Source organism: Winogradskyella rapida (genome assembly GCF_042675845.1).
Lineage (GTDB): Bacteria > Bacteroidota > Bacteroidia > Flavobacteriales > Flavobacteriaceae > Winogradskyella > Winogradskyella rapida.
In genome coordinates, this window is the sequence record NZ_JBHTKM010000063.1 from 634387 (window position 1) to 692057 (window position 57671).

Sequence of the window (57671 nt, forward strand, 5' to 3'; positions counted from 1 at the left end):
CACTAGACTTAATAAAGCGTTTAACAATCACTTTAGCCCATAAAAAAAGCCAACTCCGTAGAGTTGGCTTTTTATTATATGAAGCTTTAGATTATCCTCCAAAGTCATCAAATCTAATGTGTTCATCCGGAATACCGAAATCTTCACCCATTTTCTGAACAGCTTGGTTCATCAATGGAGGTCCACAGAAGTATAATTCAATATCTTCTGGTGCTTCGTGCTTACTTAGATAATTGTCAATTACACAATTATGAATAAAGCCTACGAAACCATCTCCTGGAGCATCGATATCTTCTTTTACTTTCCAGTTATCTTCTTCCATTGGTTCAGATAAGGCTAAGTAAAATTTAAAGTTAGGGAAATCTCTTTCTAACTCACGGAAGTGCTCTAAATAGAATAACTCACGCTTAGATCTACCACCATACCAATAGGTTACTTTTCTACCTGTTTTTAAGGTTTTGAATAAGTGATATAAGTGCGAACGCATCGGTGCCATACCTGCACCACCACCAACGTAAAGCATTTCGCTTTCAGACTCGTTGATAAAGAATTCACCGTAAGGTCCTGAAATAACAACTTTATCTCCTGGTTTTTGGTTAAAGATATATGATGACGCTACACCTGGATTTACATCCATCCAACCGTTTTTAGCACGATCCCATGGCGGCGTTGCAATACGGACGTTTAACATAATCTCACGTCCTTCTGCAGGGTAAGAGGCCATTGAATAGGCACGCTCTACAGTTTCAGTGTTCTTCATCACTAAAGGCCATAAGTTAAACTTATCCCATTCTGCTTGAAACTTATCTGGTGTTTCATGCTCTTCAGGGTGTGCCGTAATGTCAATATCTTTATAATTAACGGTACATTCTGGAATTTCAATTTGAATATATCCTCCAGCTTTGTAACCCATATCTTCAGGAATTTCTACTACAAATTCCTTAATAAATGAGGCAACGTTATAATTTCTTACAACAGTAGCTTCCCATTTCTTAATTCCGAAAACTTCTTCAGGAATGGTAATTTCCATATCCTGCTTCACTTTTACCTGACAAGATAAACGTGCGCCTTCTTTTAATTCTTTTCTACTGAAGTGTGGTGTTTCTGTAGGAAGTGCTTCTCCTCCTCCAGATAAAACATGACATTCACACTGAATACAAGTTCCACCTCCACCACAAGCCGATGGTAAGAATATTTTTTGATTCCCTAAGGTACTTAGTAAAGACCCTCCTGAACCCACTTCAATTTCACGTTCACCATTAATTGTAATTTTTACAGGTCCTGATGGTGATAATTTTTGTTTTACAAATAGTAAAAGCCCTACTAATAACATTGTAATTATTAGAAAAGCAACTACGGTTGCTATAATTGTTCCTGTTGTACTTGCTGCTAATAAAATCATATTACTCAATTACTTTAATTGTGTTATCAGCTAATGCTTTTGTTTCCTCTAAGTTCTTTTCTGCTTTCACAGTCTCTGTAGTCACTTCTTCTTTAGCTTCGTCATCACCACCGGTTAACATACCACCAAAGCTCATAAAGCCAATAGCCATTAATCCTGTAATAATAAAGGTAATTCCTAGTCCACGTAATGCTGGTGGTACGTTAGAATATCTAATTTTCTCACGAATTGCAGCAATAGCTAAAATCGCTAAAAACCATCCAATTCCTGAACCTACCCCGTAAGTTGTTGCTAAACCTAAGGTTGCAATTTCACGAGACTGCATAAATAAAGACCCTCCTAAGATGGCACAGTTTACCGCAATTAACGGTAAGAATATACCAAGTGAGTTATATAAAGACGGTGAAAATTTCTCCACAACAATCTCTACTAATTGTACCATTGTTGCAATGGTAGCAATAAACATGATGAAGGATAAGAAACTTAAATCATAACTTGCATACTCTTCACCTAACCATGATAAGGCTCCAGGCTGTAGTAAATACTGATCTAACAACCAGTTTAAAGGTACTGTAATCGCAAGTACAAAGATTACTGCGGCACCTAAACCTACTGCAGTACTTACTTTTTTAGATACAGCTAGATAAGAACACATTCCTAAGAACGTCGCAAATACCATGTTATCTATAAAAATCGACTTGAAAAATAATTCTATATGTTCCATATATTTTGTTTTTAGTTGTTGCTAAGTTGTATTGAAAATTAGAAATCTTCAATACACTTACCGTTAAACTAATTTAATCTTCTATTAACGCTTTGTTTCTACTACGTTGTATCCAGATGATGATACCCACAACGATTAAGGCCATTGGTGATAATAACATAAATCCGTTATTTTCATATCCTATAGCGTATAATCCTGTTTTTTCAATAGGGTCTCCTAAGACTTTAAAACCTAATAAAGTTCCAGATCCTAAAAGCTCTCTAAAGAAACCTACAATGATTAAGATAAGACCATAACCTGCGGCGTTACCAATACCATCTAAAAAGGATTGCCATGGTTTGTTGGCTAAAGCGAAGGCTTCAAAACGTCCCATGATAATACAGTTTGTAATAATTAATCCAACGAAAACGGAAAGCGTTTTACTTAGTTCATATGCGAAGGCTTTTAAGACCTGATCCACAATAATTACTAAAGCTGCAACGACAACCAATTGAACAATAATTCTAATTTTTGAAGGAATGATATTTCTCATTAAAGAAATAACAACGTTTCCTATCCCTAAAACAGCCATTACAGACACTGCCATTACAATTGAGGCTTTTAACTCTGCCGTAATTGCTAAAGCTGAACATATCCCTAATACCTGAATGGTAATTGGGTTATTATCCGCTAATGGATCTGTGATTAACTTGGCATCTTTTTTTGATAAAAGTCCCATAAATTAATTGTTTTTTAAATTTTTAAAATAAGATTCGTAAAGCTTTAAATCACTTTTGATCATGGCTGCAACACCATTACCCGTAATTGTAGCTCCTGCAATTGCATCAACCTCATTATCTGTTTTATCTAAATTCTTTGGATCAGCATTTCCTTTAGCAACATCAATACCTGCAAAGTTTCCAGCGTCATTTAAAAGGTGCTCCCCAATAAAATCATCCATAAAGAAACGTTGCTTAATATTAGCTCCTAAACCAGGAGTTTCACCAGCATGATCAAAAAACGCTCCTTGAACTACCATATTCTCATCCATTGAGATATATGCCCAAATTGCATCCCATAACCCTTTACCTCTAATTGGGGCAATATAGAAGGTCTGACCATCTTTTTCTCCAATAAATAATGGTAATTTACGAGGTTGACCTGCCTTTTCGTTGGCTTGTTGCTTTTTAACATCAATTAAATAAGCTTCGTCATTCTCACTAATTTTTCCATTTTCTATCACCAATTGCTTCTGAATATACTTTTCAAAAAGTTCTGGAGCTACATCTGTAGAAACGAAGTTAGCACTGCTCTCGTCGTTTTCATTTACACCCATAGCATATAGAATATTCTGTTGCTTTTCTATACGTTGGTTTTCTGTAATCGTCGGTTTTAACGAAGATGCTGTAAACGCTAATAATGACCCTACAATTAATACCATGGCTACGGCAAAAATAATAGTGTACGAATTTTTATCTGTTCTGTTTTCCATCGTTATGCAGTTTTTGCTTTTAGACGTTTCATTCTTTTCTTAACATTCCCTTGTACCACATAGTGATCAATAGTTGGTGCAAACACATTCATTAATAGAATGGCTAACATTACGCCTTCTGGGTACGCTGGGTTGAATACACGAATCATAATAGAAAGGAATCCTACTAAGAATCCATAGATCCATTTTCCTTTATTCGTTTGAGAAGCTGTTACAGGATCTGTAGCCATAAATACTGTACCGAAAGCAAAACCTCCAATAAGTAAATGATGCCAAAATTCTGTACTCATTAAGCCGTAAAACTTACTTCCTTCAGTAATAACACCAGCATCTACGAAACCATTAAAAATAAGTCCCATAACTAATGCACCTACAACAGATGAAAGCATAATTCTCCAACTTCCAATTTTTGTAAAAATTAAGAAGAGGGCTCCTAATAAGATTAAAAGCGTTGACGTTTCTCCTACTGAACCAGGAATAATTCCGTAGAACATATCCCAAATAGAATACGCCACTTCTTTTCCTTGTGCTAGGGATCCTAAAATAGTTTCTCCTGAAATCGCATCGACATTCTGACCTGCAGCAATCATTTGATCACGTTCTACAGCACCATGTATCCATACCTTATCACCAGACATCCATGTTGGGTAAGCAAAGAATAAAAAGGCTCTAATGGTTAAAGCTGGATTTAAAATATTCATTCCAGTTCCACCAAATACTTCTTTTCCAATAACAACACCAAAGATTACAGCAACTGCCAACATCCATAAAGGAATATCCACAGGTACAATTAAAGGCACTAACATTCCTGTTACTAAGTACCCTTCTTCAACTTCGTGTCCTTTGATAATTGCGAAAATAAATTCAACCGCTAAACCAACACCGTAAGATACAATGACTAGTGGTAACACTTTCCAAAGTCCAACAGTAAGGTTATCTAAAGTCCAGAAAGACGCTCCTAAAAATCCATCAGCAGAATCAATAAGACCTTGCGCTAAATAATGTTGATATCCGGCGTTAAACATTCCAAAAATTAAACATGGCACTAAAGCCATGATTACAGTATTCATGGTACGTTTTAAATCGTCGGCCGCCTTAATATGAGTTCCATTGTGAGTGGTCTCATTTGGCATATATAAAAACGTAAAAAGGGCGTTAAATCCAGGAAGCCACTTCTTGTCTTTATTCTTCTCCTTAAAATTATGTAAATTATTTTTTAAACCCATTATCCTATTTCTTTAAGCATTAAGTCTAAACCTTCTCTAATTATTTTTTGATGTGGTTGCTTAGACACACAAACAAATTCTGTTAAAGCAAAATCCTCAGGGGCAACTTCGTACATTCCTAAAGCTTCCATTTCATCTAAATCTTTATACATACAAGCTTTTAGAATCTGCATTGGGTAGATATCTAAAGGAAATACTTCTTCATAAGTTCCTGTAGTTACAAATGCACGATGCTCACCGTTTGTGTTTGTATTTAAGTCGAATTTCTTCTTAGGATTTAACCAAGAAAACGTTAAGGCTCTAGAAGTTGATACTTTATTGAAGATAGGTTTATTCCAACCGAAAAATTCGTAATCATCACCTTCTGGAATTACCGTAAGAACATTACTGTAATAGTCTAAATGCTCATCAGCTTGCACTTGCTTCCCTGATAATACATTTCCAGAAATGAAACGTGCATTACTATCTCTTTCAACGCCTTTATCGTAAACCATAGTTGCAATTTCTGCGCCTAATAAGGTTTTAAAATAACGTGGTTTTTGCACTGAAGATCCCGCTAAAGCAATGATACGCTCTGCATTGAATTTTCCAGTAAGAAGTAGCTCACCAATAATCACTAAATCTTGAGCATTAACAGTCCATACTGTTTCCCCTTTATTAATAGGATCAACCTTATTAATAAGCGTCCCCACATTCCCTGAAGGGTGTGGTCCTGAAACCTTATGAGTTGTTGCATGTTCCAAATTAGCTAGTGGCGAATTGGACTTATCTCCTACTGAAATATGCACACTTCCTGTTGTCAATTTAGACAAGGACGTAACCGCGGCTTGCAACTCAGCTTCTTTACCCGCTAAGGTAAAGTCTAAATCAGCTGCCAACGGCGCACTTGCATAACCCGATATAAAGATTGCTTTTGGCGTAACATCTGCCGCGGCAATTACATCGTAAGGACGTTGCTTTATAAAAGCCCAACATCCTGAAGCAAGTAAATGTGCTTTGATTTTTTCAGCATCGGAATTTAAGTCAAACACCCCATGATCTAGGTAGGTTTGTTCCTTATCTGCAGTTATTTTAATAGCGTCGATTCGACGTCTTGGTCCACGCAGCACTTCCGTAATTTCACCAGAAACTGGAGAAACAAACTTCATGTTCTCGTTATCCTTGTTGTAAAATAAAGTCTCACCTGCTTTAACACGTGTGCCCTCTTTAGCAACAAGTTTTGGAATAATACTGTGGAAATCTTCGGGTCTAATAGCGTAAGAATTACTAATAATAGCATTTTCTTTAGTCTTCTCGGCTTCACCGATTAACTTTATATCTAAACCCTTTTTAATTTTGATGTCTTTTGACATATACTTAAAGATTAGTTATCTAAAAATCCGTGCAAATCTACAAATTAATGCGTAAAAACTCTCTAAAAACAGCGATCTTTTTTATTTGTAATGATTATAAATAACCGAATTGTTCTAGGGCATAGATTTTGACTATCTTTATGCACTAAGACGTCATAACATGAAAAAACACTCTTCTTTTCTGCTCTTTTTTCTAATCACTCCACTCCTTGCCATAGCGCAGGTTGCTACAGAGCTAAATCCACCAGATTTTATAAAAACCATCACCTTTAAAAGCAACACCACCCAAGGCCAACTCCCTATTTTGAAACTCGGCGAACCCTTAGTGCTCGAATTTGATGCCTTAACCGGAAATGAAGAAGATTTCTATTACGTAATTGAACATTTTAACTTCGATTGGACGCCGTCTAATCTTGTAAAATCGGAATACCTCAGTGGCTTAGACCAGCAACGTATTTTAGATTATGAAAATTCTTTTAATACTTATCAGATTTATTCGCACTACAATTTAGAAATCCCAAACACCCAAACCCGTGGTTTTCTTAAAAGCGGTAATTACATGATTTCGATTTATGATGATTATGACGAGTTAATGTTCAGCAGAAAATTTATGATTTATGAAGATCTTACCAATGTTGGCGTACAAGTAAAACGCTCTAGAGATGTTACCACTATTGCAGAAAAGCAATCTATAGACATGGTGATTACCACTAATGGGATGAATTTAAACAATCCTCTAGAAACCATTAAGACCTTAGTAATTCAGAATAACAACCTCAACACCGCCATTTCAGATTTAAAACCACAATACACCTTAGGAAACGAATTAATTTACCGCTACAAAACCGAATCTTCTTTTTGGGCCGGAAATGAGTATAACTTCTTTGAAAATAAAGACGTCCGAGCTGCAAACATTGGTGTACAACATATAGAACTCAAAGACCTTTATCACAATTACCTCTACCCGAACATTACTCGGAAAAATGTCCCTTATACCTACAACCCAGATATCAATGGTAATTTTTTAATTACCGCTTTAGATGCTACTGACGTTAGTATAGAGGCCGATTATGTTATGGTTCATTTTACGCTATCGCACCCTAAATTAAAAGGTAAATCCATATACATCTATGGTAATTTCAACGGGTTTACTCTAGAACCTCTAACCCAAATGATTTACAATAAAGAAAGCCAACGTTATGAAAATATTATGTTACTAAAGCAAGGGTTTTACAACTATAAATATGTTAGTGTAGATCGTAAAACAGGTGTTTTAGAAGAAGGTGCTATTAGCGGTAATTTTTGGCAGACTGAAAACAACTACAAAGTCTTGGTCTATTACAAAGATCTCGGGGCGCGTTACGACCGCCTTATTGGCTTTGGAGAAGCCTCTTCTGTAGACATAAGCAACTAAAGCCTGATCATATCCATTATTAAAATACTATTTATTGGAATGGTATTTGCTACCTTTCTAATAATAACCCTATGTAAATTAGGTATTTGTTAAAAAACAAGCTGCTGTATTATAATTATACAGACGCAAAGAAAATTTATCTTATTTTAGCATAGAGCAATACGAGAACTCATGGTACAGCAAGTAACAAGCGGGATAAAGATCTCAGTAGAAACTAATTTTGAAGGTACATTTTATAAAAACTATAAAGTACACTTCGCCTTTGGCTATAGAATTACAATTGAAAACCAAAGTAAAGACGAGGTGCAATTAAATTCTAGATACTGGAGAATCCTTGATGCTCTAAATCACGAAGAAACTATTGAAGGTGAAGGAGTCATTGGAAGAAAACCTATGTTAAAGCCAGGCGAATCGCACACCTACAATTCAGGTTGTCTTTTAAGCTCTCCTTTTGGCGCCATGCAAGGCTACTACTCTATGGCCAACCACAGCAAAAACTCACATTTTAAAGTCTACATTCCGCCTTTTAAGCTAAGTGCCCCTTTTGCGCTCAACTAAATTTATGGCTCTTTTTCTAATGTATTATCACAAAGGAAGAACAACACTTAAAAGACCCTACATAAAAGCTTTACACTTTACACACTTACTTTCTACAGGCCCGTTTTTATCCTGTTAAATTCTTAGATCTAATCTTCACAGAACTATAACATTTCAAAAAAATATTCTCTTATAAAAATTGTACATTTGTTGTTGATATTTTCAAAATAAACACAAATAGATTTTCACTTTTGTGGAAACATAAAACAAATTTAATATGGGAAAAGGATTCTTTAATGTACCTGTAGCAGTTAACGAGCCTGTTATGTCTTATGCACCGGGTTCTCCAGAACGCGAAGCAGTTTTAGAAGCGTATAAATCAATGTTTAACTCTAAGGTAGAAGTCCCTTTATACATCAATGGTAAGGATATTAAGACGGGAAACACCAGAACAATGTCTCCACCACATGACCACCAACATAGCGTTGGGGAATACCATGTTGCTGAAAAATCGCATGTAGAAGAAGCTATCGCTACAGCTTTAGAAGCAAGAAAATCTTGGGCCTTAATGCCATGGGAACAACGTGCTGGTATTTTCTTAAAAGCTGCAGAATTAATTGCTGGTCCTTACAGAGCCAAAATTAATGCGGCGACCATGATTGCGCAGTCTAAAAATATTTATCAAGCTGAAATTGATGCGGCTTGTGAGCTTATTGATTTTTTACGTTTCAACGTTCAGTTTATGTCTGATATTTACATGGAGCAACCAGAAAGCACAAGTGCTGCATGGAACCGTGTAGAATACAGACCTCTTGAAGGGTTTACCTATGCTGTAACGCCATTTAACTTTACAGCTATTGCCGGAAACTTACCAGCATGTATGGCTTTAATGGGTAATGTTGTTGTATGGAAACCAAGTGATAGCCAAGTATATTCTGCTAAAGTTATTATGGACATCTTTAAAGAAGCTGGTGTACCAGATGGTGTCATTAATGTTGTTTTTGGTGATCCGGAAATGATTACAGATACCGTATTAGCAAGTCCTGATTTCTCTGGTTTACATTTTACTGGTTCTACGCATGTTTTTAAAGCCCTTTGGAAACAAATAGGAAACAATATTGACACTTACAAAACCTACCCAAGAATTGTAGGTGAAACTGGAGGTAAAGATTTTATTGTAGCGCACAAAACTGCCGATGCTAAACAAGTGGCTACAGCTATTGCTCGTGGTGCTTTTGAATTCCAAGGACAAAAATGTAGTGCTGCCTCTAGAGCTTATATCCCTGCAGGATTATGGCCAGAAGTTAAAGACTACTTATTAGCAGACATGGCTTCATTTAAAATGGGATCTCCTGAAGATATGAGTAACTTTATTACTGCTGTTATTCATGAAGGCTCTTTCGATAAATTAGCCAAGTATATTGACGCGGCTAAAGCGGATAGTGATGCTGAAATTATAGCTGGTGGTAACTATGATAAATCTAAAGGTTACTTTATAGAGCCTACTGTAATCCTTACAACCAATCCAAAATACACCACAATGTCTACGGAGTTGTTCGGACCTGTCATTACAATTTATGTTTATGAAGACGAGGACTATTCTGAAACTTTAAAATTAGTTGACGAAACAAGTGAGTACGCTTTAACAGGTGCCATCTTATCTAGAGACCGTTATGCTATTGAAGAAGCAACAACAGCACTTCAAAATGCTGCGGGTAACTTCTATATCAACGACAAGCCAACTGGTGCCGTTGTAGGGCAACAACCTTTTGGTGGTGCAAGAGCCTCTGGTACTAACGATAAAGCCGGAAGTCCACAAAACTTACTACGTTGGGTTTCTCCACGATTAATTAAAGAAACCTTTGTTACTCCTGTAGATTACAGATATCCTTTTTTAGGATAATAACAGCAACGTGTTAAAACTAAAAAACCTTAAAAGTCTCAAACTTTTAAGGTTTTTTTATGCGTTTAGTTGGATTAAACCAATAAGCAAATCACTTATAACTATTTAATGCTCTTTGCTACTTATCTAATCTGCAACAGGAGCGACCAAAATGAATAAGCGCTTTATAAGTTTAAGCCCCTTTATATTTTAAAGGTAAATGAATCACTTTTTTAGTTTCAAAAAATGGCTCTTTAAAATAATCCGAAAGCAAAAAGGCCTTTACCGTTTTATATTGTTGTAACTCTTCCGTTAGATCGCCCCCTTTTAAATAAAGAATACCGTTCTTAAGATCATTTTTCTGATCCTTAGCCACTTTGCCTTTGACCCAAGTTGTAAATTCTGGCATCGTTGTCACTGCTCTACTCACTATAAAATCGAAAGTTTCATCTATCGCTTCTACTCGACTATGCGTCGTTCTTATATTAGTAAGTTCTAAAGCCTCTGCTACCGCATTAATAACTTTTAGTTTCTTGTTAATACTATCTACTAAATGAAATTCACATTCCGGAAATAGAATTGCTAAAGGCACGCCAGGAAATCCACCACCGGTACCCACATCTAAAATTGAAGTACCTGGGACAAAGTTAATAACCTTTGCAATCCCTAAAGAATGTAAGACATGTCTTAAGTACAATTCGTCAATATCCTTTCGGGATATCACATTAATTTTACTGTTCCAATCCTTATATAAAGCCTCTAAAGCTTTAAATTTCTCAATTTGAGTTTCGGTTAAATCGGGGAAGTATTTAAGAATAAGTTCCATAGCTGATGTTTCTGCAAAAATAGTTTTTTAAAGTTTTCTAGAGAGAACTAATCTTAATTATTCCTAATGCTTCTTACCAAATACAACACGCTTTCAGTTGCCATTAGCCCTTAAATAAGCGCTTTAAACCAAAGCTTAAAAACCACAAATAGGCCTAAAAACGAAGCCTTTAAGCCCTTAATATTCGCAAGGTTATATTATTTTTATTGATAATTTTACGTTAATCCATTACAATTGCTTTTTATTTAATGCCTATCTTTGCTTTTGTATAATGTATTTAAACCCCTTACGTTATTACATAAAATAAAGCATACATGAAACAACAAACCCTATCCTTCTCAAGAACGGACTCTGCTAAGTTCTTTAGAACCCTCAACAAACGCGTTAACAATTATTTTAAAGAAAACGATATAAAACGAACTGGTAACTGGCAACTTTGGGTCAAAACCATCGTTATGTTTACCTTGTTCTTAACCCCTTATTTTCTATTACTAACCTTAGAAATTCCAACTTGGGCACAATTCCTATTAACCATTGTGATGGGAGTTGGTATGGCTGGTGTTGGTATGAACGTGATGCATGATGGTAATCACGGCGCCTTCTCTAACAAAGAATGGATTAACAGAATCATGGGTAGTAGCATTTACATTTTAGCTGGAAATGTTTACAATTGGAAAGTACAGCACAACGTCTTACACCATACGTACACAAATATCCACGGACATGATGAAGACTTAGAAGCGGGACGTATCTTACGTTTTTCAGAACATACAGAATGGAGAAAACATCATAAATTTCAGCATTACTACTCTATTTTACTTTACGGACTTTTAACCATTAACTGGGCCATTACTACAGATTTCCAGCAAATGAAACGTTATATGAAGCGTAAATTAGCGTACGGAAAATTCCCTAATCCGGTAGTGAATTGGAGTAAATTAGTCATTTCAAAAATCATTTACATCTCTATGTGGATTATCTTACCGATGGCATTGACGGATATCGCATGGTATAAAGTTTTAATTGGATTTTTACTTATGCATTATGTTGCAGGCTTAATTTTAAGTGTGGTATTTCAATTGGCACACGTTATGGATGAAGCTGAAATGCCTTTACCAGAAAAAGACGGGACTATGAAAAACACTTGGGCCATTCACCAACTAAACACCACGGTGAATTTTGGAGCAAGAAGTAAAATTATCAATTGGTACACCGGCGGTTTAAACCACCAAGTAGAGCATCACATATTTCCACATATTAGCCATATCCATTATGGTAAAATTGCTGAAATTGTAAAATCTACAGCTAAAGAATTTAACTTACCTTATAAAGAGTACGACACAACACGAAAAGCAATCGCTGCGCATTTTAGATTTCTAAAAGAAATGGGAATGCAGCCAGCAATGCAAGCATAATTCTATATTTATAACCTATGAACCAACTATCGGATAGAATTAATAATCTATCAACCTCAGCAACATTAGCCATGGCTGCTAAAGCCAGAGAACTTCGCGCAGAAGGAAAAGACATTATCGGATTAAGTTTGGGAGAACCCGATTTTGATACTCCAGATTTTATTAAAGATGCGGCCATTGAAGCCATCAACCAAAACTACAACAGCTACACACCAGTAGATGGTTATGTAGATTTGAAAGAAGCCATCATTAATAAATTTAAACGCGATAATAATCTTAGCTATACCTTACCACAAATTGTGGTTTCAACAGGTGCAAAACAGTCTTTAGCAAATATTGCTTCTGTTATGCTTAATGCTGGAGACGAAGTTATTTTACCTTGTCCTTACTGGGTAAGTTATAGTGACATTGTTAAGTTAAGTGATGGGGTTCCGGTAGAAGTACAGACGTCTATAGATAACGACTTTAAAATGACAGCCGAACAATTAGAAGCTGCCATTACACCAAAAACCAAAATGATTTGGTACAGTTCTCCTTGTAACCCAAGTGGATCGGTATATAGCAAAGAAGAACTAAGAGCCTTAGCTGATGTCTTAAAAAAGCATCCTAATATCTATGTAGTTTCTGATGAAATATACGAACACATTAACTTTAAAGGTGGTCATTTTAGTATGGCTGAATTTGAAGATATGTACGACAGAACCATTACGGTAAACGGGGTTTCTAAAGCCTTTGCAATGACCGGATGGAGAATTGGATATGTTGGTGCTCCAGATTGGATTGCTAGAGCTTGTAATAAAATTCAAGGTCAAGTAACAAGTGGTGCTAACTGTATTGCACAACGTGCCGTTATTAAAGCTTTAGAAGCAGATCCTTCTAGCATTAAATATATGGTTGATGAGTTTAAAGAAAGACGTCAACTAATCTTAAAACTCTTAGGCGAGATTGAAGGATTCAAAACCAACGAACCTGAAGGTGCTTTTTACGTTTTCCCTAACATCTCATCTTATTTTGGAAAAACGATTAAAGGCAAGACCATTAACAATGCTACGGATTTCTCATTATTTATTTTAGAAGAAGCTTTAGTTGCCACTGTAACTGGAGAAGCTTTTGGAAATAAAGATTGTATTAGAATCTCTTACGCGGCCTCTCAAGACGAAATTATTGAAGCCATTAAGCGTATTAAAACGGCTTTAAGCTAAGTAAACCCGTTTTTATAAACTCCATAAAAAAAGCTGTAACAAATGTTGTTACAGCTTTTTTCTTTGTGATTCGTTTTTAGGTCTAATTCTCTAAAAGACCTCAGCCCTAAAAACAATTTTAAAACAAAATTAATATAGCAACGCTCACAAAGACGGCTACTTTTAATATTAGTGATGCCATTAGGCTTTCTTTACTAATTTGGATGGATTTAGCACGTTGTCTTATCACAAACAAAGACTTTCTTCGTGCTTTTTTAAAACTGTATTTTACAACACGTTTATAGTTGGAATTTAATAATCCTCGTTTTGTAAAATGAGACAGCTTTCTACGCTTCGAGCGCTTTCTTAAATCCTGTGATAGAGCTATTTTCATTGTTGAGGGGTTTTATTATTTTGTAGAATGTACAAAAAAATCAGCAACATTCCTAATTTAACGGATTAATTATTAGGTATTTAAAATTATTTCAGCTTATTTTAAAGAATATCACAATCCTCTGTCCCTGTATTTTTAAGCGCTATTAATGCTTTTATATCCGCTGAACTCTTTTGAATTAAATTTGAATGGCGTTTAATCAACAAGCCTTTATTCGCTATAACTGCGCGTACATATAAAGCAGACCTACTAGCATTAGAACACAAAGTATTAGGGTTAGCGTTACCACCTTTAACATTCTTATTTGCCTTTCTTCCTTCAACCGTCGTCTGATACTATGTAATTGTTTCGTGCTCGCTTTAGGCCACGTATATTCCACCTTTAATGGCCGTTTATAACCGCTTAAGGTATTTTTTAATCGGTCGCGCTTTGTTAATAATTTTCTATTATTATTTATTACGGTGTTCATGGCACTTGCAGACATAGCTTAAAAGATTTAAAAGGGTTATTTAGGATTTAAACCAAGGACGCTATAAAACGATAAAGGGGCTTAAACCTAAAAGCACTAAGAAAAGTAAGACTGTCGTTTGAAGGGATCACGCTTAAAGTCTGCATCACTAAAGAATAAGCCTGTGATATAAATAATCAGACCCCAAGTGAAAGCATTAGTGCTACAAATAGGACGTAGAACTTTTTAGAATGTTACAATAGTGTATCGGGTAGTTTGTAGAACAACCTCAGCTTATCGCTTAAAAAACAAGCCATAACCTCCATAAAACAAAGATATTACAAGGCCATTTACCCAAAGTAATGATTAGGCCTACAGCTTTATGCTTAACGATTTCTCCAAAAGAAAGGCGTTAATAAGATCAGTACGGTAAAGAGTTCTAAACGACCAATGAGCATTAAGAATGACGCCCACCATTTTCCTAAAGGCGGTAAAGCCCCATAGTTATTAACAGGTCCAAAATCCCCTAAAGCAGGTCCTACATTACCTAAACTCGATGCTGAAAGTCCTATGGCCGATGTAAAATCCATTTGAAACATAGAAAACACGGCCGCACCGATAATAAACGACAGCATATAAAGAATAAAAAAGCCTAAGACATTAAATACAATATCTTTAGATACCGATTTCCCATTATAACGCACCGGAATAATCGCATTAGGATGTAAGGCCCGTTTAAATTCTAAGAAACTGTTTTTAATCAATATCAATTGGCGCATTACTTTTACACCCCCTGAGGTACTTCCTGCAGACCCTCCTAAAAACATCATTCCGAAGAAGAAAACGGTTAAAAATGGCGTCCACAAGGTATAATCAGCACTGACAAATCCTGTGGTAGTAACTACTGTTAATACCTGAAATAAGGCATGTCTTATAGCACTTTCAGCTTCCCCTAAAACCATAGGATGATCTATTGAAGATATAGACACATCAGCTCTAAAGTAAATTAAAACAGCAGCCACTGCCGTGAAAATTAATATAAACTGAGAGTACAATTTAAACTCTTCATCTTTTAATATTTTAACCACTTTACCTTTAAACAGATAATAACTTAAGACAAAATTGGTCCCTGCTAAAAACATAAAGAATATAATGATATACTGAATAGCCGGATTATCATTCCAATGCGCTACACTCGCATTTTTTGTTGAAAAGCCTCCTGTAGACAAGGTACTTAAGGCATGATTAATAGCATCAAAGAAAGACATCCCTGCAATTTGAAGCAAAATCGTTTCTGCAACGGTATAACCTACATAAATCAGCCATAAACGCTTAGCGGTATCCGTAATCCTGGGGTGTAATTTATCGGCACTAGGGCCAGGAGCTTCAGCCGTAAATAACTGCATCCCTCCTACTCCTAACAATGGTAATATGGCAATGGCTAATACAATAATTCCCATACCGCCAATCCAATGCGTCATACTTCGCCAAAACAAAACCCCTTCAGGAATAATTTCAATATTATCTAAAATACTAGCCCCTGTGGTCGTATAACCGGACATGGTTTCAAAAAAAGCATCTGTAAAAGACGGAATTGCACCGGTGGCAATATAAGGCAGCGTTCCCGTTAAGGACATCACAATCCAACCAAAGGCCACAACGATATACCCTTCACGCTTATTCATTTCTTTACGGTGGTCTTTCGTTCTATACATGGCAATGGCACCAATAAGTAAGGTCACAATACCGGCTAAAAACAACTCTATGGTTACCCCATCATGATAAATGAGACTGATTAAAGTTGCCGTAAGCATAAATCCACCGTTGAATAACAAAAGCAGACCGAAAAAATGAAATATTATTTTATAATTGAGTTTTATTCTTGACATCGTATTTTAAGAGAAAAACCGTTCAACTTCAGAAATAGAACGTGGTAAACAACAAACTACCACACGGTCTCCAGCTTGAATGGTAAAGCTTCCTAATGGAATAGACCCTTTACCATCTCTAATAACACCACCAATAATAGCAGATTTTGGAAACTTTACATTTTTTATCAGCTTATTGGTTATTTTAGATTTTGGCTTTACAACGAATTCTAAAAGTTCAGCATTCATATTGGTAAGTTTGGTCATTGCCACCACTTCCCCTTTTCGTATATATCTAAAGATATTATTCGCCGCTAATAACTTTTTATTAATCAAAGTATCAATCCCAATAGACTGAGACAATTGGTAGTAATCCATATTCTCTACTAGGGCAATAGTTTTCTTAACGCCTTTAGACTTGGCTAAAAGACAAGACATAATATTGGTTTCAGAATTTCCGGTTACGGCAATAAAAGCATCCATATCAGAGATATTCTCTTCATCTAAGATATCCACATTTCTACCATCACCGCAGATCACTAGGGCATTCGGAATTTCTTCTGCCAACTCCTCAGCTTTTCCACGTTTACTCTCTACCAATTTCACATTAAACTTACTAGAACATAAATCGTGTGCCGTTCTATACCCTATTTGACTCCCTCCAAGAATCATAACATTCTTTATAGAGACCTTAACTTTACCAGATAACTTAAATAATTCATCATCTCCACCTTTAGAAGTCACAAAGACCACTTTATCCCCTTCTTTAAATATGGTATCACCTCGGGGAATAATAGTGTATTGGGTCCCTAAACGCTGAATAGCAATAGGAATAAAATTTAGCTCTGGATAGATTTCTGCCGCCTCCTTAACTGATTTATCAACAAAGGTTGCGGTACGTGATAAACGCAGACCTAACATGGTTAACTCACCACCTTCAAACTCATAAGTATCATTAAACCCGTATTGATTTAATAACAATTCTATTTCTGATGCCGCTAAAGATTCAGGAGAAATTAACTCATCAATACCAAACTTAGAAAACCCTACGGTATCTTTATTTTCAATAAACTCTGTGTTAGAAATTCTAGCGATGGTACGCTTAGCTCCCAATTGTTTCGCTAATACACAGGCCGTAATATTTGTAGTTTCAGAAGAGGTTACCGCAATAAAAAGTGCAGCCGTATCTATACGCGCCTCTTTTAAAATTGAAATTGAAGTAGAATCGCCCTTTATGGTTCTAATATCTAGGTGTTCACCTGCATAAGATAAACTATCTTTCTTTGTATCAATTAACGTAATTTCTTGTGACTCGTATGATAAAAGTTTAGCTAAATGAAACCCTACCTCACCGGCCCCTGCGATAATAATCTTCATTGTATTTGTTTGGAGTAAGCATGCAAATATACTTATAACTTATAAGTTAACGCCTTCCTGTAAGACATTATACCCACCTGCTACATTATGTTGCAAGTTAAAAAGTTCTTTATACTATGAAAATAATACGGCTTTTAATTCACTAAAAGCGCATAAAAACTACAGAGTCCTAATTCGGATTTCTCTCTAAAACCAGAATTTCACAGCGCTTAAAAAGTGATTTTTTTTGCACTTTAAATGTAGGCAACGTTAAGTTCTTGACACTTCTTTTAGTATATTTGCTAAAAATTTTTATGGCTGAAAAAGTAAATCCCTATAAGGACAGTGACCAATCTAAAAAGGTCCAAGTCACTAAAATGTTTGATACCATTTCTAAAGAATACGATGGTTTAAACCGTGTTATTTCTTTTGGTATTGATATTAAATGGCGAAATAAAGTTGTAGACTTAGTTGCCAAAACAAAACCTAAAAACATTTTAGATATTGCTACCGGAACTGGAGATTTAGCCATTAGCCTTACCGCTACTAATGCTGAAGAAATTATTGGTTTAGACATTAGTGATGGGATGTTAGAAGTTGGAAGAAAAAAAATTACGGCTAAAAACTTAGACCCGATCATTTCTATGGTTATTGGAGACTCTGAAGATTTACCTTTTGAGGACAATACCTTTGATGCTATTACCGTTGCTTTTGGGGTAAGAAATTTTGAACACTTAGAAAAAGGCTTAGCTGAAATTCTTAGAGTACTGAAACCAAATGGTATTTTTGTAATTCTTGAAACATCAGTCCCTACGAATCCTATTTATAAAGCGGGTTATAATTTCCACACCAAATTAATTATGCCAACCATCGGAAAATTATTTTCTAAGGATAAAGTGGCTTATAACTATTTAAGTGAATCGGCATCTGTTTTTCCTTATGGTGAAGCTTTAAACAATATTTTACGAAAAACTGGGTTTATAAATGTGGTAGACCGACCTCAAACCATGGGAGTGGCTACTATTTATACAGCATCTAAAGCATAATATGAAGCAAACTCTTGTCCTTTTAGCATTTTTATTCGCGTTTCAAAATTCTTCAGCGCAACTGTTCACTAAAGAGAAAGTGGCAAATCCGGTTGATAACATTGATCAAAAGCGCTTAACCTGGGGGTATTTTATTGGTTTTAACCAATACGATTTCAACTTTGATTATCAAGAAGATTTAAAGGACATTTTAGTAGATGAAGCTGTAGGCTTTCATTTAGGACTTATTGGCGATATGCGTATCAACGATTACATGAACCTAAGGTTAGAGCCGGGTGTTTTCTTTACCACAAGAAACTTAATGTACGACGAGAGTCTTTTTCCAAACGACGATTATAATGATTCCGATTTATTAAGAGAAGTGAAATCTACTTATGTTCACATTCCATTACTTTTAAAAATCTCTACAAAACGTATTAATAACTTTAAGCCGTTTATTATTGGTGGTTTTTCTACCGCACTAAACTTATCGAGTAATCAAGACAACCCTGATGATAATAGTTCGGGAGAGTTTAGAATGGAAAAAAACAGCTATTTCTATGAGATCGGTTTTGGAATAGACCTCTATTTGCAATACTTTAAATTCACGCCTTCAATACGTGGTATTTTCTCCATGAATGATGAGTTGGTTCGTGATGCTGACCCTAATAGCCCTTGGACAGGTAATGTGGCTAAAATGCAAACACGTGGGGTATTTATTAATTTTACTTTTCAATAGTACGCCTACGAAATTCACTTAGAAGAATGGCCGTGGCATTAGCGACATTTAAACTTTCTGTCGCTTTTACGGTTCCGAATTGAGGAATGGTCACTTTACGATCCACTTGGCTTTCTATCGCCTCTGAAATCCCATTACCTTCATTCCCTAAAACAATAATACCGCGCTCAGGCAAACTGCTGCTGTAAATATTTTCGCCTTCTAAAAATGTACCAAAAACCTCAGTAGAATGCGTCTTAAGATAACTTTCTAAATCCACATACTGCACATTAACCCGAGTTAAGGATCCCATCGTGGCTTGTACCACTTTACTATTAAAGCAATCTACTGTATTAAGACTACAGATTAGACTTTTTACACCGTACCAATCGCACAACCTAATAATTGTTCCTAAATTCCCAGGATCTCTAACGTCATCTAAGGCCACAACCAATCCTGGATCTAAGTCTTGTGTAGGCTCCGGAATTTTAAAAACCGCTAAGGCCGTATTAGGATTTTTAAGAGCCGTTATTTTTTTTAAATCCGCATCAGAAATCAGAGACACCAATTCTTCAGGCGCCTCAAAAATAGGTTTCGTGGTATATAAATTGACCAAGCTGTAATCGGAATTTAAGAATTCTGAAATGCCTTTTACCCCTTCAACAATAAACAAACCCAGTTGCTGTCTGTTTTTCTTTTGACTTAAACTTTTTACAACTTTTATTTGATTCTTTGATAATACCGAACTCATTGTTCCACTGATCTAATTAATATATCTGTAAAAGGCCAACGCAACGTCTAAAAATAATTTCCGTTTAGCTTAGCACCCCCCTACAAATACAAAGTAAACCTTTTTTAACGAAACAGCCTTTGTAAATTAACAGGACTATGAGGTATCTAATTAAGAAATGATGTTATTTTTGTTTCTTTAAGACTATTAAAAAACAACGCCAGTTTAGATTTGCATAAGCTCCCTTATATATCACCATCTCAGTACAAACATTTGTCTCGCCATGTGTTGCTATGCTTATGCGTTTTAACCATCAGTTCTTGTAATATTGTAAAGCGTGTAAAAACAGGCGAGCATCTTATTACTCATAATACCATTTTAGAAGACAGTGTTGTGGTTACCAATGAACGCATTAACAATATCATTGCACAAAAGACTAATTCTGGAATGCGTAAGTTTTTAGGATTCCCCTTAAAACTTCATATTTATAATTTAGCACGACCTAATATAGACTCTATTTTAGAAGCACAGATTTTGAGTGACTCTACTAAAGTAAAACGTAGAATTGCTTTACTCTCTGAAAAACAGTTTGACAAGTTTCTTAAATCGAGACGAGATTTTAACGCTTGGCTAAAACGCACAGGAGAAGCTCCGGTGTTGTATGATGAAGACAAAACCATAAAAACAGCTAAAAACCTTCGTAAGTACTATTACACCAAGGGTTGGTTTAACAACGATGTTACTTTTGAAGTTAATAAGGACAGTAACAAATTAGCACAGGTGGTTTATAAGGTAAATAAAAAACAACCTTATATGCTAGACTCGCTTAGACCAGTGATTAGTAGTCCGGCGATAGACTCCATGTATCCAAAATTTATTGCGAGAACCTTATTAAAAAAAGGGGAGCAATTTGATGAGCAAAATTACGAAAGCGAACGCAGCAGAATTAACACCTACCTGCGTAATGCCGGCTTTTATTATTTTGGGCAAGATTATATTCGGTTTGAAATGGACACCATAAACACCAATCATAAAGTCCACACCGATCTTATCATTGGCAACCGCATTATCCGTGGAGACGATTCTACCGTTACCCGCCCTTTTAAGGTTTACAAAATTAAAGAAGTGAATCTCTATACCGATGATAATTTTAATAACCGCTTTAGTGCCATAACAGATTCTACCACTTATAAAGATATTAACCTATATAGTAAGGACGAATTAAAGTTTAGACCAAAAGCCTTAACGGATGCTGTTTTTATTAATAAAGGCGAAATTTATAGCGATTTAGCCCGAAGCCGTACCGCAAGATACCTCAACGATTTACAAATGTTTAGGTACCCTAATATAGATTTTGTTGAAAACGAAGAAGACTCTACTTTAACAGCAAATATCTTTTTAGAACCGAAGAAAAAGTACGCTTTAAGTTTCGATTCAGACATCAATCAAAGTAATATTCAATCTATAGGATTTTCATTCAGTTCAGGATTAAAAATCCGAAATGTTTTTAGAGGGGCCGAAACCTTAGAAATCACCGGAATTGCAGCCATTGGCGCATCAAAAAGTAGAAGCTCTACGTCCACTTCCTTTTTCGACATTAATGAGTTTGGGGGCAATATTAGGCTTACCATCCCTCGGTTGTTTAGTCCGTTTAATACGGAAAAAATTATTCCTAAATACATGTCGCCGAGTACGGCCATTAACCTATCGGCCACCAGTCAGCAAAATATTGGTCTAGACAAACAATCTATTTCCGGAATTTTCAGTTACAATTGGTTTCCTTCAAACACGGTGACCAATACCCTAGAACTTTTTAACATCAACTTTGTTAAAAACTTAAACACAGATAATTATTTTGGGGTGTATTCCAATTCCTTTGCGCGCCTAAATGCCATTGCTCGCGGTATTGGTTATATTGATACTGAAGGGACTCTTTCTGATAGTTCGCTATCCAATCCTTATGCCCCTGCAGATACTTTTATTTCTGAAGTCTTATCTGAAAATACGAGTTTAACGTCTAGCGACGATGATTATGTTCTGGTGAATAACATTCAAGAGCGAAAAGAACGTTTAACAGAAAACAACCTTATTTTCTCTACCAGTTTTGACTATACAAAAGACAAGCGAAAGAATATTTTTGACAATGATTTTTCCGTGTTTAAATGGCGTGTAGAATTAGCCGGAAACCTTATGTCTAACATCTCTAACATTGCAGGTTTGTCTAAAAATAGCGATGGCAATTATGAGATTTTCGGAGTCGCTTTTTCACAATATATTAAAACCGAAATCGATTATATTAAGTATGTCGATTTAGGTCGAAAAAACGTATTTGCATTCCGTAGTTATGCGGGGATTGCTATTCCTTATGGTAACTCTAACAGTATTCCTTTTGCTGAAAGTTTCTTTGCTGGTGGTCCTAATGACAACCGCGCGTGGACCGCCTATAACTTAGGACCAGGAAGCTCTAAAAGTACCAATGAGTTTAACGAAGCCAATTTTAAACTTCACCTAAGTGCAGAACAACGTTTTAGTCTGTTTGGTGCGTTTCAAGGTGCCGTATTTGTCGATGCCGGAAATATCTGGAATGTTTTAGACAACGTCACAGAAGATGCAGCAACCCTATCTAATCTGAGCTCTTTAAAAGATATTGCTATTGGATCTGGAATGGGTATCCGTTACGATTTCGATTTCTTTGTTCTGCGTTTTGATGTTGGTTTTAAAACACACGATCCGGCACAAGATGTTGGCAACCGTTGGTTTAGAGATTACAACTTTAGAAACGCCGTTTATAACATTGGTATTAATTACCCATTCTAAATACATTCTACAAATTTAGTATGCCACTGGTTTCGCTATGGAAAGCTAGAAAATAGCCAAGAACACCACTGATAATAAAGGACTTATATTTTTTATTCTGAATGTAATAAGCCTTTAGCTACTACAACGTTTTCGATATTTAATAATGAATTTCACACTGCAAATACTCAAAAATTATGTACTTTTGGTAACATAAATTATCAATACCATAATTATGAGTCACAATATCAAACCTGGCGTTGCCACAGGAAAAGAAGTTCAAAATATTTTCAACCACGCTAAAGAAAAAGGTTATGCTTTACCAGCGGTAAATGTTATCGGATCTAACACGATTAATGCGGTTTTAGAAACTGCAAAATCTTTAAACGCACCAGTTATCATCCAGTTTTCTAATGGAGGAGCACAGTTTAATGCTGGAAAAAGTTTAAGTAACGAAGACCAAAAAGCAGCTATAGCAGGTTCTATTGCAGGTGCTAAACACATTCACCTTATGGCAGAAGCTTACGGTGTTCCTGTAATTTTACATACAGACCATTGTGCTAAAAAACTTTTACCTTGGATTGATGGTTTACTAGATGCTAGTGAACAACATTTTAAAGAAACAGGAAAGCCTTTATATAGCTCTCATATGATTGATTTATCTGAGGAGCCATTAGAAGAAAACATTGCTATTTGTAAAACATACTTAGAGCGTATGAGCAAAATGGGAATGACCTTAGAAATAGAATTAGGAATTACAGGTGGTGAAGAAGACGGTGTAGATAATACAGATGTTGACGATTCTAAACTTTATACACAGCCAGAAGAAGTAGCTTATGCTTATGAAGAGTTAAGTAAAGTTAGTGACCAATTCACTATTGCTGCTGCTTTCGGAAACGTTCACGGTGTATACAAGCCAGGAAACGTAAAATTAACGCCGAAAATTCTTAAGAATTCTCAAGAGTTCTTATCAGAAAAGCACAATTTACCACACAACCATATTGACTTTGTTTTCCACGGTGGATCTGGATCTACAGTAGAAGAAATTAAAGAAGCTATTGGTTACGGTGTGATTAAAATGAATATTGATACGGATATGCAATACGCTTTCTTAACAGGAGTTAGAGATTACATCCAAGACAATAAAGACTTTTTACAAACCCAAATTGGTAACCCTGAAGGAGACGATGTACCTAACAAAAAGTATTACGATCCACGCGTTTGGTTACGTAAAGGAGAAGATGCTTTTGTGGCCCGATTGAAAAAAGCCTTTGAAGATTTAAACAATGTTGATACCCTTTAATTCGGTGTATTAATATACTTTTTTAAAACCCGTTAAAACTTATAATCAGAGTTTTAACGGGTTTTTATTTGCTTTTAAGACTGCATTTTAGAGATAGCTTGCTCTATTTTTGAGTTATATTTAATAAAATAGTAATTTTGCACTCTTAGTCTAGTAACTAATAACTAACTTAAAAGACCGATTTTAAGATTTAAAACCTCTAAAAATCATAAACCTGTCCGAAGCATTGGCTAAGGATCCAAAATTGTAAATTTATATGGCTTGGTTTAAAAGAAAAGAAAAAGGTATTCATACCTCAACTGAAGAAAAGAAAGATACCCCTAAAGGCCTTTGGTATAAATCTCCTACTGGAAAAATAATTGACACCAAAGAATTAGAACAAAACTTTTATGTAAGCCCAGAAGATGGCTACCACGTAAGAATTGGAAGTAACGAGTATTTCCAAATTTTATTTGACGATAATAAATTCACGGAACTCGATGCTAACTTAACATCTAAAGACCCGCTTAAATTTGAAGATACCAAGAAGTATCCAGATCGTTTAAAAGCAGCGCAAGCTAAAACCAACTTAAAAGATGCTGTACGTACTGCAGTAGGAAAATCTAATGGCGAAGACTTGGTTATTGCTTGTATGGATTTCGCTTTTATTGGAGGTTCAATGGGAAGTGTTGTTGGTGAAAAAATTGCACGTGCTGCAGATTACGCCTTAAAGAATGAAACCCCTTTAATGATTATCAGTAAATCTGGTGGTGCACGTATGATGGAAGCGGCATTATCTTTAATGCAATTAGCAAAAACATCAGTAAAACTTGCGCAATTAGCAGACGCTGGTATTCCTTACATCTCTTTATGTACCGATCCTACTACAGGAGGAACCACAGCATCATTTGCTATGCTAGGAGATATTAATATTGCTGAACCTGGCGCATTAATTGGCTTTGCAGGTCCAAGAATTGTTAGAGATACCACCGGAAAAGAACTTCCTGAAGGATTTCAAACTTCAGAATTTTTATTAGAACATGGATTCTTAGATTTTATTACACATCGTAAAGATCTTAAGAAACGTGTTAACCTCTACATTGATTTGGTTAAGAATCAAGCTGTAAGGGCTTAATGAACAAATAAAAAAAAGAGGCTTAAACGCCTCTTTTTTAGTATATTAGTTTTTAAATTAATATCTTGCAGGTTCAACCTTGTTTGCGTTTTTATGGCTTCAGCACCCATTAAGCAAACAGCAAAACACATACTATGATGAAAACTACAGCACAACTTACCGCCATTTTACTGCTCATGGTGACCACATTTTCTTGTGATGACCTTGACGAACTTACAGAATTTAACGTCACAGACGATTTCACCACTACCATTAGTGTTTCTGCCTCTGAAGATTCTGAAGGCCAACCCCAAAGTATTACACAATCGGCAACCTTAGATATTTCCTCTAATCAGGATATTCAAGATAACATTGATTTAATTCAAGATATCACGTTGAACTCCCTAACATATGAAATTACAAATTATACAGGGATTGAAGATGCCACATTAACTGAAGGGTCTTTAACCTTTGGTACGGAAAGCATCACGCTAGAAAATATTAATTTAGAGCAGTCTGATATAGACAATACCATCTACACCATTTCAGATGTAAGCTTATTAAATGCCATTGCTACAGATTTAGAGAGTAACACGGTGGTTAGCATTTTAGTATCGGGTACTGTTAATGCCACTCCTGTGGTTTTTGATGTTATTGTAACTTTTGATGTTACTGCAACTATTGACGTATTATAAACGACTCCGCATTATTACCTATAAAAAAAAGCGTTTCTTTAAAGAAACGCTTTTTTTATAGCTTTAATATTTATTCCGTTATACTAGAATCGCACATTTTGAGGTAGATTAAAAACTCAGTCCCTTCATCTACCACACTATTCACTTCTACCCGTCCTCCTAAAGATTCAATATGATTTTTTGTAATGAATAATCCAATGCCTATAGCATCTTCATTGCAGTGAAAGGTATTGTACATATGAAAGAGTTTCTCTCCAAATTTTTCCATATCAATCCCTAAACCATTGTCTTTAATTTTAAGCAATACATAATCCGTATCCAGAGTACAACTGAGGTGGACTTCTAATCGTCGTTTTTCAGATCTATATTTTATGGCATTCGTAAGAAAGTTAATTAAAATACTATCTAAATACGCCGCCACACCTTTAACACAAATGTCTTCATCAATTTCATTGGCTATTACTGCATCGGCGTTCTGGGCTAAGGCAATAATATTATAGATGGCTTTTTCGGTAAAATCATGAAGGTTTAAGGCTTCCAATTTAGAATCTTCTATCACTCTTATTTTACCAACTTCTGTTAAGTGGGCTACCGTTTCTTGTAGATTATCTACCGCCTTTTTAAGAAGCTGAAAATTTTCATTCGTATCAAAGTCCGTATAATCTTCAGCTAAAAACTCGGTAATGATTTCTAAATTCCCGGCATGCGATCGTAAATTATGAGTCACAATTTCTGCAAAAGCGTTTAGACGCTTATTCTGCTCATCGGCAACGGTAAGCATGGCCTTTAACTTATTTTCTATTTTTTGGCGCTTGGTAATATCTGTAAACTGCCATATCATATGAGGGCGTCCCGTTTTAAAATAAACGAGCGATACAGAGATTAAAACCCAAACAATAGACCCATCTTTATGAAAGTAGCGTTGTTTAACCCTGTATTTTTTGATATCGCCATTAATGAGGCGTTCAAATTTTTCTTCGTGAACGCCAAGATCTTCAGCATAAACGATATTATCAATATCCATATTAAACAGATCCCATCGGGTATAGCCAAGAATATCACAGACACTCTCATTGACTTTTAACCAATTTCCATCTAAATTTACAATAGCAATGCCATTGTAAGTGTTATTAAAGGTTTGCTCTAGAACGTCATAGGCGTTAGAGAAATTTCGGAGATGATTTGAAACTTTCATACATAGCGATTGTTAGGATTAATTTATTGAAAGTTGCTAGTTCGGCTAAGGGGAGGTCTAAAACTATAAAATCAATATAGGCTTAAGAATATCAAAAAGTTACGAAAAAAAATTTAAATCACAAAAAAATAGTATATTTGCGGCTCGAAAGAGATGCTTTCGTGTACATAAAAATCATTTACAACAATATTAGCATGTATTTAAATCAAAAAGGAAAAGAAGAGCTTTTCACAAAACACGGTAAAAACGCGCAAGACACTGGTTCTGCAGAAGGACAAATTGCATTATTTACTGTAAGAATTAATCATTTAACAGAACACTTAAAAAGAAATCGTAAAGATTTTAATACGGAGCGTTCACTAGTTAAATTAGTAGGTAAGCGTCGTGCTTTATTAGATTATTTAACTAAGAAAGATGTCTTAAGATATCGTGCTATCGTTAAAGAATTAGGATTAAGAAAATAATCTCAATATAAAGGCCACGCATTTAGCGTGGCTTTTTGTTTTCTATACAACTCACACGTAAGAGTTTAACAATCGTAAAAAATAGCATAAAAATCCTAAGTTAATTTTAGGGTTCGCGGTTTTTCATTGGTCACCAACAACAACAACTACACAACAACACAACGACCATTGTTTAATTAGAATTAAAAAATTTATGATTCCAAAAGTTTTTAAAGAGGTCATTGACCTAGGGGATGGTAGAGAAATCTCTATCGAAACCGGAAAATTAGCAAAACAGGCCCATGGTTCTGTTGTTGTACAGTCAGGAAAATGTATGTTACTATGTACAGTTGTTTCTAACTACAAGCAAGCCGATGTAGACTTTTTACCTTTAACGGTAGATTATCGCGAAAAATTTGCAGCTGCTGGGCGTTACCCAGGAGGTTTCTTTAAAAGAGAAGCAAGACCTAGTGATGGAGAAGTATTAACCATGCGTTTAGTAGACCGTGTTTTACGTCCATTATTCCCAAAAGATTATCACTCTGAAACTCAGGTGATGATTCAATTAATGTCTCATGATGATGATGTTATGCCAGATGCTATGGCAGGTTTAGCCGCTTCTGCTGCTATTCAATTATCAGATTTCCCTTTTGAATGCCCAATTTCTGAAGCAAGAGTTGGTCGTGTAAACGGAGAATTTATCATTAACCCTACACGTTCTCAATTAGAAGAATCTGACATCGATATGATGATTGGTGCTTCTGCTGATTCTGTAATGATGGTAGAAGGTGAAATGGATGAGATTTCTGAAGAAGAAATGACTGAAGCGATCAAATTTGCTCATGAAGCCATTAAAGTACAATGTGCTGCTCAAGTAAAATTAGCTGAAGCCTTCGGTAAGAAAGACGTTCGTGAGTACGAACCAGAAAGAACTGATGAAGACTTAGCGAAGAAGGTTCATGATATGGCATACGATAAAGTTTATGCTGTAGCAAAAGCCGGATCTTCTAAGCATGAAAGAAGTGCTGCATTTGCAGAAATAAAAGAAGAAATCAAAGCCTCTTTTTCTGAAGAAGAACAAGAAGATTTTGGTGGATTAATTTCAAAATATTACTCTAAAGCTGAAAAAGCTGCGGTTAGAGATTTAACTTTAAATGAAGGTTTACGTTTAGATGGACGTAAAACTACAGACATTAGGCCAATCTGGTGTGAGGTAGATTACTTACCATCTACACACGGTTCTTCTATTTTCACACGTGGAGAAACTCAAGCTTTAGCGACAGTGACTTTAGGTACAAGTAGAGAAGCTAACCAAATAGACATGCCATCTTACGAAGGTGAAGAGCGTTTCTATTTACACTATAACTTCCCTCCTTTCTCAACTGGAGAAGCGAGACCAATCCGTGGAACATCTCGTCGTGAGGTAGGACATGGTAACTTAGCACAACGTGCTTTAAAAGGTATGGTTCCTGATGATTGTCCTTACACAGTACGTGTGGTTTCAGAGATTTTAGAATCTAACGGTTCTTCTTCTATGGCAACGGTTTGTGCTGGTACTATGGCAATGATGGATGCTGGTGTACAATTAAAGAAACCTGTTTCTGGTATTGCAATGGGATTAATTTCTGATGCTGATTCTGGAAAATACGCCGTATTATCTGATATCTTAGGTGATGAAGATCACTTAGGAGATATGGATTTTAAAGTTACAGGTACTGCAGATGGTATTACAGCTTGTCAAATGGATATCAAAGTAAAAGGATTATCTTATGAAATCCTTGTTAACGCTTTAAAACAAGCCCGTGACGGTCGTTTACATATCTTAGGTAAAATTACAGATACTATTGACACGCCTAACCAAGATGTTAAAGAGCATGCGCCTACAATGATTTCTAGACGTATTCCTAATGAGTTTATCGGTGCCTTAATTGGTCCTGGTGGAAAAGTAATTCAGGAAATGCAAAAAGAAACAGAAACCACTATTGTTATTAATGAAGATCCTGTAACAGAAGAAGGTATTGTTGAAATTTTAGGTGTTGGTAAAAAAGGTATTGATGCTGTAATGGCTAAAATTGATTCTTTATTATTTAAGCCTCAAGTTGGTAGCATTTACGAAGTTAAAGTTATTAAAATGCTTGACTTTGGTGCTGTTGTAGAATATACAGAAGCTCCAGGAAACGAAGTCTTATTACACGTTTCTGAACTTGCATGGGAACGTACAGAAAATGTATCTGATGTTGTAAACATGGGAGATGTATTTGATGTGAAGTACTTTGGTATCGATTCTAGAACACGTAAAGAAAAAGTATCTCGTAAGGCCATCTTACCAAAACCAGAAGGTTATGTAGCAAGACCACCAAGAGATGACAAACGTTCTGGTGGACGTGATAACAGAGGAAGAGATAATCGCGGACGTGACAACAGACGTGATGATCGTAAACCTAGAGAAGAAAAGAAAGAAGATTAATTCTTTTTAAGTCTATAAATTTAAAACCGCTTCATAATAATGAAGCGGTTTTTTTTGTTTTCTAGCCCCTATACATTTGCTTGTAATACTTCTCCCATTACAGCCAACCCAAAAGTCATCTCTAGAGCTAAGCGAAGTTCTATCACAATGCCCCTTACCACATAAGCCAAACCGCTTCATCTCCCCGCTCCGTATTTGGTCAACTCTAGTAATTAAAAGGTTGCAAGACACTCAAAACCTCGCACGCGCTCTTAAGGTCCTTCAACAATAATAATGCTTATAGACGTCTACTTTTCAACAAGACTTCCCTCTAAAAACGCTTTAAATCAGCAGTAAAATCAAGCCCTTAGAAATTATAAAGTTTTCTTAATAAATACATCGGCATGGTCTAAGTTGAAAGTGTCGCCGTATATACTCCAAACAATTTAGTCGCAATCAACAACTAACAACTTCATTTTTATGATGTCAAAACGATCCTCCTCAACAAAACAATCTCGAACGAACAAATTCACTTTCAACAGCAAACCAAAGCCCCATAACTTTCACAATAAAATTGTCTTATTTAGTACATTCTTGTTAATAAGTATTGGTATCTATTTCTTTTACGTCTTTTTTAATGATTTTGAAAAATTCAACGCCGATCGTAAAAGCACTACCTTAGGTTTAACCTTTATGACTGTCGCTTTAGGCTTGTTTATATATAAAGCCGCATTTTTCATCTATACCATCTATAACTATTTTAAATATAAACCTGTTGCATCGGTAAGCGATAAAGAACTACCAACCGTGACCGTTATTGTTCCCGCTTATAATGAAGGCAAACAAGTTTGGGATACTTTAATGAGTTTAGAGGCGAGTAACTATCCTAAAGAAAAACTTCAAATTTTATCTATTGATGATGGAAGTGTGGATGATACTTGGGAATGGATGCAAGACGCTAAAGACAAGTTAGGATCGCGTTTAGAAATCCTACAACAACCCGAAAACAAAGGAAAGCGTCATGCGCTATACAGAGGATTTAACTTAGGAAATGGCGATATTTTTGTGACGGTAGACAGTGATTCTATTGTGACTGAAGACACGCTAAGAAATTTAGTAAGTCCTTTTGTAAAGGATGAAAATTGTGGTGCCGTTGCCGGAAATATTAGAGTTCTGAACAATAAAAAAGAAATGCTTCCTAAAATGTTGGACGTCAGTTTTGTGATGAGTTTTGAATTTGTACGATCAGCAGAAAGCAACCTGAACTCGGTTTTATGTACACCCGGCGCACTAGCAGCCTACAGCAGAACAGCCGTCTTTAATTGTTTACCAGAATGGATTAACCAAACGTTTATGGGACAACCCTCAGATATTGGAGAAGATCGCGCGCTGACTAACATGATTCTGAAACAAGGAAAGCATGTTTTATTTCAAAAAGACGCTGTCGCCTACACGAATGTCCCAGATCAATACTTAGGCCTCTATAAAATGTTTATACGTTGGGGACGTAGTAATGTGAGAGAAAATATTGCGATGTCTAAATATGTCTTTACAAATTTTAAAGCAGGCAGTAAGTTTGGAAGTCGCTTACTCTTTTTAAGTCAAGCGTCTAGAATAATCATGAGCTACCCATTTGTCTTATTCATGTTGTTTTTTGTACTAACGCATCCTCTACTCTTTTTAGGTTCTACCTTATTAAGCATCTTAGTGTTCTCAACATTTTCAGTCTTATTTTTCGGTTACCGTTATGAAATTAAGGAAGCCGTTTGGGCCTATACCTATAGTATAGTATACACTTTTGCGCTATTTTGGATAACACCATATGCCATTGCAACAGCAAGCCGAAGAGGTTGGTTAACCCGTGGATTGCCAGAAAAAAAATAAACCTTTCTTTTAAAGAACAACTTACTAAAGTCCGTAAACACTTACATGTTGCGGACTTTTTTTTGTTCCTATTCACAATTTGTCACCGACAAAATGACACTTCTGTGCAAATCGTATTTTTCTTGAATTATGACATCCGAAACAATTCTTCAATAAAATTGATAAAATGTTAACGATACGAATAAATTCCTTAAGATACCCAAAATCTTTAAATGAGAATTTCTATTTGGCACTGTCGCACAGTAATTGCGGCTAATAAGGCCATTGACAGTAGTGTCAGTTATATTATAAAACAAATTATGAAAGTATTAGTAATTGGAGCCGGTAATATGGGCTTAACGTATTCTGAAGGTATGGCGGCATCGCCACTACTTAGTAAACACAAACTTAGAATATTTGATACCGATCCAAAAAAAATTGAAAGTTTAAGCAAAGATTTAAGATTCAACGTATACGACAATTTAGAGGACTGCTTACCACAAGCCGATATCGTTTTTATTGCCGTAAAGCCATACCATAGCGATGGATTGTTTGATAAAATGAAGTCATTGATAAACGACAGTCAAATTTTTGTTTCCTTAATGGCTGGTGTTACCATTGAATCTATTCAAGATAAATTACAGGTAAAGAAAGTGGTAAGAACGATGCCTAATTTACCTGCACAAGTAGGTAAAGGGGTCACTTCTTATACAGAGTCTGACGCCGTATCTAAAGTAGAATTAATTATGGTGAGAAACCTGTTAGATACTACAGGAACATCGATCCATGTAAAAACGGAAAACTTTATTGATGCCTCTACGGGTATTTCTGGTAGTGGTCCGGCTTACGTATTTTACTTTATGCAGTCTATGTTAGAAGCCGCACAAAAAATGGGCTTTTCAGATTACGACTCAAAAGTTTTAGTGACCAGTACTTTTGAAGGCGCTATAGAGCTCTTCAACCAAAATAACATTTCGCCAAAATCATGGATTGATAAGGTGGCTTCTAAAGGAGGAACCACACAGGCGGCTATAGATTCTATGGACGATAATAATGTAAAACAATTAATTCAAGATGCGGCATACGCAGCTTTTGATCGTGCTATAGAACTCGGAAAAGAATAAAGAATAAATAAACCTTTAAATAAATAATTGATTACTAGGTAAAATAATAACCTACATAAGAATAATTATTACAAGTCAGGAGATGACGCCTGGCATTTAATTACAAAAACAATGGATGATAATATAAAACGGGTGGTTGTAAAAGTTGGAACCAACGTATTAACAAACAAAGACAATAGAATTTTAGGACCTGTACTACGCGAGCTTGTTAGACAAATCGCTGTACTTTATGAAGAAGATATCATGGTTATCTTAGTCTCTTCAGGATCAGCAATGGCTGGTATGGAAATTTTAGGCAAAACGGATATAAAAGACAAGTCTATACGACGCCAAATATATTCAGCTGTTGGCCAACCAAGAATGATGAGACACTATTATAGTTTATTTCACGATTACGGTATGCGATGTGCTCAAGTTTTAGCGACTAAGCGCGATTTTGATATCGGGAAACACCGTGAAAACATGATTAACTGTTACGAAGGTCTATTGTCTGAAGGTGTGATTCCTATTGCTAATGAAGATGACGCCGTCTCCTTAACTATGTCTATGTTTTCTGATAATGATGAGCTTGCAAGTTTAATTGCAGAATTAGTAGACGCCGACCGATTAATTATCCTTTCGGATACGGACGGGCTTTATGATGGTCACCCAGATGATGATGACTCAAAAATTTTAAATACCGTTAAAACGGATCAAAACGTCGAAAAATACGTTCAAGCTTCTGATAAAAAAGAAGGTGAAGGACGAGGTGGTATGGCTTCTAAATTAAAGATCGCTAAAGGTACCGCAAACAAGAATATCCCAACCTATATTGCCAACGGTAAAAGAGAGAACGTCATTGTGGATATTATTAATGATAAAGAAGTAGGAACTAAATTTATCAGTGCCTAATTCAACTTCTAAAAAAAACACATACACATGAAACTTTTAAATACCGAAATAAAAAATAACGTCCTTAAATCGATGATTACGATTTTAGAACGGGAACGAACAGCTATTATTGACGCTAATAAAAAAGATTTAGAGGCTTTTCAACGCGAAGACCAAGCTTTATACGATCGTTTAATTGTCAATGATAAAAAGGTCGATGAAATGATTGCGGCGGTTAATGCGGTAATGCTTCAAGACGATCCTGTTGGTAAAGAAATTACCAATAGAACCTTAGACAATAAATTAAATATTGTTAATACTACAGCGCCGTTTGGAACGATCCTTATTATCTATGAATCGCGACCAGATGTTACTATTGAAGCGGCAGTTTTAGCCTTTAAAGCCAATAATAAAATCTTATTAAAAGGTGGTAAAGAAGCTTTAAATAGTAATCTTATTTTAGAGCAACTATGGCATGAAGCTTTAGAAGCCAACGGTTTATCTAAGGATTGGATTAAATTATTACACTTACAACGTGAAGAAACGCAAGAATTTTTAAAGAACCCTACGGAACCTTTAGATTTAATTGTACCTCGTGGTGGCGAACGCTTAATTAATTTTGTAAAGACCCACGCTACTTGTGCCGTTTTAATCAGTGGACGTGGTAACAACTTTTTATATGTTTCTGAACACGCTGATTGGAGTAAGGCCGTCAATGTTATTATCAATGCTAAAACCGATAAAATATCAGGTTGTAATGCATTAGATAAGGTGCTTATTAACAAGAATCTTCCGGAGTACGATACCAAGGTAAAAATGCTTCAAGAGAAATTAGAGCAGCATAAAGTTGAAGTGCTTGTAGACGCTAAAATAGGACGTATTTTAACGGATAAAACCGTGGTTACTGAAGAAAACGTATGGCACGAAGAATTTTTAGCCCTTAAAATTTTAATTGGTGAAGTAAGTTCTTCAGAGGAGGCTATTGATATGATTAATACCTATTCTGGGAAACATTCGGCTTCTATTATTACAGAAGACAAAACAGAAGCTTTAAATTTTATGCACAATGTAGATAGTGCAGCGGTGTATCATAATGCCTCTACACGATTTACGGATGGCGGACAAATGGGCGTTGGTGCAGAATTAGCCATCAGTACCGATAAATTACACCACCGTGGGCCACTAGGATTAAACCAATTGGTTACCAATAAATATTATGTCTATGGTGATGGACAAGTAAGAGTTTAAAGATTGTTCAACAACTCTTTTAACAGATAGCCTTTTATTAGATTGCTATCCTTTTAATAATGCCTTTGTAAGCGACTAAATTCTACGCTAACAAAGGCATTATTGTATTTAAGACCACCCAAACAAATGCTATATATTTAATTATCAGTATTTTAATTTGTAATTCTCCGGTTTTTTGCGTATCATATAAGCTATGATTCCACAAGACAAAATTAAATACGCAAAGGCACTCCGCAGTTCCATCGCTTACCTTGAAAACTTAGGGTATTCCAATATTAAGGCCGATTTTAAAGGCTACGAAACCCCTAAATCTTACCATAAAAAAGGTACGGATATTGATGTGACTCCAGATATTGTTGCCGAAAAAGAAGGACGAAAACACATTTTTGATCTAAGTTTAAAATCGGAACGCCCTCGATTATTAAAATCGAAATGGCTTTTTTTAAACTCTTTAAGTCAACTTAAATCGTATCGGTTTAGACTTATAACCATGCGAGGGCACTATAAATTCACCAATGAAACCATAGATGCTATTCACTTAGATAGCATAAAACTTCTAAAGATTTAAAAGTTTTTAAACAATCCTGTAACATTTAAATCGATTTGTGCGTATAATAAGAGCAACATGGTGTTGTAGCTCAATTGCACAAATCATTTTTATTACATGAGACAACTAAAAATTACCAAGCAGGTTACCAACAGGGAGACCGCATCGCTAGATAAATATTTACAAGAAATTGGTAAGGTAGATCTAATTACAGCAGACGAAGAAGTAGAATTAGCACAACGGATTAAAGCAGGAGACCAAGTCGCCTTAGAAAAGTTAACCAAAGCTAATTTACGTTTTGTTGTATCGGTTGCAAAACAATACCAAAATCAAGGGTTAACATTACCAGATTTAATTAATGAAGGTAATTTAGGTTTAATTAAGGCTGCACAACGTTTTGATGAAACACGTGGTTTTAAGTTTATCTCTTACGCCGTATGGTGGATTCGTCAATCGATTCTTCAAGCTTTAGCAGAGCAATCGCGTATTGTACGTTTACCCTTAAACAAAATTGGTTCTATTAATAAGATCAACAAGACTTTTGCATTTCTAGAGCAAAGTCATGAGCGTCCACCTTCAGCAGAAGAAATTGCTAAGGAGTTAGACATGACCATCAATGATGTAAAAGAGTCTATGAAAAACTCAGGACGTCATGTAAGTATGGATGCGCCATTGGTAGAAGGAGAAGATTCTAACCTTTACGATGTATTACGTAGTGGAGAGTCTCCTAACCCCGATAGAGATTTGTTGCATGATTCTTTACGTACGGAAATTGAGCGTGCTTTAGAAACTCTTACACCACGTGAAGCAGATGTTATTCGTTTATATTTTGGCTTAGGAAATCAACACCCTATGACCTTAGAAGAGATTGGAGAAACCTTCGATTTAACCCGTGAACGTGTAAGACAAATTAAAGAGAAAGCAATAAGACGTTTAAAACATACTTCTAGAAGTAAAATATTAAAAACATACTTAGGCTAGACGTTTCACACCCCTTAAATCTTACATCGTCTTATGTAAGGTTTTACAAGGTTTAACGACTACCTAATTAAGGTAACAACAGTTACAACATAACTGTTCGTTTTTTGATTGATGAAAGAACCCACGGCTGATTACCGTGGGTTCACTTTTTTATAAACTTACGTAGTTTAACGTCACCTCTAATTGCTTTTAGCATGATCCTCTCTCATTTCTTGCTGTTTTAAGGTACTTAGCTAAGTTCTATGGCTTTCTCTCATATCCGGTTATAGTTAGTTTATCAAAAGCAGAAACAAGCTTCTTTATTTCTCCTCTTACCTCTCACTACGCTAATAGGTATCCGTTGTAATTTGTCCAATATCGAATAGCAATCGTTTCAAACAGCTTTTTTTCAAAAGTTAAAATAATCCTTCTAATTTAATTACATTTGCAAAAACCTCATAAAACCACTTATAATGGCTTCAAAATTAATTGCACCTTCAATGCTCGCTGCCGATTTTGGTAACTTACAACGCGATACTGAAATGGTGAATAACAGTGATGCAGATTGGTTTCATATCGATGTAATGGACGGCCACTTTGTGCCAAACATTTCTTATGGTATGCCCGTGATTGCAGCGATAAAAAAACATGCCACTAAACCTTTAGATGTACATTTGATGATAGAGCAACCTGAGCGCTACATTGAAGAATTTGCTAAGGTTGGTGCAGATATTATTACCGTACATTATGAATCTACTGTGCATTTGCACCGTACGTTAAGACAAATTAAAGACGCTGGATGTAAAGCTGGTATTGTACTTAATATTACTACACCGCTAAATGTCTTAGAAGATATCTTACCAGAATGTTATATGATTTTGTTAATGTCTATTAATCCTGGTTTTGGTGGACAGAAATTTGAAGACATTACCTATAAACGTGTAAAGAACCTTCGTAAAATGATTGACGAGCAAGGCTTAGAGACGCGTATAGAAATTGATGGTGGTGTAACGGACCAAAACATTGCTAAACTTGTTGAAGCAGGTGCTGATACCTTTGTGGCTGGTAGCCATGTTTTTAAACATGAAGATCCTACCCTAGCGATTAAGAATTTAAAACATATTGCTAACCAATAATAAAAAAAGCGCTTAATCTTAATTAAGCGCTTTTCTTTTATAGTTGTTTTAAAAGGTAATTGATGAGATCGGTAGTGGTAATAATCCCTACCAGTAAGCCATCATCTACAACGGGTAAGGCATGAAACTCTCTTGTGGCTAGTATTTCTGCAACTTCCTTTATTGAAGCCGTAGAGGCTACGGTTACCACATTTTTCACCATCACTTGGTCAATACTAAACATATTATAGACTAAGGAATCAACCTCATCATCGGTATCATATACGGCATCTGCAAAACTAATCCGCAGTAAATCGGTATAACTTAACATCCCAATAACGACCTCCTCTTTAACCACAGGAATGTGTCTTATATGATGTCTTTTAAATAATTCTTCTGCCATCTCCAAGTTATCTTCCCTATTTAAGGCAATGATATTGGTTGACATAATGCTTGAAATGGGTTCTATAACTCTCATAACCTCTAATTTTAAATTGATAATTAAAAGTAGCGGATTGGCAGCGTATAAAGTATGACAATTGTCACCTCTTGCTAAAAGAATTAAAAACGGGCTTTAGCTTTTAGCTCCATAACCATAGTTATAGCCGTAGTTATAACCGTAACCGTAAGATTTATTAGCCTCCACACTATTCAACACATAAGCCATATTTTTAAGCTTACCAGATTCATTTAACTCTTTAGAATAGTTTAAGAGGTTCTTCTCGGTATAATTGGCTCTCACTAAATACATAGTAGCATCAGCTAATTTAGAAATAAGCATGGTATCCGTAACTAAAATGGTTGGTGCTGTATCCACTACGATATAATCGTACTCCAATTTAGCTTCCTCTAATAATTGTTCAAAACGTCCATTAGTTAGAAGACTCGCTGGATTAGGTGGTATACTTCCGGATAAAATTATATCGTGATTAGGGTGATTTTTAAACCCTTTAATTATGGCCTCTTTCCAATTAAAGTTTTCATCATGTAGATAATTGGTTAGACCAAGCTTATGTTTATCTTCATTAATTTGGTTATGGATTTGAGGATTTCTTAAATCCGCCCCTATCAATAAGACCTTTTTATTTATACTCGATAAGGAGAGTGATAAATTAATACTTACATGGGTTTTACCTTCACCTTTGATCGTTGAGGTACAAAACACCACACGGCCTTTATTGTTAGAATGTACAGGCAAAATATAATCAACATTAGCACTTAAAATTCGAAATGCTTCCGCTTGCATTGAATTGTCTTCAGGATTGCTAAATATTAACTGGTCTCCTTTTAGTTTAGGCAATTCACCAACGATAGGGATTTTAGCGTTTCGTTCTACAATATCCTCTTTTCCTTTAATTTTGGTGTCTAACAATAGTATTACATAGATAATTCCAAAAGGAATCGCCAGACCAGCCAATAAGCCCATGATATAAATATTCCTTGAATTCGGCGAAATCGGTACATGTTGTGAAATGGCATACTCCACAACTTTGATCGAAGGTTCAGTTATGGCTAAATTAATTGCGGCTTCTTCACGTTTTTGTAATAAGAACAAATATAAGCTTTGCTTAATTTCACGTTGTCTCGTAATATCTGTAATGATTTTTTCTTTGGCCGGTAAATTATAAACCTTGGAGGCAAATTTTCTATTTTTACGACTTAACTGCGCTTTGGAAGCTTTTAATTGTTTCGCGTAAGACTCAATTGAAGCAAAGATATTAGATTTTATATCTTCTAATTTTCCATTCAAGAGGACTACATTAGGGTTATTGACCCCTCCACTGGTAAGTAAATTATCGCGCTCTAAGACTAGACTATTATAATTATCTACTAAACCATTAATACTGGTGCTTGACAAGCCAATATTAGCTGGCAGTAAGTCAGATTTAGCATTGGGTTGTCTTAACGTCTCACCAAGTAGATTTGATAACATCAGTTGCTTTTCAAGCTCGAACAATTCTTGCTCCGATAAGGTACGTTGGCTAAGTCCCAACTCCGCGTCAGTTTCTAAGGTTATAATATCATTTTTTTGCTTATAATCTTGAATTCCTACCTCAATAGAGTCTAACTCTTTTGCGAGTAAGTCAAAACGCTCATCTATAAAATTAATAGTACGTCTCGAAATTTCTTGACGGTCATTGATCCCGTCTTCATTAAAGACATCAATTAAGGTATTTAAAATACGCTCATTCTTGTCTTTACTTTGACTTGTAAAACCAAGCTCTAATAAATCACTATCCCCTAAAACATTGACCTTAACTCCATTCTTTATACTGCCTGAAACAACAGATACAGGAGATATTTCAATAATAAAGACCTTATCTTCCGCGTTTTCAAAATTAAAATCCTGAGGTAAATTTAACTCAAAAGGTAAATTGTGGTTGGTCTTAGTCGTATCAAAGTTAGGAAATACTAAACTCTGAGACGCGTTGTGTGATGTAACTTCAAAACCAGACGTTTTTACCTCGATACGATAGGAAGCCTTACTTGTTATACTATCGTTACTAATGGTTTTTAGAATTTGAAAAGGAAGTTGACTCATCTCTGTCGTTAAGACGTTTCCTTCTACAAAATAACGCATGGTAAGGTCTAATCGGTCTACAACGGCCTCGCTTATCCGTTGCGATTTAATCACTTCTATTTCATTTTCTAGATTGATATTAGATCGGTTAAAGACAAACGCAGCAGACGGTAATTCTAAACCTTTAGTTTTATTTAATATTTTAATCTTAGCACTAGATTTATAAACCTTAGGCGTATATCGTAAATATAAAATAGCTCCTGTTATAGTGATGACCACCCCTAAAACAAACCAATACCAATGTTTTAAATATTTATAAACTTCAGTTTTTATCGTCTCCCCTTGATCGTTTGATTTTTGATAGAAGTTTTCTTGTAATGGACTCATATTATTTTGAAATTATAAGGACTGTAGATAGTAAAATAGAAACCACAGATAAAAATGTCCCTACATTCCCAACAAAACCGGCACTTTTAACCTTAGGATTATTAGGATTAACCACAATCATATCGTTAGGTTTCACATAATAAAAATCACTATCTAACCACTCCGACCCGGTCAAGTCTATATGTGTAATTTTTCGGATGCCATTATCATCTCTCATAATCAAAACATCCTCACGTTTTCCATTAATGGTTAAATCACCGGCATACCCTAAGGCTTGTAATAAGGTAATATTTTGCTCTGTAAAATTAAAGGTTCCTGGTTGCCTCACCTCTCCTAGAACGGTAACTTTAGCATTCACTAGGCGGACATCCACAGAGGGATTTTTTAAATGGCCATCATTTTCCAATTTACTTTTTAGAAATTCCGCAAATTCTTGAGTTGTTTGTTCTGCCACAGATAATACCCCTAAAACAGGGAAATTAATCGTCAGATTTTCCGATACTAAGTAGCCCTCCAGTTGCATTATGTCTATAGTAGATCCTCCCGTAGTACCAGAAACCTTATTGTAAGGCATAGCAGATTCGGGAATTAAAGCGCTTATCGTAATACGTAAGACATCATTAGGTTGAATGGGCGCGTTGGTATAAGTGATTGTAGTATTATTAAACTGTTCAGCATCTTGCATATACAAGATCTCTTTTTTTGAAGAACATGAACAGACTATAAATAAACAACTAATAACAAATAGTTTTTTGAGCATGGTAGATTATTTTAACAGGACGACAAATATAAGGTATTAAAGCGATTCACAAAGCATTAGCATTAGCCCCCTGCTTTATTAGGCCCCTAAAGTTTTCCGCCCTCCTTTTAACCAATTATATAAAAAGTAAAGCGAATAGAGTATGGTTCCACTTACAAGTAAAATTGCCAATTGCCAATTAATGTCCCAATTCTTAAACATAAAGGTGATACCTATAAGAATACAATTTGTAACTACAATAATAGCCGTGGTTTGTCTATGCGAAAATCCTAAAAATAAAAAACGATGATGTAAGTGATTTCGATCGGCCACAAAGGGGCTTTTCTTATGAATCACGAGTCGTATAAAAAATATACGCAAGGTATCTAGTAAAGGGAAAAATAAAAATGCCAAAACTAAGATTGGAGAAGAGTTGCTATATAGCGCATTGCTTGATAATTCGGATGTATTAATAAAACGAATAGCTAGTACGGCAATTAAAAACCCTAAAATCATAGATCCGGTATCGCCTAAGAACATTTTGTTACGTGTTGAAAAATTTAAAAAGAGAAAAGGCACTAAGGCTCCAATGATTGAAGCTGCTAAAACGACCATACTTATATCACGGTATCGATAAAACACATAGGCAAATGCCACAACAGCCATTAAGGCTAAAGTTCCTGCTAAACCATCAATACCATCAATTAAATTAAAGGCATTTATTATTAAAATGTATACAAAAAGGGTAAACATTACCGATACCCAATACGGCATTATGTAAATCTCTAAAATTCCAGAAAGACTTGCTATACGGGTATTGGTAAAAAGGATAAGTAATCCGGCTGCCAACAATTGGCCTGTAAATTTTTTCCGTGGCGACAAAATAAGAATATCATCTTTTAAACCTAAGAAAAACAATAAGGTAACACCACCTAAAATCAATAATAAGATTTTCGTATCTAAAACAGCACCTATAGTGGTCAAGGTAACCACAATCCCCAAATAAATACCAATTCCTCCAAGATTAGGCACACTACCTGAATGGCTACTACGTCCTCCCGAAAAATCCATAAGGTTTTTAGATTTTGCTACATTTATTATAGCCGGAAAACTAGTACTAGAGACACAAAAAGAAATAAGAATAGCTATTAAAATAAGCCAACCTATATGATCTTGTGGAACAAAATTTTCGAGTAATTCTTTTACCATGTTTATTACATCTGGTTTTAAAACGCAAATATCAGTTAAATATATGAAATCACCGATAGAAATTTAAAATGTTCTTTAAAAATCAGTAAATCAGGATTTAAACTGTTTTATTTTACTTACATTTTTTAAGAAAATTGTCCACCAATTACCAATATTATTACTGCTTATGGCGCGGTAATCTTCCTTAGATTTTAAAATAATATTTTTTATACTTTTATTACTAGCACCACCAACACGCATCTTTACAATTGTTTTTGGTAGATAAAAGAATTTAAGATCGGTCTGCTTAAAAATACGTAAGATAAAATCATAATCTGCAGCAATTTTAAAGCTTACATTAAATGCTCCATAGGCATCGTAGACCTGCTTTTTTACATAAAGTGTTGGGTGCGCTGGCATCCATCCTTTTTTTAATAGTCGATGATTGAAAGGTTGACTGATCCAATTTCGAATAATTTTATCGGTATTCTCTAAGGCTACATAGTGTAAATCACCATACACCCCATCAACGCCTTGTTTTTTAAAGACTTCAACAATAGAAGCTATAATCTGTGTATCTGCCAAAAAATCATCAGAATGTACAAATCCAATAATTTCACCTGTTGCTTTTGCCACACCTTTATTTAAGGCATCGTAAATGCCATGATCGGGCTCTGAACTTAAGTTAATGTTATCATGTTGTTTTGCAGCTGCTTCAAGCTTTGTAAGTGTTTCCTGATTAGATCCACCATCTACAATGATGTATTCGATATCCGGATACGTCTGATTAAGCACCGAGGACATACAATCTTCAATCGTTTTTTCATTATTATATACCGCGGTTATAATGGAGACTTTCATTTATAAATATACAATTGAATTAATATAAGGTGTAATATCAACCTAAATTTTAAACACATTTCTTGTTGGTTTGGGACTCTTGCTTATATACAAAAAAGAGAGTCATCTCAAAACCAACAAGATCTATTTTATTAAGGTAACGCAATTCACAACTTATGCTTTTAATAACTTATCAAAATAAGATATGGTATGTCCTAGACCTTCACGTAAATGAATTTTAGGTTCCCACCCCATCAATTCCTTTTTGGCTAAACTGATATCGGGCTGTCTTTGCATAGGATCATCTTGTGGTAAAGGCTTAAATGTAATCTTAGATTTTGACTGGGTTAAGTCTATGACTTCTTGTGCCAATTCTAACATCGTAAATTCTACTGGATTTCCAATATTCACGGGCCCTAAAAATCCCTCCCTACTATTCATCATACGTACCATTCCTTCCACTAAATCATCAACATACTGAAAACTTCGGGTTTGCTTTCCATCACCATAAATGGTAATATCATCACCTTTAAGAGCTTGAACTATAAAGTTAGAGACCACTCTACCATCTTGAGGATGCATTCTTGGACCATAAGTATTAAAGATTCTAATGATTTTAATATCTACTTGATTTTGGTTGTGATAATCCATGAACAAGGTCTCTGCACAGCGTTTCCCTTCATCATAACATGAGCGTAGCCCTATAGGGTTTACATGCCCCCAATAATTTTCAGTTTGAGGGTGCACGTTAGGATCGCCATACACCTCACTTGTTGAAGCTTGTAGTATTTTAGCGCCTACGCGTTTGGCTAAACCTAACATATTAATAGCCCCCATCACAGAGGTTTTTATAGTTTTTATAGGATTATATTGGTAATGAACGGGAGAAGCTGGACAAGCCAAATTATAGATTTCATCGACCTCAATCATGTACGGATTAATAATGTCATGACGCACCAACTCAAAATAATGATGATCCATTAAGTGTTCGATATTGTTCTTAGATCCTGTAAAGTAATTATCCAAACAAATGACTTCATTACCTTCGTTCAGTAATCGTTCGCAAAGGTGAGATCCCACAAAACCTGCGCCACCTGTAACTAATATTTTCTTCATTCTTTAATATTCAATAAATTTATGATATAATTCCTTTATTTTTCTGTCTGATTTCAAATGATTTAAATACAACCATTAATTCAAAAAGATATTGCAATTTACAGTATTCATAACCAATTCTACCATCTCTAAACCCCATTTTAATAATATAGAAATATAAAAATCTCAACACAGGTCTAAATGGCAATGTAGCACTAATCCGCTTTATAGCACGTCTTTGTTCTATAGTATTTTTAGAAAATAGATTTTTAATTTTTATTTTCTCATTATCCTGATAAAATTGATAAGCTTCTTCTTCTGCATATTTTACATGTTTTTGCAACCAATTTGTAATCCCTTTGGCATAAGAAAAGTGTTCATATGGGGTTGTTAAAAACCCCAATCCTTTTCTTAAATCAGTTTCTCTTTGGCCATGACCATGTTGAATAAATCTTGAATCACCTATTTTATGAAAACGCATTTGATAAACGGGATAATTAGCTGCATACTTAATCCATTTGTCATAAAGCATCGTTTTAGAGGGCACCATAAATGCCCCGTATTCATATTTTTTAATCGCTACTTCACATTCCTTTTTTAAATCTAAATTAAAATGTTCATCAGCATCTAAATGAAACACCCATTGATATTTAAATTTTATTTCTTCGTTTGCAAAATTTCTTTGCTGTGCAAAATCAACAAACTCATTTTTATAAACTCTAGCACCAAATTTCTCACCAATTTCAAGTGTTTGATCTTGACTATAACTATCAATTATTACAATATCATCACACCAATTAATTGATTCTAAACAAGATTGAATAGAACTCTCTTCATTATATGTTAAAATAACAATACTAAACATATCAGTAACTATTTTAGTTTTCTTTCTTTTATAAATTTAGCAGGATTCCCTCCTACGACCACCCAGGGTTCTACGCTTTTATATACTGATGCAGTGGCCCCTACAACAGTGCCTTGCCCGATAGTCACCCCCATACCTATAAAAGCAGAGGCTCCTATCCAAGCCTGATCTGCAATACGAATTGGCGCTACAATCAAAGGATAATTAGACTTCGAAATATCATGAGACGCCGCACATAAATAAGTTTTCTGAGAAACTGTCACATGTGCCCCTATAGTAATTTTTGCAACATTATAACAATCTACCTCTGGTGCTAAGCAACTATATGCATGCATCTCTAAATTCCAAGGCATATAAATACGTACACTTGAATAAACATGTGCAGTTTTATCAATTTTAGCACCAAACAAACGCAATATAAACCGCTTCCACCCCTTACCTATACTTCTTGGTAACGGACGAACAAAAACACTCCATATCACGGTAAATAGAAAACGTGCGATTTGATTTTTGCGACTCAGGTTGTTTTTATATGTGGATAAATCTACTTTATTCATTCTATTACATGTACAAATTTTGGTTGCTCTTCTCTATTTAATATCCACTCATAAAGTTGCGTCATTTGCATAGCCACAGCTTCCATACTGTATTTGTTTTCAATTAATTTTCGACCATTATTACCCATGACTTGTAATTCTTCTTGAGGTTTTGACAACATTCTTATTAGGGCTGTTTTTAAAGGAGCTTTTCCGACATCTATCCACGCCCCACATTGGTGCGTATTTAATTCTTCCCAAGGTGTTCCTTTTGTTGTTATTACCGGCACTTTAGAGGCAAGGGCTTCAGCGACTACAATACCAAAATTTTCACTATAGGTTGGTAACACAAATAAATTAGCATCTTGATATTTTTTCAATTTCTCATCACCAAAAACGGGTTTTGAAATTGTTATAGACTCCTCCAGTTTTAATGAACTTATTAAAGACTTCAAACTATCAATATAGGTTTCGTCTCCATTGCCTACAATTTCAACCTCCCAATCTTTAGTTATTAAAACATCTAATTCTTTCCAAGCTTCAATTAGTAACTCAATCCCTTTTTTAACATGGATCCTAGACAAGAATAATACTTTTCGCTTTTTTGATATTTGTTTTTCATACAAAGGAAACTCTTCTAAATTAATACCATTAGGAATTGTCGCTATGGGATTTTTGTAGCCTAATGCCCTTATGTTATCAGCTTCAGATTTAGCCGTGGCGTGGATACACGATGCTAATCGCAAATCTTTACTTTGAAACAATCTTAAAGCTATTTTCTTTTTAAGCTTACTTTGATTTAGTGACCAAGGTTCTAGCATACCTCTTGGTGTTATAATATAAGGAACATGATGTTTTTGAGCAAAACTCGCCATTTGATGCACTGGTAACTGCCAAAGACCATGGCCGTGCAATAAATCCGTTTGTTCTATAGCTAATTTCTTGTTCAATCCCTTAAATCGACCACTTTTATAAAAGTCATAAAATTTAAGATTTCCATTTTCAACATGAAAATTGGAAATAATAGGATTTTCACTTTTACCAGTGTGTACACAGATATTTAAACAATCATCTGTTTCACATAAACTTTTCACTAAGTGTGTTACACTTCTTGCCGGGCCACCAGTGGAAATATCTATAGATGTAATAATATGATTAACCTTCAATTATCGAATGATTTAATTAAACTTTCTAAATTAGCAGTCCAGCTTTTTGTACCTATTGTTTTACCATATTCTTGACTTTTTTTAGACATATTTAATAATTCAATATCCGATTTTAACGTAAATGCTCTTAATGCGTTTAGTAAAGAATTATTCTCTTTGGCTTCAAAAATCAATCCATTGTCTTTTTTCACAAACTGCTCTGCTGCACCAACTTTGTTCGACACAATTAAAGGATAGCCAGCCAATGCAAATTCTTGCACCACCAATCCCCAAGGTTCAAAGTGACTAGGTAAAACAAAAACACCTCCTTTTTTAGCTTCTGCGACTAGTTGTGACGGTTGCATAAAACCATGATGAATTATATCACTGTCAATTGGAAGTTTATCTATTAAATCTCCTGTGCCATAGCAATGTAATTGCCACTGATCGTTAGTAGATTCCTTAAGTATTTTGAAACAATTTATTAAATCTAATATGCCTTTATGGGCAACATATCGTCCTACAAAAACAAATCTCTTATTGAAATTATCTTCATCTAATTGTCGTGAAAATTTATCATTAGCAACATACCAACCTGTCAAAATATCTTCATCTAAAAATCCTAATTTTTTTGCAAACTCTTTTTGAGCATTCCCTGGCACCCATATTTTAACAAATAACTTTTTTAAAAATAATCTACCATATACACATCCCAAATATTGTTTTAATGTACCATGCCACTGATTATCCATAGTTAAAATACATGGTGTAGATTTGTGCAAATGTTTAACAACATTTATATATTTCTTATTCCACCATCCACTACAAATAATAACATTTGGATCAAACGTTTCTATCTCTGTAAGCAATTCTGACTCATTAAAATCATTTTCATTCTTAAAGGATATCAGATCATTCTTTAAATTAAATTGAAAAGGAGCTTCAGTTTTATCAGGGTCAATTTTAAAAATTAATATTTCATTTTTAGTTGTTGCCACATATGTCTCCAAGGTTTTTAACATATAATCAGATAATCTTGAAAACAGAATGACTACTCGTTTGTTATTATTCATATTACAATTTAATTAAACTGATACATTTTAGCATATGCCGACACAACAGCTTCAATTTCAAACCTCTTAACATTTTCCAAACCTAAATTAATTAATTTATTTCTGTAAGTATCGTCATTAATTACTTTTATAAATCCGTTTCTCATGTCATCAACATCATTAGGATCTACATAATGTACGGCATTAACTGCAATTTCTGGAATTGCAGCTCGTTTGGATGTAATAAGTACTCTTCCAACCTTATTTGCTTCGATTATAGGCATCCCAAAGCCTTCATAATATGACGCAAAACTAACAATATCACATAATTCATAAAGGCTTTTAATCTCTACAAAATCAATATTAAGAAAATTCTCGTATTTAACATTATTTAATTTAAGCATATACAACTGATGCTTAGATAATTTACCAACGATAAAAAGTTTACATTTTATACCAACTAATGCTTTAATTGTGTTTTCTAAGTTCTTATTTTCCTTAGTTCCTAAATGAAGTATTATTGGTGTTTGTGATACTGTTTTTAAACATTTTTTCAACAAAGGATTAACAGGGTTATAAATTACTTCAACTTTTTTTGAAGCAGATGGTACTATTTTTAAGTATTCCTCTTTTGAAAATCGGGAAATAATTGAAATTTTTTTTGATATTAGCCCAGGTAATACTAGCCATAGTAAATTAAGCAAATACTTTTTAATAGGTGAACCCTTAATAAACTTCACATCATGAACTGTAATTATAGTTTTCTTAAAAGGAATCAAGCCAATGTAATACACATCACCTGTAACATGAATAACACCTTTTAAAAACAAGACGTGCCATATATTTAATACTACCGCCTTTAAAGAAGCACCAGAGTATGGCAGTTCTACGACATGAGGATCAATATGTTCGGGAAGACAAGATATGATACTATGAAATAATTCTTCAATACTATTATGTCCTTCTCCACGCTTTCTAAAAATATAATTAACCCTTATTTTTTTCATCTGCAATTTGTTCAAGGGCTTCAATTATTTGATTATGATAATTTTCTACGGTATACTGAGCAGCGATTTTCGCTGCTTTACGGCCTGTTTGTTCTACGACATCTCTATGTTCATACAAATATAACATTTTATCCTCCAAAGCATTAACATCTCCGGTTGACACAACAAATCCGCCGCCTTGTTTAACTGCATCTTTAGCTCCCGTGTTTTCTGATACAATAGCAGGTGTACCGCAAGCCATCGCTTCCACGACAGTCTGAGCCCAACTATCTAAATATGAAGGAAATACAAATACATCTGCTTGTCTATATTGATCAGCCAATTCCTCGTGGTGCATATAAGGAAAATATTGGCACAAATCTTTATTACGTTCCAACAATTCAGATCCGTTTGACATAGGTCCAATTAAAATTAGTTCAGCATCTGACAAATTCAAAGATCTAAAGGCCTCAAAAATCAGTTCTAATCCCTTACGTCTTGTAATTGTTCCTACAAATAAAAATCGGAATTTAGAATTTTTGTTATAATCCATTTTAGGAAAAAAGTTTTCTAACTTTATACCAAGATTCACCAAGAAAATTTTATCTGCAGATATTCCATTAGTCACTAAACTGTCTTTAGCAAAACTAGATAGCGTAAAGATATAATCGGTTTTCTTTAACGCTAAACTCTTACGATTATTAATAAACTGAATGACCTCTGGTGTATAACTATCATCTAAAAAATCATACTCCTTATGGATCTCAACAATTTTATCATGATGAATTTGTGCTAGATCTAAAATTGTAACAATATTCAGTTTTTTAGCTACTTCAAAAGTAGTTAAATTAGCATTTTCGTAACCTATTATTATATCTGGGTTTGAAATTTGAAGTGTTTCCGATACCCATTGATCAAAAGGTTTATATATTTTATTAATTGAATCTTTTTCTGAATTAATGTTACCTAACCTTTCTTTTAAAAATATGGCTGGTTGATGCTCTATTTTATTAAAAGGTATGCCTGAAAAAAAACGCTTTCTAAGCTGAGACTTAATTTTTTTAGGTAAAATATTTGTAAACATTCCCAACTTGTTAGAAGCAAAAATTGTATAAAATTTACCGAGAACATTTCGATTCTCTAAAATTTGCAATAATAAGTTTGTATGTTGCCGACCTGGCTGTGATACATTTATCTTCATTTATTAATAATTTATTAATGAGAGTTAATCTTTTTACGTTCTAATTTTCGCAAATAATATCCTCGATCTACGAGAATAACTCCAATAACATAGAAGACACCTTGGTAGACATTAAAAGTCATCATTGAATTCATAAAAACCACAAATAAAAAGGCTTTTGCTATTAAAGGCAAGTTTTCTGTATATTTTAAAAGAACTAACACCAAAATAATCCTTAAAAACATTAAGATAAATCCCCCCTCTAATACTATTCGTGCTAATTCACTTTCATAACCTCCATATTCTTTAACATAGATTGATTCGCCAAATAATGCATTTGCTCCTTGATAAGTAGCCCCCAAACCTACTCCAAAAACAGGGTAACGTCCCTTAAAGTCTAATATTTGTGCGTAACCACTCGAAATACGCTCATCTATTTGATCTGAGTTTTCTGTACGTTCTTTAAAATTATTATAACTTTTAGTAGTCAAATTTTGAAATGATGGTACCATTAAAATTAGTATTGCTATCACCAAAAAGCCTTGTACAATTAATTTAATTAAAGAACCAACTGTATTACCTGAAAGAAAAAAAGCGATTGTAGTGTATAATAAATAGAAGCCTACCGCACCTCGAGAACCACTCATCAAAGCCATTAGAAGACCTAAACCCAAAACACTAAATGTTAACCAATTGGGAAAACGCCGTATCATTAAAAACCAAGCGAGACAAGCGAACAGAGGTGTAACAACCTGAAAACCACCTATATAACTAAACGTACCTGAAACCCTCACTGCATCACCTACTATGGCATTATTAGCTTGACCACTAGCTTGTACGTTTAATATATGTGTTCCTGGTAGGGTATATTGCAAACTGGCTAAAACAAACTCTATAACAAGAATTAACAACAATAATGGTACTAATCTTTCAATTTCTATCCATTTATGTTTTTTTAAATATGCTAACCAAAGCATAAAAAAACCTAAATGTAATAATATCCCAAATACACCATGAAATAACGTGTGATTCATTGGATTAATAGCCGTTAAACAAACATAATAAACATAGACTAGCCATATTATTGGTGAAGTAATTATCATTGGTAATTTACTTCTTGATACGATTCTATAAAATATAAATGGAAGAAATAATTGCCCTAACAAAACAACATTACTTACTACTCCTGCCCCAAGCACCCATTTACGTAATGCTCCACTGAAAACAGTAAAAACTACAATTACCCATAATCCTCTAAGAATCTTATTTGTTTCAGAGTTCAACGTTTTTGGAAAAATGTTTTTAGGACTAAAAAGATCCTTAAGCTGTTTTAACATGTGTTTTAAAATATTTTAAATAAGCTAAAGCAACCTGCTTAGGTTGGTGTTTATATAAATGTTCAGACACCAACTTATAACGTTTATCCCACTCTTTTGGTTGAGTTAAAACTGATTGCAATAATTTAGCTAAAACATTTACATTCCCATTAGGAAACGTCCACCCACAAGCACCAATAGCTTCTTTCAAACCACCTCCTTCGCAACCTATAACTAAACACCCTGCACCTAAACCTTCTAAAGCCACAACACCAAACGGTTCTTCCCAAAGAGATGGTATTACCATTAATTGATGTTTATTTAAAGTTGAGGCTAACAATTCACCTTCTAACTTACCTAAAAACTGAACTTGCTCGGGCAAATTGTTATTAGCATAATCTTCCAAACTTTTTTTTTCAGGTCCATCACCAATTACAGTAAGCTTAGGATTAAGTTGAGTATCAAATTCACCCATTTGTTTTAGTGCTTGCAGAAGCATATAGCATCCTTTATCTGAAACTAATCGCCCTAAAAACACCAACTCTATAGTTTTTTCTATTTGATTATTTACCTTAAATAACTCATTATTGTAAGGGTTAGATATCACCTTCCCTTCAATACCTAAATCGCTTTGTATAGCATTACTAATAAAACAATTATGAACCAAACGACTCATCCATCGTTTTAAATAAGATGATACTACTATTTTACCATTAAAATGAGTATTATACCAAGTATGATGAATAACAAATACTTTGTGACGATATAACCAATCTGGAAAAACCTGTTTCAAACTTATACAATTATGTAAAACCACATCAGCATTATGTAATAGCTCCCCATATTTTTTTAACGATATATTACGAAACACTGCAAAAGACCAACGGTCTTTATCGATTTCAGAACCCAATGGAGTCTTAGTAACCACAGATACTTCATGGCCTAACTGAGAAAATTCATTTGCTAATACTTCAGCTACAGTTTCCATACCACCTGTTGACGGATAAAAAACGGATGAATACATCAATATTTTCATGAGTGCATTTTTTGCTGCTCTCCAATAATTATATTGTTCTTATGAGCTGAAATTAATTGATATAAATGCGCTGCTTCATCATCTAATTGTGGGATTTGATTAATATTTTCAAACTCCTTTACGGTTTTAGATCTAAAATCTAATAAAACTTCTTCGTCTAAATTACATAAATTGGATAATCGCTTAGCCCAACTTACCTCATCTAAATCCATAAGTTCTTCATATGTTACTGCACAGCCACCATAAATAAATAATTGAGCAAAACAGGTCTGATTAACACTCATATAATTTTGTTTATGATCATTAAAAGTACCGCCACTTTTTATCATACTACTTCTTAAGTAATCATTAAATTTACGATAAATAAGTATTATCCTTGGCTCAAAACCAGCCTCTTTAGCAATATTAGCTATATGTTCAGAAAACGGTGGGTATTTAACAAACTTTGAGGTTTTAAATAAGGTTTTAGCAATCGCTATTGCTTTTTTTCTTTCGCGATTACACAATCTATCAGAAAAACGTTTAAAGAACAATGACCTCTTTACATGTTTTATTAATCGCATATAATCTTCATGCTCATAAGCCCCTGAACCCCTATACCAATCCTCTACAATTGGCATATTAAATTTTGCTCCAGAATTAGCAAGTAAAGCTGAAAGAAGACTTGAACCTGAACGCTCTGTCCCTGTTACAATATAAACGATATTATCCATAATTATTTATATTTTAAAAATTTAAGGTATTTTGAAATTATTGTTTCGTAACTTAAAAAAGTAGAATAAAAAATTTCTGACTGTGTTACTTGCTTTGATAAATTCTCATGATTTTCTAGACATCTTACTATAATTTCTGATGCTTTATTCACATTATTAAATGGCACAAATTTTATTCCACTCTTTTCTATTAATAATGTATTGGTCATATCGCCTTTAGTTGCAAAAATAGGCAAGCTTGCAGCAAAACCAGCAGCAAGAGAACCACTTTTATTACAAGTACCTCCATTGCCTTTTTCACCTACATTATCTAACATTATAAATGCATCACTAGATTTTAAATATTTAAAAACCTCTGACGCCTCCAGAAACCCAGTAACACATACTTTATTTCTTATGTTTTTTGGCAAACCATTTAAATCTGCATTAACCTTACCTATAATCAACAAAACACTGTTTGGTTTTATTATCAGAATTTGCATAAATAGTTCAAGGAGCAATTGATGATTGCGGTTACCGAAAGTGCAAAATATAGTTTCTCCATTTGCTCCTATATTGCTGCGTAATTTTAAAATTTCTTCTTTATTTACAGTAACTGGTAAAATATTAGAACCAATTGGTATAAGAGTTATATTAGAATTCCATTTTTGCAACTGGTTTTTATAACGATCAATACTGGTAATTAGCTTGTTACTTTTACTTGCTACGAAGCGTGCTATAAACCGTTGGCTTAATGCTACATATACATACTTAGGATGCGACCAATTGTAACGCACATATGTCTCGTGAAAAGTAGTTACCAGATTAACCGGCAAACTCTTAACTTTTTTAAAAAAATATAATAAAGACCAAGGCGTAGCATATTTATTATAAGCACTTGGCACGTATTGAAAAATAACATCGTCAATAGACTTATTATCAATGAAACTCAAAACTATTTTCCAATCTTCAATCTCCCAATTTCCACCTATTGCGTTTACAGAAAAACCCTCATTTACATTACTCCAATATTCTGAAATACCTTGATCACTACGACATATTACGGATATTACATGTCCTTGACTTACGAGTTCTTGCGCTATATGATATGTATAATCACCGACACCACAACTAATGGGCGGAAAATTATTTGTTATAAGTAAAAGTTTCACTATACTTTAAATTTTAAAAAAACTACGCAATTTAGACTTTAGTTTCCAATATTGTATATTATACCTAACTATGGGCATCATCCCTTTTGGTAATTTATATTTCTTAGAAAGTTGAGCTACATCTTGTTCATTAAATTCGTAGCCTAAATTATTAGCAAAATCTAAAATTTCTCCATGTAAATGGTAATTTCTCCACTCTTCATTTACAGGAAACGTTTCACGCATAAATTTTGCTAATTCATTTTTAGAAACTTCTCGTTTTAATAGCTTATCTGGATTAAGATTTAAAAACGTTAAGACCTCATCAGATTTAGAAAAATTAAAAAGCTCTTTAGACTTTAAAACTAAACAGGGTACTTCAGGACTCTTAGATTTAAACTCAAAAGCCTCTTTATAAACAACGCACCACCAATACATACATTTCTCATAATGATTCATACTCCCCCATTTGCTTTTATAGGAAGGCACAATAGAATTAACATCATAAGGACTCACTTCATGGTGATGGGTATAAAATGTATTTTTATGATAATTTCCCATATTAGCGCGAGAAAAAGCAAAACTAATAGGATCTCGATGTAAGATAATAATTTGAAATTGCTCTTTAAAAATGGCTTTTAATAAAGGGGCTAAATGATAAGACGTCCAGCCCGTTTCAATGACATGTCGATGCTTTAATTCCTTTTGCCAATGTTTTATATAAGCCATTAATTTAACATTGTCTTTCAATGCTGCTATTTCATGCGACTCATATTGTCGGTTATAAATTTTGGGTTCTGAAATTTGAACAGGTATATCTTCATGAGCAATATAACAATCGTCATTAAAATTTTCTTTTAATAGTTTATATAAGAACGTACTACCGCTTCTACCAGCATTTAAGACCAATGTAAATTTATAGTTCATCTCTATGTTTTGTTTTTGTTCCGTTTAAGTCAATAGTCCTTAAAAATTAAATACCTCCATCAATCTCATTATCACTTCCTTATTTGAATTAAAAAATATAAAACTCTAACTAAATATATTATAATTGTTGTTAATATAGAGTAAATAATAATTCCTTTTAAGGTGGTCAAATCTACTAAAAATGCAAAAGAAAACTGGATAGCAATCATAAAAGAAATATAAAATACTGGAGAAACCACTATACCTCGAGAGGTTAATAATTTATTTGTGGATGTACTAAATAAAAGAATACAACCGTTAATAGCCATCAAGAACAACTCCGTATTTAATCCAAAATAGTTTTCTCCTAATATCAGTAATATATAATCAGTAAAGACGTAGACACCCAACAAAATAAAAAATGATATAAATAATAAAATAATTTGAATCGTAAAATATTCTTTTTTTAAAACACTTGGATCATTTTTAAGTTTAGAAAATCTAGGAACCAATATATAATCTATCATAATAATTACAAATGTAATTAGCATAGTAATTCTGCTTAGTGCTCCGAGTTCTGCAATTGAAGCCGTATCTCCAAATATGGAAACAAGCCAAATAACGAGTTGACCAGATATTGTGTAATAAATAGATTCTGGCAAAATTCGTTTTACAACTCTTAAAATATTTTTACGTATCTCAGCATTTGGCTGTTGCTTAAAATTAGCATGTTCTTGAGCTATAGCCCTTAATTTTATATTACCATAAATTCGAGGAACACCATTTGCCAATATCGTTATTGCAGCAAATGGAAATATAAATATGGTTGACAATAGTATAACAAGCCTCCCAACACTTACTGCTACTTGGTTCTTTTGTAAAGGCTTTACATTATGATTGAGTTTTGGTACAATTTGCAATAAACTGTCTGATAAACCAGCGTAAAAAGCAGGAATCAATGATACTGAGATTAAAATTGAAGCCATCCAACTTGCATCATTGTCCAATAACAAATAAAGAAGAATAGGAATCGTTAGGACTAAACTAGCAATAGCAAATTTTTTCCTCAAGTCTAAGCCCGTAACTAATACTTCTCCTAATTTATCCTTGTCTTGCCAAACCTTCCCTCCTTCTGCCATAACTCCTTGAGCAATACCGGCATTTCCCAAAACTGTCATAGCCCCTAACATGGTATTAGCTAATATATAAAGTGCATACTCTTTGACAGGCAAAAATCTTATAATAACAATCCCACAAACAAATCCTAATACTTGAACGATGATTTGTGCAGAAGCGGTTATGCTTATTAGCTTAGCCCAATGTTTAATAGAGTTATTCAATAACTTCTTATCTGGAAAAAAATTCATTTTAGGATATTACAAACATTAATTAAAGGCATTGCAAAATTTGACATTTTAAATTAAAATATAATGTTAGACACCGCAATAATCAGCTCAAAAGAAACACTTTCAACTATAAACCTAGCCACTACGATCGTATTAATTTTTAGGAGTATATAGATAGCAGATAGATCTTTTTAATTAAAGTCATCTAAATGCTAATTTGGCAAAAATACATAAAACCCTAAGACAGGCAACTTTAAACATAATAAATAACAAGTTATAAACAGTCGCAGCGTGTGTTCTATTTCTTATCTCTATTTTTCAAATACGAATACCAAAAAAGTATCTCAGTATAAAGGAATAATTGAATATCCTAAGCCCTCCTTATTTTAATTACAAAAAACAGAAACGCTTTAGGTAAAAAAATATCAAGAATTAAAAAGGACTGTATTATTTTAATATTTACTCACTAATAATTGCTGGTTCCCCGTTTTAAAGACAAGAAATCAATCTTTTATAGAAAGCTTTTCTTTTTAATAAAATGAATTAGACCACCAGAGCACAAATCCGTACCGATACTATTTAAATTTGTTTGATCCAAGAAATAAACAGTTGATTGAGATAATATATTTTTTGATTATAAATCTGTAAATTAGTAGTCTAAGCATTCAAATACTGTATACGATCTACAAATTCAGCATTTAGTACTCGGTAACAAGGAGGTATAATAGTTAACCTTAGTCCCATAATTCCATTCCTCCTTGTTATTGGATGATTACATTGAAGTTAAATACTGATTATAATATTATACACCTCTACCGGAGTTTTAAAATCAAATTTAGACAAACTCGATTAAAGGAGTACAAACAGTTTAAACATTAAATAGTTCTTTTAAGCTCTACTATAATCTTACACTTACCTAAAAACATTAATGCAGCTCTAGACCGTTGTCTTTTATAAAGTTTATAATCTCTTGGGTGTATATGGCGGCACCTTTATTATTTAAATGGCTATAGTCTGCAAAAT

General features: G+C 34.4%; 50 protein-coding genes (1 of these 50 running past the window's edge). 20 read left to right on the forward strand and 30 right to left on the reverse strand.

Annotation, left to right across the window (positions count from 1 at the left end):
* Nucleotides 1-91 precede the first annotated feature (91 nt).
* The 6 genes from nqrF to ACFQ13_RS10290 all read right to left on the reverse strand — a co-directional run bounded on the left by nqrF (nucleotide 92) and on the right by ACFQ13_RS10290 (nucleotide 6175).
* Nucleotides 92-1399 (reverse strand): NADH:ubiquinone reductase (Na(+)-transporting) subunit F, encoded by a 1308-nt coding sequence (gene nqrF, locus ACFQ13_RS10265; RefSeq protein ID WP_114310796.1) that lies wholly within the window; start codon nucleotides 1397-1399, stop codon nucleotides 92-94.
* Nucleotides 1400-1403: 4 nt separating this feature from the next.
* Nucleotides 1404-2126, reverse strand: a complete 723-nt coding sequence (nqrE, locus tag ACFQ13_RS10270; RefSeq protein WP_114310611.1) for an NADH:ubiquinone reductase (Na(+)-transporting) subunit E — start codon at nucleotides 2124-2126, stop codon at nucleotides 1404-1406.
* 73 nt (nucleotides 2127-2199) lie between these two features.
* Nucleotides 2200-2844, reverse strand: coding sequence for an NADH:ubiquinone reductase (Na(+)-transporting) subunit D (locus tag ACFQ13_RS10275; RefSeq protein WP_114310612.1), 645 nt, complete (start codon nucleotides 2842-2844; stop codon nucleotides 2200-2202).
* Between the two features lie 3 nt (nucleotides 2845-2847).
* Nucleotides 2848-3597 carry a Na(+)-translocating NADH-quinone reductase subunit C gene (locus ACFQ13_RS10280; protein WP_114310613.1) on the reverse strand — a complete coding sequence of 250 codons (750 nt, stop codon included), beginning with the start codon at nucleotides 3595-3597 and terminating at the stop codon, nucleotides 2848-2850.
* Nucleotides 3598-3599: 2 nt separating this feature from the next.
* Nucleotides 3600-4823, reverse strand: a complete 1224-nt coding sequence (locus ACFQ13_RS10285) for an NADH:ubiquinone reductase (Na(+)-transporting) subunit B (protein WP_386116983.1) — start codon at nucleotides 4821-4823, stop codon at nucleotides 3600-3602.
* Nucleotides 4823-6175, reverse strand: a complete 1353-nt coding sequence (locus ACFQ13_RS10290) for a Na(+)-translocating NADH-quinone reductase subunit A (protein WP_386116985.1) — start codon at nucleotides 6173-6175, stop codon at nucleotides 4823-4825. The genes ACFQ13_RS10285 and ACFQ13_RS10290 overlap by 1 nt, the downstream gene beginning before the upstream one ends.
* Nucleotides 6176-6335: 160 nt before the next feature.
* Here ACFQ13_RS10290 and ACFQ13_RS10295 point away from each other — a divergent pair, with 160 nt between their 5' ends.
* The 3 genes from ACFQ13_RS10295 (at nucleotide 6336) to pruA (ending at nucleotide 10029) form a co-directional block, all read left to right on the forward strand.
* Nucleotides 6336-7589 (forward strand): type IX secretion system plug protein, encoded by a 1254-nt coding sequence (locus ACFQ13_RS10295; RefSeq protein WP_386116987.1) that lies wholly within the window; start codon nucleotides 6336-6338, stop codon nucleotides 7587-7589.
* Nucleotides 7590-7760: 171 nt separating this feature from the next.
* Nucleotides 7761-8147: a Co2+/Mg2+ efflux protein ApaG gene (apaG, locus tag ACFQ13_RS10300; protein WP_114310617.1), complete on the forward strand. Its 387-nt coding sequence runs from the start codon at nucleotides 7761-7763 to the stop codon at nucleotides 8145-8147.
* A gap of 256 nt (nucleotides 8148-8403) precedes the next feature.
* The gene (gene pruA / locus ACFQ13_RS10305) at nucleotides 8404-10029 is read left to right on the forward strand and encodes an L-glutamate gamma-semialdehyde dehydrogenase (RefSeq protein WP_386116989.1); all 1626 of its coding nucleotides are present in this window, start codon (nucleotides 8404-8406) and stop codon (nucleotides 10027-10029) included.
* A 172-nt stretch (nucleotides 10030-10201) separates the two neighbouring features.
* Here pruA and rsmG read toward each other — a convergent pair whose 3' ends face one another.
* Nucleotides 10202-10834 carry a 16S rRNA (guanine(527)-N(7))-methyltransferase RsmG gene (gene rsmG / locus ACFQ13_RS10310; RefSeq protein ID WP_386116991.1) on the reverse strand — a complete coding sequence of 211 codons (633 nt, stop codon included), beginning with the start codon at nucleotides 10832-10834 and terminating at the stop codon, nucleotides 10202-10204.
* Nucleotides 10835-11148: 314 nt separating this feature from the next.
* Here rsmG and ACFQ13_RS10315 point away from each other — a divergent pair, with 314 nt between their 5' ends.
* Together ACFQ13_RS10315 and ACFQ13_RS10320 are read left to right on the forward strand one after the other, a co-directional pair.
* Nucleotides 11149-12249 (forward strand): fatty acid desaturase family protein, encoded by a 1101-nt coding sequence (locus ACFQ13_RS10315; RefSeq protein WP_386116993.1) that lies wholly within the window; start codon nucleotides 11149-11151, stop codon nucleotides 12247-12249.
* A 17-nt stretch (nucleotides 12250-12266) separates the two neighbouring features.
* On the forward strand, nucleotides 12267-13451 hold the full coding sequence (locus tag ACFQ13_RS10320; RefSeq protein ID WP_386116995.1) for a pyridoxal phosphate-dependent aminotransferase: 1185 nt from the start codon (nucleotides 12267-12269) through the stop codon (nucleotides 13449-13451).
* A gap of 1207 nt (nucleotides 13452-14658) precedes the next feature.
* Here the strand turns inward: ACFQ13_RS10320 and ACFQ13_RS10325 are convergent.
* Both ACFQ13_RS10325 and trkA read right to left on the reverse strand, forming a co-directional pair.
* The gene (locus ACFQ13_RS10325) at nucleotides 14659-16161 is read right to left on the reverse strand and encodes a TrkH family potassium uptake protein (RefSeq protein WP_386116997.1); all 1503 of its coding nucleotides are present in this window, start codon (nucleotides 16159-16161) and stop codon (nucleotides 14659-14661) included.
* A gap of 6 nt (nucleotides 16162-16167) precedes the next feature.
* On the reverse strand, nucleotides 16168-17517 hold the full coding sequence (gene trkA, locus ACFQ13_RS10330) for a Trk system potassium transporter TrkA (RefSeq protein ID WP_386116998.1): 1350 nt from the start codon (nucleotides 17515-17517) through the stop codon (nucleotides 16168-16170).
* A 293-nt stretch (nucleotides 17518-17810) separates the two neighbouring features.
* Between trkA and ubiE the strand changes: the two genes are divergently transcribed.
* Both ubiE and porT read left to right on the forward strand, forming a co-directional pair.
* Nucleotides 17811-18542 (forward strand): bifunctional demethylmenaquinone methyltransferase/2-methoxy-6-polyprenyl-1,4-benzoquinol methylase UbiE, encoded by a 732-nt coding sequence (gene ubiE, locus ACFQ13_RS10335; RefSeq protein ID WP_386117000.1) that lies wholly within the window; start codon nucleotides 17811-17813, stop codon nucleotides 18540-18542.
* 1 nt (nucleotide 18543) lies between these two features.
* The gene (porT, locus tag ACFQ13_RS10340; RefSeq protein ID WP_386117001.1) at nucleotides 18544-19260 is read left to right on the forward strand and encodes a type IX secretion/gliding motility protein PorT/SprT; all 717 of its coding nucleotides are present in this window, start codon (nucleotides 18544-18546) and stop codon (nucleotides 19258-19260) included.
* Here the strand turns inward: porT and ACFQ13_RS10345 are convergent.
* The gene (locus tag ACFQ13_RS10345; RefSeq protein WP_386117003.1) at nucleotides 19247-19990 is read right to left on the reverse strand and encodes a TrmH family RNA methyltransferase; all 744 of its coding nucleotides are present in this window, start codon (nucleotides 19988-19990) and stop codon (nucleotides 19247-19249) included. The two genes, porT and ACFQ13_RS10345, sit on opposite strands and share 14 nt — an antisense overlap.
* Nucleotides 19991-20200: 210 nt before the next feature.
* On the opposite strand from ACFQ13_RS10345, the gene tamL reads away from it, so the two are divergent.
* From tamL to ACFQ13_RS10365, 4 genes are all read left to right on the forward strand, one after another.
* Entirely contained in the window at nucleotides 20201-22786 is a 2586-nt protein-coding gene (gene tamL, locus ACFQ13_RS10350) for a translocation and assembly module lipoprotein TamL (protein ID WP_386117005.1), read from the forward strand.
* Nucleotides 22787-23000: 214 nt separating this feature from the next.
* Nucleotides 23001-24068, forward strand: a complete 1068-nt coding sequence (gene fbaA, locus ACFQ13_RS10355; protein WP_386117007.1) for a class II fructose-bisphosphate aldolase — start codon at nucleotides 23001-23003, stop codon at nucleotides 24066-24068.
* A gap of 256 nt (nucleotides 24069-24324) precedes the next feature.
* The gene (gene accD, locus ACFQ13_RS10360; RefSeq protein WP_114310629.1) at nucleotides 24325-25182 is read left to right on the forward strand and encodes an acetyl-CoA carboxylase, carboxyltransferase subunit beta; all 858 of its coding nucleotides are present in this window, start codon (nucleotides 24325-24327) and stop codon (nucleotides 25180-25182) included.
* A gap of 134 nt (nucleotides 25183-25316) precedes the next feature.
* Entirely contained in the window at nucleotides 25317-25856 is a 540-nt protein-coding gene (locus ACFQ13_RS10365; protein ID WP_386117009.1) for a hypothetical protein, read from the forward strand.
* Nucleotides 25857-25926: 70 nt separating this feature from the next.
* Here the strand turns inward: ACFQ13_RS10365 and ACFQ13_RS10370 are convergent, their stop codons facing one another.
* The gene (locus ACFQ13_RS10370; RefSeq protein ID WP_386117011.1) at nucleotides 25927-27051 is read right to left on the reverse strand and encodes a sensor histidine kinase; all 1125 of its coding nucleotides are present in this window, start codon (nucleotides 27049-27051) and stop codon (nucleotides 25927-25929) included.
* A 194-nt stretch (nucleotides 27052-27245) separates the two neighbouring features.
* Between ACFQ13_RS10370 and rpsO the strand changes: the two genes are divergently transcribed.
* The 9 genes from rpsO to rpe all read left to right on the forward strand — a co-directional run bounded on the left by rpsO (nucleotide 27246) and on the right by rpe (nucleotide 37688).
* Nucleotides 27246-27515, forward strand: coding sequence for a 30S ribosomal protein S15 (gene rpsO / locus ACFQ13_RS10375; protein ID WP_114310632.1), 270 nt, complete (start codon nucleotides 27246-27248; stop codon nucleotides 27513-27515).
* A gap of 193 nt (nucleotides 27516-27708) precedes the next feature.
* Nucleotides 27709-29961: a polyribonucleotide nucleotidyltransferase gene (locus tag ACFQ13_RS10380; protein ID WP_386117013.1), complete on the forward strand. Its 2253-nt coding sequence runs from the start codon at nucleotides 27709-27711 to the stop codon at nucleotides 29959-29961.
* A 462-nt stretch (nucleotides 29962-30423) separates the two neighbouring features.
* Nucleotides 30424-31824 (forward strand): glycosyltransferase, encoded by a 1401-nt coding sequence (locus tag ACFQ13_RS10385; RefSeq protein ID WP_386119418.1) that lies wholly within the window; start codon nucleotides 30424-30426, stop codon nucleotides 31822-31824.
* A gap of 299 nt (nucleotides 31825-32123) precedes the next feature.
* Nucleotides 32124-32927, forward strand: coding sequence for a pyrroline-5-carboxylate reductase (gene proC, locus ACFQ13_RS10390; RefSeq protein ID WP_386119420.1), 804 nt, complete (start codon nucleotides 32124-32126; stop codon nucleotides 32925-32927).
* 111 nt (nucleotides 32928-33038) lie between these two features.
* A complete protein-coding gene (gene proB / locus ACFQ13_RS10395) occupies nucleotides 33039-33818 on the forward strand; it encodes a glutamate 5-kinase (RefSeq protein ID WP_386117016.1) in 780 nt (259 codons plus the stop codon).
* 27 nt (nucleotides 33819-33845) lie between these two features.
* Entirely contained in the window at nucleotides 33846-35045 is a 1200-nt protein-coding gene (locus tag ACFQ13_RS10400) for a glutamate-5-semialdehyde dehydrogenase (protein WP_386117018.1), read from the forward strand.
* A gap of 193 nt (nucleotides 35046-35238) precedes the next feature.
* A complete protein-coding gene (locus tag ACFQ13_RS10405) occupies nucleotides 35239-35613 on the forward strand; it encodes a hypothetical protein (RefSeq protein WP_114310637.1) in 375 nt (124 codons plus the stop codon).
* Nucleotides 35614-35709: 96 nt separating this feature from the next.
* A complete protein-coding gene (locus ACFQ13_RS10410) occupies nucleotides 35710-36573 on the forward strand; it encodes a sigma-70 family RNA polymerase sigma factor (RefSeq protein ID WP_114310638.1) in 864 nt (287 codons plus the stop codon).
* Nucleotides 36574-37025: 452 nt separating this feature from the next.
* Nucleotides 37026-37688: a ribulose-phosphate 3-epimerase gene (rpe, locus tag ACFQ13_RS10415; RefSeq protein WP_114310639.1), complete on the forward strand. Its 663-nt coding sequence runs from the start codon at nucleotides 37026-37028 to the stop codon at nucleotides 37686-37688.
* A 37-nt stretch (nucleotides 37689-37725) separates the two neighbouring features.
* Here the strand turns inward: rpe and ACFQ13_RS10420 are convergent, their stop codons facing one another.
* The 19 genes from ACFQ13_RS10420 to ACFQ13_RS10510 form a co-directional block, all read right to left on the reverse strand.
* A complete protein-coding gene (locus ACFQ13_RS10420) occupies nucleotides 37726-38145 on the reverse strand; it encodes a CBS domain-containing protein (RefSeq protein WP_114310640.1) in 420 nt (139 codons plus the stop codon).
* 96 nt (nucleotides 38146-38241) lie between these two features.
* The gene (locus ACFQ13_RS10425) at nucleotides 38242-40575 is read right to left on the reverse strand and encodes a GumC family protein (RefSeq protein ID WP_386117021.1); all 2334 of its coding nucleotides are present in this window, start codon (nucleotides 40573-40575) and stop codon (nucleotides 38242-38244) included.
* A gap of 1 nt (nucleotide 40576) precedes the next feature.
* Nucleotides 40577-41335, reverse strand: coding sequence for a polysaccharide biosynthesis/export family protein (locus ACFQ13_RS10430; protein WP_386117023.1), 759 nt, complete (start codon nucleotides 41333-41335; stop codon nucleotides 40577-40579).
* A 78-nt stretch (nucleotides 41336-41413) separates the two neighbouring features.
* On the reverse strand, nucleotides 41414-42523 hold the full coding sequence (locus ACFQ13_RS10435; RefSeq protein WP_386117025.1) for an MraY family glycosyltransferase: 1110 nt from the start codon (nucleotides 42521-42523) through the stop codon (nucleotides 41414-41416).
* A 90-nt stretch (nucleotides 42524-42613) separates the two neighbouring features.
* The gene (locus ACFQ13_RS10440; RefSeq protein ID WP_386117028.1) at nucleotides 42614-43363 is read right to left on the reverse strand and encodes a glycosyltransferase family 2 protein; all 750 of its coding nucleotides are present in this window, start codon (nucleotides 43361-43363) and stop codon (nucleotides 42614-42616) included.
* Nucleotides 43364-43516: 153 nt separating this feature from the next.
* Entirely contained in the window at nucleotides 43517-44458 is a 942-nt protein-coding gene (locus ACFQ13_RS10445; RefSeq protein WP_386117029.1) for a UDP-glucuronic acid decarboxylase family protein, read from the reverse strand.
* 19 nt (nucleotides 44459-44477) lie between these two features.
* Entirely contained in the window at nucleotides 44478-45302 is an 825-nt protein-coding gene (locus ACFQ13_RS10450; protein WP_386117031.1) for a glycosyltransferase family 2 protein, read from the reverse strand.
* An 8-nt stretch (nucleotides 45303-45310) separates the two neighbouring features.
* Nucleotides 45311-45859, reverse strand: a complete 549-nt coding sequence (locus tag ACFQ13_RS10455; protein WP_386117034.1) for a putative colanic acid biosynthesis acetyltransferase — start codon at nucleotides 45857-45859, stop codon at nucleotides 45311-45313.
* Nucleotides 45856-47004, reverse strand: a complete 1149-nt coding sequence (locus ACFQ13_RS10460) for a glycosyltransferase (RefSeq protein WP_386117036.1) — start codon at nucleotides 47002-47004, stop codon at nucleotides 45856-45858. Before ACFQ13_RS10460 ends, ACFQ13_RS10455 begins: the two co-directional genes overlap by 4 nt.
* Entirely contained in the window at nucleotides 47001-48056 is a 1056-nt protein-coding gene (locus ACFQ13_RS10465; RefSeq protein WP_386117038.1) for a glycosyltransferase family 4 protein, read from the reverse strand. The genes ACFQ13_RS10460 and ACFQ13_RS10465 overlap by 4 nt, the downstream gene beginning before the upstream one ends.
* Nucleotides 48057-48064: 8 nt before the next feature.
* A complete protein-coding gene (locus ACFQ13_RS10470) occupies nucleotides 48065-49042 on the reverse strand; it encodes a glycosyltransferase (protein ID WP_386117040.1) in 978 nt (325 codons plus the stop codon).
* Nucleotides 49023-50222, reverse strand: coding sequence for a glycosyltransferase family 4 protein (locus ACFQ13_RS10475; protein ID WP_386117043.1), 1200 nt, complete (start codon nucleotides 50220-50222; stop codon nucleotides 49023-49025). Before ACFQ13_RS10475 ends, ACFQ13_RS10470 begins: the two co-directional genes overlap by 20 nt.
* 14 nt (nucleotides 50223-50236) lie before the next feature.
* On the reverse strand, nucleotides 50237-51538 hold the full coding sequence (locus tag ACFQ13_RS10480; protein ID WP_386117046.1) for a hypothetical protein: 1302 nt from the start codon (nucleotides 51536-51538) through the stop codon (nucleotides 50237-50239).
* Complete coding sequence (locus ACFQ13_RS10485) at nucleotides 51522-52553, reverse strand: glycosyltransferase family 4 protein (RefSeq protein WP_386117048.1); 1032 nt, start codon at nucleotides 52551-52553, stop codon at nucleotides 51522-51524. Before ACFQ13_RS10485 ends, ACFQ13_RS10480 begins: the two co-directional genes overlap by 17 nt.
* The gene (locus ACFQ13_RS10490; protein WP_386117051.1) at nucleotides 52550-53266 is read right to left on the reverse strand and encodes a hypothetical protein; all 717 of its coding nucleotides are present in this window, start codon (nucleotides 53264-53266) and stop codon (nucleotides 52550-52552) included. The genes ACFQ13_RS10485 and ACFQ13_RS10490 overlap by 4 nt, the downstream gene beginning before the upstream one ends.
* Nucleotides 53267-53268: 2 nt before the next feature.
* Nucleotides 53269-54417 (reverse strand): glycosyltransferase, encoded by a 1149-nt coding sequence (locus ACFQ13_RS10495; RefSeq protein ID WP_386117054.1) that lies wholly within the window; start codon nucleotides 54415-54417, stop codon nucleotides 53269-53271.
* 6 nt (nucleotides 54418-54423) lie between these two features.
* On the reverse strand, nucleotides 54424-55323 hold the full coding sequence (locus tag ACFQ13_RS10500; RefSeq protein WP_386117056.1) for a hypothetical protein: 900 nt from the start codon (nucleotides 55321-55323) through the stop codon (nucleotides 54424-54426).
* Nucleotides 55324-55394: 71 nt separating this feature from the next.
* Entirely contained in the window at nucleotides 55395-56669 is a 1275-nt protein-coding gene (locus ACFQ13_RS10505) for a lipopolysaccharide biosynthesis protein (RefSeq protein WP_386117059.1), read from the reverse strand.
* A gap of 904 nt (nucleotides 56670-57573) precedes the next feature.
* A protein-coding gene (locus tag ACFQ13_RS10510) for a hypothetical protein (RefSeq protein WP_386117062.1) crosses the window boundary here: on the reverse strand, nucleotides 57574-57671 show its 3' portion. It continues 823 nt past the right edge of the window; only the last 98 of its 921 coding nucleotides appear in the window; its start codon lies beyond the right edge, outside the window — the gene reads right to left on this strand; its stop codon occupies nucleotides 57574-57576.

Excerpts from the sequence above, each read along its gene's own strand:
- pruA (WP_386116989.1), top strand. The coding sequence starts at position 8,404 with ATGGGAAAAGGATTCTTTAATGTACCTGTAGCAGTTAACGAGCCTGTT.
- ACFQ13_RS10285 (WP_386116983.1), bottom strand. The coding sequence starts at position 4,823 with ATGGGTTTAAAAAATAATTTACATAATTTTAAGGAGAAGAATAAAGAC.
- ACFQ13_RS10410 (WP_114310638.1), top strand. The coding sequence starts at position 35,710 with ATGAGACAACTAAAAATTACCAAGCAGGTTACCAACAGGGAGACCGCA.
- ACFQ13_RS10500 (WP_386117056.1), bottom strand. The coding sequence starts at position 55,323 with ATGAACTATAAATTTACATTGGTCTTAAATGCTGGTAGAAGCGGTAGT.
- ACFQ13_RS10320 (WP_386116995.1), top strand. The coding sequence starts at position 12,267 with ATGAACCAACTATCGGATAGAATTAATAATCTATCAACCTCAGCAACA.
- ACFQ13_RS10505 (WP_386117059.1), bottom strand. The coding sequence starts at position 56,669 with ATGAATTTTTTTCCAGATAAGAAGTTATTGAATAACTCTATTAAACAT.
- ACFQ13_RS10400 (WP_386117018.1), top strand. The coding sequence starts at position 33,846 with ATGAAACTTTTAAATACCGAAATAAAAAATAACGTCCTTAAATCGATG.
- proC (WP_386119420.1), top strand. The coding sequence starts at position 32,124 with ATGAAAGTATTAGTAATTGGAGCCGGTAATATGGGCTTAACGTATTCT.
- proB (WP_386117016.1), top strand. The coding sequence starts at position 33,039 with ATGGATGATAATATAAAACGGGTGGTTGTAAAAGTTGGAACCAACGTA.
- ACFQ13_RS10385 (WP_386119418.1), top strand. The coding sequence starts at position 30,424 with ATGTCAAAACGATCCTCCTCAACAAAACAATCTCGAACGAACAAATTC.
- accD (WP_114310629.1), top strand. The coding sequence starts at position 24,325 with ATGGCTTGGTTTAAAAGAAAAGAAAAAGGTATTCATACCTCAACTGAA.
- ACFQ13_RS10325 (WP_386116997.1), bottom strand. The coding sequence starts at position 16,161 with ATGTCAAGAATAAAACTCAATTATAAAATAATATTTCATTTTTTCGGT.
- ACFQ13_RS10425 (WP_386117021.1), bottom strand. The coding sequence starts at position 40,575 with ATGAGTCCATTACAAGAAAACTTCTATCAAAAATCAAACGATCAAGGG.
- ACFQ13_RS10445 (WP_386117029.1), bottom strand. The coding sequence starts at position 44,458 with ATGAAGAAAATATTAGTTACAGGTGGCGCAGGTTTTGTGGGATCTCAC.
- ubiE (WP_386117000.1), top strand. The coding sequence starts at position 17,811 with ATGGCTGAAAAAGTAAATCCCTATAAGGACAGTGACCAATCTAAAAAG.
- ACFQ13_RS10345 (WP_386117003.1), bottom strand. The coding sequence starts at position 19,990 with ATGAGTTCGGTATTATCAAAGAATCAAATAAAAGTTGTAAAAAGTTTA.
- ACFQ13_RS10435 (WP_386117025.1), bottom strand. The coding sequence starts at position 42,523 with ATGGTAAAAGAATTACTCGAAAATTTTGTTCCACAAGATCATATAGGT.
- fbaA (WP_386117007.1), top strand. The coding sequence starts at position 23,001 with ATGAGTCACAATATCAAACCTGGCGTTGCCACAGGAAAAGAAGTTCAA.
- rpsO (WP_114310632.1), top strand. The coding sequence starts at position 27,246 with ATGTATTTAAATCAAAAAGGAAAAGAAGAGCTTTTCACAAAACACGGT.
- ACFQ13_RS10365 (WP_386117009.1), top strand. The coding sequence starts at position 25,317 with ATGATGAAAACTACAGCACAACTTACCGCCATTTTACTGCTCATGGTG.
- ACFQ13_RS10470 (WP_386117040.1), bottom strand. The coding sequence starts at position 49,042 with ATGAAAAAAATAAGGGTTAATTATATTTTTAGAAAGCGTGGAGAAGGA.
- ACFQ13_RS10295 (WP_386116987.1), top strand. The coding sequence starts at position 6,336 with ATGAAAAAACACTCTTCTTTTCTGCTCTTTTTTCTAATCACTCCACTC.
- porT (WP_386117001.1), top strand. The coding sequence starts at position 18,544 with ATGAAGCAAACTCTTGTCCTTTTAGCATTTTTATTCGCGTTTCAAAAT.
- trkA (WP_386116998.1), bottom strand. The coding sequence starts at position 17,517 with ATGAAGATTATTATCGCAGGGGCCGGTGAGGTAGGGTTTCATTTAGCT.
- ACFQ13_RS10485 (WP_386117048.1), bottom strand. The coding sequence starts at position 52,553 with ATGAAAATATTGATGTATTCATCCGTTTTTTATCCGTCAACAGGTGGT.
- ACFQ13_RS10440 (WP_386117028.1), bottom strand. The coding sequence starts at position 43,363 with ATGAAAGTCTCCATTATAACCGCGGTATATAATAATGAAAAAACGATT.
- ACFQ13_RS10405 (WP_114310637.1), top strand. The coding sequence starts at position 35,239 with ATGATTCCACAAGACAAAATTAAATACGCAAAGGCACTCCGCAGTTCC.
- ACFQ13_RS10455 (WP_386117034.1), bottom strand. The coding sequence starts at position 45,859 with ATGAATAAAGTAGATTTATCCACATATAAAAACAACCTGAGTCGCAAA.
- ACFQ13_RS10370 (WP_386117011.1), bottom strand. The coding sequence starts at position 27,051 with ATGAAAGTTTCAAATCATCTCCGAAATTTCTCTAACGCCTATGACGTT.
- ACFQ13_RS10380 (WP_386117013.1), top strand. The coding sequence starts at position 27,709 with ATGATTCCAAAAGTTTTTAAAGAGGTCATTGACCTAGGGGATGGTAGA.
- nqrE (WP_114310611.1), bottom strand. The coding sequence starts at position 2,126 with ATGGAACATATAGAATTATTTTTCAAGTCGATTTTTATAGATAACATG.
- ACFQ13_RS10275 (WP_114310612.1), bottom strand. The coding sequence starts at position 2,844 with ATGGGACTTTTATCAAAAAAAGATGCCAAGTTAATCACAGATCCATTA.
- rsmG (WP_386116991.1), bottom strand. The coding sequence starts at position 10,834 with ATGGAACTTATTCTTAAATACTTCCCCGATTTAACCGAAACTCAAATT.
- ACFQ13_RS10465 (WP_386117038.1), bottom strand. The coding sequence starts at position 48,056 with ATGAATAATAACAAACGAGTAGTCATTCTGTTTTCAAGATTATCTGAT.
- ACFQ13_RS10450 (WP_386117031.1), bottom strand. The coding sequence starts at position 45,302 with ATGTTTAGTATTGTTATTTTAACATATAATGAAGAGAGTTCTATTCAA.
- ACFQ13_RS10290 (WP_386116985.1), bottom strand. The coding sequence starts at position 6,175 with ATGTCAAAAGACATCAAAATTAAAAAGGGTTTAGATATAAAGTTAATC.
- ACFQ13_RS10430 (WP_386117023.1), bottom strand. The coding sequence starts at position 41,335 with ATGCTCAAAAAACTATTTGTTATTAGTTGTTTATTTATAGTCTGTTCA.
- ACFQ13_RS10315 (WP_386116993.1), top strand. The coding sequence starts at position 11,149 with ATGAAACAACAAACCCTATCCTTCTCAAGAACGGACTCTGCTAAGTTC.
- ACFQ13_RS10475 (WP_386117043.1), bottom strand. The coding sequence starts at position 50,222 with ATGAAGATAAATGTATCACAGCCAGGTCGGCAACATACAAACTTATTA.
- rpe (WP_114310639.1), top strand. The coding sequence starts at position 37,026 with ATGGCTTCAAAATTAATTGCACCTTCAATGCTCGCTGCCGATTTTGGT.
- ACFQ13_RS10280 (WP_114310613.1), bottom strand. The coding sequence starts at position 3,597 with ATGGAAAACAGAACAGATAAAAATTCGTACACTATTATTTTTGCCGTA.
- ACFQ13_RS10480 (WP_386117046.1), bottom strand. The coding sequence starts at position 51,538 with ATGTTAAAACAGCTTAAGGATCTTTTTAGTCCTAAAAACATTTTTCCA.
- apaG (WP_114310617.1), top strand. The coding sequence starts at position 7,761 with ATGGTACAGCAAGTAACAAGCGGGATAAAGATCTCAGTAGAAACTAAT.
- ACFQ13_RS10420 (WP_114310640.1), bottom strand. The coding sequence starts at position 38,145 with ATGAGAGTTATAGAACCCATTTCAAGCATTATGTCAACCAATATCATT.
- ACFQ13_RS10490 (WP_386117051.1), bottom strand. The coding sequence starts at position 53,266 with ATGGATAATATCGTTTATATTGTAACAGGGACAGAGCGTTCAGGTTCA.